This window comes from Hydrogenophaga pseudoflava, assembly GCF_031020795.1.
Lineage (GTDB): Bacteria > Pseudomonadota > Gammaproteobacteria > Burkholderiales > Burkholderiaceae_C > Hydrogenophaga > Hydrogenophaga pseudoflava_A.
This window is the reverse complement of sequence record NZ_JAVHJP010000002.1, coordinates 1-55145: the sequence shown is the minus strand read 5'-3', so window position 1 is coordinate 55145 and position 55145 is coordinate 1. Positions and strand designations below refer to the sequence as shown.

Sequence of the window (55145 nt, the reverse complement as noted above, 5' to 3'; positions counted from 1 at the left end):
GAACGAGATGGACATGGGTCAGACTTTCACAATGCAGCCGTCCACCGGGCACACGGCCTGGCACTGCGGCGAGTCGTACTGGTCGGCGCACTCGGTGCACTTCTTCGGGTCGATCACGTAGGTGCCGCCCTTTTCGCGGATCGCGACGTTGGGGCACTCGGGTTCGCAGGCCGAGCAGGCGGTGCAGGTGGAGGCGATGATCTTCAGGGCCATGGTGGTTCTCCTTCTGTGAGGAACGTCGTGGGGAAAGGTGGGGTTCAGGCGGCCGCGGCCAGACCGCCGGTGAACGCGCCCTGGCGGATCTGCGCGTCTCCGCGGTCCTGGTGGGTGATCTCGCCGGCCGCGATGCGGGCGCGGTAGCCGTTGAACCAGTCGAGCGCGGCCTTCTCGATGAACTCGCCGCTGAACTGGTCCACCGGCTCGATGCCCGCCGTGCTCAGCTCGTCGCGCGGGCAGGCACCGATCTTGGCGACCAGCACCGCGTGGCAGTCGTTGATGGCCTTGACCACGCTGGGCAGCTGCTCGTCGTCGCCGTGGCCGCCCTGGCAGTACAGGTCCACGCGGCGGTGGCCGACGAACAGCGCCTCGGCCGCACTGACTTCAAAGATCTGGAACTCGGTGACGTGGCCGAAGTGCTCGTTCACACGACCGCCGCCCTTCGTGGCCACCGCCACCAGCACCTTCATGTCCTGATCGACCTCGACGGCGGCGCTGGCGGCCAGCGCTTCCTGCTTGGCGGCGTGCTGGGCCTGGCGCTCGACCTCGACCTTCTCCTGGTAGGCGCGGCGCTTGTCGAGGTCGTAGACGACCTCCATCTCTTCGATCTTGTCGAGCGTGAACTCTTCCGAGCGGTCTTCGCCCAGCAGGCCCACCGCGTCGGCACGGCACTGGCGGCAATGACGCATCAGGTTCGCACCGCCCGCGCAGGCGTCCTGCACGGCCTTGAGCTCCTGCGCGGTCGGGCCGCGCTGGCCCGTCAGGCCGAAGTGGGTGCCGTGCTCCGCCTCGCTGATGAGCGGCATGATGTTGTGCAGGAAGGCGCCGCGCTTCTTGACCTCGCGGTTCACGGCCATCAGGTGCTCGTCGTTGATGCCGGGGATCAGCACCGAGTTGATCTTGGTGAGCACGCCCCGCGCGGTCAGCATCTCCAGGCCGAGCATCTGGCGCTCGTGCAGGATCTTGGCGGCCTCGTAGCCGGTCACGCGGCGGTGGTCCCAGAAGATCCAGGGGTAGATCTTCTCGCCCACGGCCGGGTCCACCATGTTGATGGTGATGGTCACGTGGTCCACGTTGTATTTGCAGATCTCGTCCACGTAGTCCGGCAGCGCCAGGCCGTTGGTGGAGATGCAGAGCTTGATGTCCGGCGCCTGCTCCTGCAGCAAGCGGAAGGTCTCGAACGTCTTCTTCGGGTTGGCGAGCGAATCGCCGGGGCCGGCCACGCCGAGCACCGTCATCTGCGGGATCTCGCTCGCCACCGCCACAACTTTCTTGACCGCCTGCTCGGGCGTGAGCTTCTGGCTCACCACGCCCGGGCGCGATTCATTGGAGCAGTCGTACTTGCGGTTGCAGTAGTTGCACTGGATGTTGCAGGCCGGCGCCACGGCCACGTGCATGCGGGCGTAGTGGTGGTGGGCCTCTTCCGAATAGCAGGGATGGTTCTTGACCTTCTCCCAGATCTCGGCCGGCATGTCGTCGGGCCCGCCCGACGAGCCACAACTGGCCTTGCCCTCGCCACCGGAGGTGCCGCAGCCCCCACCGGCCTCGGGCACATCGAGCCTGGCGCCCAGCGGCTTGATCGAGCCGATGGACACATACGTCTTGGCGGGCATGGAACCCGCAGCGGTGCTTGTCGACATGAAGACCCTTCCTGCAGCCGACCATGGCCGCTCGGAAGGGCTTCAGCGAAATCCGTGCCACGAAAAAAACCGTTTCAGATCAACGGTTTGTGTGGTTTGTCGATTGTTAGGTACGGTACACCCACAACGCCGAGGCCTTGCATCCACGTATGGGATATGACAAACAGGACAAGACGTCAGATGGTGCGAATCTGACCTTGAGATCTACCAAACTTGCTTGTCATGCCTGAGTACTTCTTCGCCCCCCAGTACCACCTCAGGCATCCCGTTTATCGCTGAGTTTTGAAAGACGAAATATCCGCTTGAAAAGAGGCAGAAATTCACCGCTGCCCCATTGACCTAAACACCCTCTATGATTCATTCCACCCCACCCACTCCAACCCAACACGTCAAACGCAATGACAGAGGAAAAATCACCACCTCCCGAGAAGAAGCGAAAGAGAAAAAGATACCAATCATCAACAAATATCCATGAGCTTCGTGAAACCTCTCGCCTTACAAAGACTGCAATTGAGAAAATCAGCAACGGCACACCAATAACCGAAGACGAGTTCTTCGCAATTTTCAAGTCGGATTCCATTCCCCAGCAAGAACAAGATGCACTGCTTGAAAATATCGCAAATAAAGATGATCTACAACTCAACATTCCAAAACTATTTATTGAACAACCAAAAATCGTTCATGGATATCTAGATTTTTGGGTGCCAGATCTCGAAAGCGAGATGCTGACGTATTTCAGAGATCATCCCAGCGAACTTTACTCGATGGCTCCCCGAAAGTTTGAAGAGCTTGTTGCCGCAATATTTCGAAACAACGGATTCTCCGTCCAGCTAACACCCGAGACCAGAGATGGCGGCGTTGATCTTATTGCCGTTCATCACTCAAGCCTAACTGGAGAAACGGTTAACTTAGTTGAATGCAAGCGCTATGGACCAACCCAAAAAGTCGGCATAGGAATAGTTCAGAGGCTTTTAGGCTGCGTCCACGAACATAAAGCAAGCAAGGGAATTCTTGTCACAACATCGTTCTTTACCAGAGACGCACAGCACGTCGCAATGAATAGCAGGCACAATCTTGCATTGAACGACTACAACTCCGTCACGAGTTGGCTTGCTCAACTTCCATTCACGTCAAAAAAATAGACTCCGCGAACCAACGGAGTTTGCACGCCATCTCGGGCCCTGGGAGTAGTAACCGTAGGTGTCGTGAAAGCGTGAGCCTTCGCCCAGAGCGCCTTCGATCTTCTCGGCCAGTTCGGGCGCGCGCAGGGGGTAGATGTCGGCCTTTGCCGACATGGTGAACACGTCTTCCGGGTGGGGCACCGGCCCGAGGATGGATTGGCTGCTAACGATGACGAATTCGTATTGGTCCGTCACGTCCGCGCTGGCGCGAATGATGTGTTCCAGTTCGTCGCGGGTCACGGCGCGGCCCCGTTGCTCATGTCGTCGCCCAGCACCACGCCTTTGCGCAGTTCACTCACCTGGGCCAGGATGTTCTGGCGCACCGCGTCGGGCAACACGGTGGTCAGCGGAGAGGCCTGCCGCAACTCCTGTGCGCGTCGTGTGCGACCCAGCGCTTTGCGCCATTGGCCCTGGGCCAGGATGGTTTGCCACTCTTTCCACAGGCTGCTGGAGCGCGATGGTCCGCCCTGCAGCCAGCGTTCCAGCGTCGCCTGCGCCTGCCGCAGCAGAGCGGGGTCGGCGCGCACGCGGCGCACAGCTTCTTCGTGCAGGGCAAGACTCTGCAGGTCCTGGATTTGGTGGCGCGTGTCGTCGGCCGAGACGATCAGTTGCACAGCCGGCCGGGCACGGCGCGAACGCGCGGCCGCTGTGTCGGGCGGCGGCGGTTGCAGGGTGTCGCCGGCCAACAAGGCCAATTCGCCCGCCACGCCGAGGATGGACATGACCCGCAGGTAGGTGCCGATGGAAGGGCCTGGGTCGCCGGCTTCAACGGCGCTGAGCGTGGTGCGCGAGATGCCGGCGCGCTGGGCCATGGCGACCGTGCCCAGGCCCTGCGCCTTGCGCAGACGCTTGAGGCGGTCACCCAACTGCAGGAGCAGGTGGCGCTCGAGGACGGCGGTGTGGTCGAGAGCATTCATTTGTCCGGAATTTTATTCAAAACTATATATCTTGTTCATTTTTTTGGACAAAACACCGCCACCCTTCATATCCAATCGCCGCAACGGGTGCGGCGATTGCGCGCCCTATTCGCCGCATCACCCCGAGCGCGCCAGCCCTCTGGCTACCATGCACCATCCACAACAAACCCAGCCACAGGAGGAAGCCATGTCACCCATCCACCCGACCACCCCTGCCCCCCGCTCCACCTTTGTGACCACGCTGGCCTGGCTCATGATCGTGCCGTCGGCGCTGGGTGTGCTGATGTCGACGCTCCAGAGCATTCTGGTGTTCACCATGCTCCCGATGGACCAGATGGTCCTGCCGCCAGCGGATCAGATGGCGCAGATGCCGGCGTTCGCGGTGTTCATGCTGGAACACATGCGGGCCGTGATGGTGGCGTTCTGGCTGCTGACGGTGCTGGCGCTGGCCTCGGGCATCGGTCTGCTCAAGCGCAGGGAATGGGCGCGGCTGGTGGTCATTGCGCTGCTGGCGCTGAGTATCGTGATGAACCTGGGTGGGCTGTACGTCCAGCAATCGTTCCTGTCGGCCATCCCGGCCACAGCCGACGCACCGCCGGAGTTCCGCGAGCAGTTCGAGAGCATGGCCTCGACGATGTGGACCGCTTCTCTCGCCATGGCGCTGGTCTTTTCGGGGGTGTCGGCCTGGCTGATCTGGCGGCTGGCTTCGGCGCCGGTCAAGGCGGAGTTCGCCGCGGCGGCCTGAAGTTGTAACTTGGGTTTGCGATTGCTTGCACCTGTATGGACACGTCAGCAATGAAGAGCGCTCACCATGCGGGTTCGACTCTAGAAAGGAGAACAACGATGCAACGACGATCCCTCTTCAAGGCCCTGCTCACGACCGGCGCGGGCTTTATCGCCTTGCCCGCCCTGGCCAAGAACGACAAACACGGGAAGGGAAAGCCCGGCAAGGGCCCCAAGTTCGACAAGGACCATCCGCGTTACTACAACGCCCGCGGCCACGCGTTCGGGCGGGGCAAGCGGTTGCCGGGCGAGTTCCGCGGCCCGCACTACGTGGTGACCGACTACTGGCATTACCACCTGCCGCGGCCGGCCCGCCATCAGCACTGGGTGCAGGTGGGGCCCGACTTCGTGCTGGTGGTGGCCACCACGGGCCTCATCGTCAACGTGGTGCTGGGCAACTGAGGCGGCTGCAGCCTCAGAACTTCCTCACCTCGATCCCGTGCTTCTGCAGCGCATAGCCCATCTGCCGGGGCGTGATCTTGAGCAGGCGGGCGGCCTTGGCCTGGACCCAGCCGCAGCGCTCCATCGCCCAGATCAGGCGTTCGCGCTCGCCGTCCGGTTTGTCGTCGCTGCGGGCCGCCAGCGGCGCGGGGGTTGAGGGCGCGCCGAGCGAGCTGTCTTCGCCGAGGTCGGCCGGGCGGGAATCGCCGAACCCGTGGCCGTCGGCGAACGCCGGCTGGCGCGGCGGCGGCGCGGTGGGGATTTCGGTGATGGGGATTTCCGCCAGCCGGCTGGGCCGCACGGCGTCTTCGCGCTCGATGTGGTGCAGCACCTGCGTGAGGCAGCGGTTGTCGCGGCAGGGGAAGGCCAGGTCGGTGATGACGTCGTTGGCGGCCATTGTGGCGGTGCGCTCCACGCAGTTTTCCAGCTCGCGCACGTTGCCCGGCCAGTAGCAGCTGGTGAGCACGCGCATGGCCTCGGGGCTGAACCGGGTGGCGCGTTCGTTCTCACGGTTGAAGCGTTCGAGAAAGTGCTGCGCCATGGCGGGGATGTCGGCGCGGCGCTCGCGCAGCGGCGGCAGCTGGATGCTGACGACGTTGATGCGGTAGTACAGGTCGGCGCGGAATTCGCCCGCCTGCACCATGCGCTCCAGGTTGCGGTTGGTCGCGAGGATGAGGCGCACGTCCACCTTCACCGGCGCGCCGCCGCCCACGCGCTCGAAACTGCGTTCCTGCAGCACGCGCAGCAGCTTGGCCTGGAAGGCGGCGGAGATGTCGCCGATCTCGTCGAGGAAGAGCGTGCCGCCGTGGGCCATCTCGAAGCGGCCCTTGCGCTGGCCCTGGGCGCCGGTGAAGGCGCCCTTCTCGTGGCCGAAGAGTTCGCTCTCCAGCAGGCTCTCGGTCAGCGCGGCGCAGTTGACGCCGACAAAGGGCTCCCGCGCGCGCGGTGACAGGCTGTGGATGGCGCGGGCCATGACCTCCTTGCCGGTGCCGCTCTCGCCGCGCAGCAGCACGGTGGTGCGCGAGGGCGCCACCTGGTGGATCTGCTCGAACACCTTGAGCATGGGCGGCGAGACGCCCACCACCTGCTCTATCTTGTGGCGCTGGCCGCCCAGGGCCTTGTGCATGCGGCGGGTTTCGTCCTGGATGCTCTCGGCCGCGGCGGTGACGCTGCGGTGCAGCAGCAGCGACTGGCCCATGAGCGTGGCCACCATGCGCAGCAGGCGCAGGTCGTCGGCGAACACCCTGCGCTCGTCCGGGTTCAGGCAGTCGATCACCAGCACGCCCAGCGTGCGGTGGTCGGCGCGGATCGGCGTGGCCAGCATGGCCACCGGGATGCCCGGGCTCTGGTCGGCGCCGCCGGTGCGGTTGAGGAACAGCGGCTCGGCGCGCACGTCGGGCACGCTGGCAGGCACGCCGCTGGCGAACACGCGGCCCACGATGCCCTCGCCCGATTCGAAACGCAGGCGCTGCTGTTCGGCCTGGGTGAGGCCCAGGGCGCACAGGCCGTTGAGCGTGCCTTCACCGTCGGCGACCACCACGAAGGCGCGCCGCCAGTCGAAGGCGTGGATGAGGTAGTTGAGCGCCTCGCGGAAGGTCTTGTGGACATCCAGCGAGGTGGCCAGCGTCTTGCTGACTTCGTAAACCGCGTCCAGCTCGCGCCGGACCATGACAGGTGATGTGCTCACGATGGGACTCCCATCTCCGGGCCGTTCGTGGAATGCACCAGCGCCGGGAATCCGCCGCGAGGTGACGACCTTGGGCTTGTTGCGGTGCAAAAAACGTGCCGACAAGCCCTGTCGCAGGCTTTGCAACAAACCCGACACGGCCGAGGCCGACGAACGGTGTTCACCCGGCACAAAGCCCACACAAAAGCCGCCAAACCCGCCGTTCCGGGGCCCGCTGACACATGGCACAGACGTTGCAGAAGGGCCGCCAGACCGATTGCCCAAGGAGCTCGCCATGTCGGAATCCCATGCACCAGCCCGCAGCGCCTTGCCCATCTACCTGGACTACGCGGCCACCACACCGGTGGACCGGCGCGTGGCCAGCAAGATGTGGCCCTACCTGACAGAGCAGTTCGGCAACCCCGCCAGCCGCTCGCACGCCTACGGCTGGGTGGCCGAAGAGGCGGTGGAGCTGGCGCGTGAACAGGTGTGCGCGCTGATCAACGCCGACCCGCGCGAGATCGTCTGGACCAGCGGCGCGACCGAGTCGAACAACCTCGCGATCAAGGGCGCGGCGCACTTCCACAAGGCCAGGGGCAAACACCTCGTCACCGTCGCGACCGAACACAAGGCGGTGCTGGACAGCATGCGCGAGCTGGAGCGCGAGGGCTTCGAGGTCACGGTGCTGCCGGTGCTGCCCAGCGGCCTGCTCGATCTGGACCAGTTCAAGGCCGCGCTGCGCCCCGACACGGTGCTGGCCTCGGTCATGTTCGTGAACAACGAGACCGGGGTGATCCAGGACATCGCCGCCATCGGCGCGATCTGCCGCGAGAAGGGCGTTCTGCTGCACGTGGACGCGGCGCAGGCGGCCGGCAAGGTGGTGATCGATCTGGACCGTCTGCCGGTCGATCTGCTTTCACTGTCGGCGCACAAGATCTACGGGCCCAAGGGCATCGGCGCGCTGTACGTGCGGCGCAAGCCGCGCGTGCGCATCGAGGCGCAGATGCATGGCGGCGGTCACGAGCGCGGCATGCGCTCGGGCACCCTGCCCACGCACCAGATCGTGGGCATGGGCGAGGCCTTCTGGCTGGCGCGCGAGCAGATGGCCAGCGACAACGCGCGCATCACCGCACTGCGCGAGCGGCTGTGGGCCGGCATCAGCAAGCTGGAGTGCGTGGAACTCAACGGCGACCCGGTGCACCGCGCCTGCGGTTACCTCAACGCCAGCTTCAACTACGTCGAGGGTGAGTCGCTGCTGATGGGCATCAAGGGCGTGGCGGTGTCATCGGGCTCGGCCTGCACCTCGGCCAGCCTGGAGCCGAGCTACGTGCTGCGCGCCATGGGCCGCAGCGACGAGCTGGCGCACAGCTCGGTGCGGTTTTCCATCGGCCGCTTCACCACGGCCGAAGAGATCGACTCGACCATCGCGCAGGTCACCGAGGTGGTGACAAGGCTGCGCGGCATGAGCCCGCTGTGGGACATGGTGCAGGCCGGCATCGACCTGTCGACCATTCAATGGGCAGAGCACTGATCCCCAACCACTGAATTCCTGAACGGAGAAAACCATGGCCTACAGCGACAAGGTGGTGGACCACTACGAGAACCCGCGCAACGTCGGTGCGTTCGATGCCAACGACGACAGCGTCGGCACGGGCATGGTGGGTGCGCCCGCCTGCGGCGACGTGATGAAGCTGCAGATCCGCGTGAACGCCCAGGGCGTGATCGAGGACGCGAAGTTCAAGACCTACGGCTGCGGATCCGCGATCGCGTCGAGCTCGCTGGTCACCGAATGGGTGCGCGGCCGCACGCTGGACGAAGCGCTGGCGATCAAGAACGCCGCCATTGCCGAGGAGCTGGCGCTGCCGCCCGTGAAGATCCATTGCTCCATCCTGGCCGAGGACGCCATCAAGGCGGCCGTGGCCGATTACCGCTCGCGCCACGGAGGCTCGCCTGGCGAAGGCGCGGTCGTCGAGAAGGACGCCTGCGAACCCCGCGGTCAATGAGGCCGCTCACCCCCTGAGGAGAAATGCCATGTCCGCTGTGTCCCAAGCCGTCGCCGCCGAACCGGCGGCCATTCCCGCCCTGCTCGAGTTCACGCCGCAGGCCGCCGCCAAGGTGGCGGAGCTGATCCAGGAGGAAGGCAACCCCGAACTCAAGCTGCGTCTGTACGTCACGGGCGGCGGCTGCTCGGGCTTCTCCTACGGCTTCGTGTTCGACGACCAGGTGGCCGAGGACGACACCATCGTTTCGACGGAAGGTGTCTCACTGGTGGTCGACGCGATGAGCTACCAGTACCTGGTGGGTGCGCGGGTCGACTTCGAGGACGGCCTGGAAGGCTCGCGCTTCGTCATCCACAACCCCAATGCGCAGACCACCTGCGGCTGCGGTTCGTCGTTCAGCGTCTGAAGGAGCTTGCCATGTCCGTTTCGCTCACCCCCGCCGCGGCGCGGCATGTGGAGAAGTCGCTCGCCAAACGCGGCGCGGGCCTGGGTTTGCGGCTGGCGGTCAAGACCAGCGGCTGCTCGGGTTACGCCTACGCGCTGGAATTCGTCGACGAAATGAACGCCGAGGACCAGTGCTTCGAGAACTTCGGCGTGAAGGTCATCGTCGACCCGCGCAGCCTGGCGATGCTCGACGGCACGCAGCTGGACTTCGTGCGCGAAGGCCTCAACGAAGGCTTCAAGTTCAACAACCCGAACGCGAAAAACAACTGCGGCTGCGGCGAGAGCTTCGCCGTCTGACACACCATGGCCCTGCTCCAGATTGCCGAACCCGGCCGCTCCGCCGCCCCGCACCAGCACCGGCTGGCGGCGGGCATCGATCTGGGCACGACCAACTCGCTCATCGCCACGGTGCAGAGCGCGCAGGCGCGGGCCCTGCCCGACGCGACCGGGGCGCTGCTGCTGCCGTCGGTGGTGCGGTACTTCGCCGAAGGCGAACCGGTGGTGGGCCACGCCGCGCAGGCGCAGCAGGCCGAAGACCCGCAGAACACCATCGTCTCGGTCAAGCGCTTCATGGGCCGCACGCTCGGCGACCTGCGCGAGGCGCCGGGCCTGCCCTACCGCTTTGTCGACGGCGCGGGCATGGTGGGCATTCAGACCGCGGCGGGCGAGCGCTCGCCGGTGCAGGTCTCGGCCGACATCCTCGGCACGTTGCGGCTGCGCGCCGAAGCCGCCCTGGGCGGGCCGCTGGCGGGCGTGGTGATCACGGTGCCGGCTTACTTCGACGACGCACAGCGCCAGGCCACCAAGGACGCGGCGCGCCTGGCCGGTCTGAACGTGCTGCGCCTGCTCAATGAGCCGACGGCCGCGGCCATCGCCTACGGGCTGGACAAGGCGGCCGAAGGCACCTTCGTGGTCTACGACCTGGGTGGGGGCACCTTCGACGTGTCGGTGCTGCGCCTGTCCAAGGGCGTGTTCGAGGTGCTGGCCACGGGTGGCGATTCGGCCCTGGGCGGCGACGACTTCGACCGCGTGATCGCCCAGTGGTTCTGCACGCAGCACGGCATCGCGGGTGTCGAGGCGCTGGCGCCGACGGCACAGCGCGCGCTGCTGGGCGCCGCGCGCATGGCCAAGGAAGCGCTGTCGGACCACGAGACCACGCCGCTGCGGGTGGCGCTGGCCGGCGGTGAGACGCTGCAGGCCATCCTCGGCCGCGAGCAGTTCGCGCAACTGTCCCAGGCGCTCATCGAGCAGACCCTGCGCGCCACCCGGCGGGCCTTGCGCGATGCGCGCCTGTCCACCGCCGAGATCGACGGTGTGGTGCTGGTCGGCGGCTCGACCCGCATGCCGGTGGCGCGCGACGCGGTGCGCGGCTACTTCGGCGTCGAGCCTCTGGCCGACATCGACCCGGACCAGGTGGTCGCTCTGGGCGCGGCCATGCAGGCCGACGTGCTGGCGGGCAACGCCGGCGGCGACGGCTGGCTGCTGCTGGACGTGTGCCCGCTGTCGCTGGGGCTCGAGACCATGGGCGGCCTGGTGGAGAAGATCATTCCGCGCAACTCCACGCTGCCCACCGCGCGCGCGCAGGACTTCACCACCTTCAAGGACGGCCAGACCGCCATGAGCCTGCACGTGGTGCAGGGGGAGCGCGAGTCGGTCAGCGACTGCCGCTCGCTCGCGCGCTTCGTGCTGCGCGGCATTCCGCCGGCGGTGGCGGGCGCGGCGCGCATCCGCGTGAGCTTCCAGATCGACGCCGACGGCCTGCTCTCGGTCACGGCGCGCGAACAGACCACGGGCGTGGAGGCGCACGTGGAGGTCAAGCCCACCTACGGCCTGGGCGACGAGCAGATCACCACCATGCTGCAGGACGCGATCGGATCGGGCGCGCAGGACATGCAGCTGCGCTCGCTGCGCGAGGCGCAGATCGACGCGCGACGCCTGCTGGACGCCACGGACGCCGCGCTGGCGCAGGACGGACAGTTGCTGAACGACGACGAAACGGCCGCGATCCGCGCCGTGATGTTCCAACTGGCCGAGGTGCTGGAAACCGAAGAAGACGCCCAGGCTCTGCGCATTGCGAGCGCGGAGCTGTCGTCGGCCACCGGCGAGTTCGCCGCGCGGCGCATGAACGCCTCGATCCAGCAGGCGCTGGCCGGCCGCACGGTGGAAAGCCTCTGATGCCGCTCGTGCGTGTGCTGCCCCACCCGCAGCTGTGCCCCGCGGGCACGAGCTTGGAGGTCCGGCGCGGCGCCATGCTGTGCGAAAGCCTGCTCAAGGCCGGCGTGGCCATCGAACACGCCTGCGACATGGTGGCCGCCTGCGCCACCTGCCATGTGCATGTGCGCGAAGGCGGCGCGTCGCTGACCGAGCCGGACGACGAAGAGAACGACCAGCTGGACAACGCCTGGGGTCTGGACGCGCAGTCGCGCCTGGCCTGCTGCGTGAAGATCAAGGACGCCGATCTGGTCGTCGAGCTGCCCAAGCACACGCGCAACCACGCAAGGGAAAAGTGACCTCCGCGGGTCGGGTGTCCGAAACGGCACATTCCCGACACCGCCCCCGAAGCCGGCCCACACGGTCCGCACAACCGGCTTCAAATCCCCCACAAAACCCACGCAAAACAGGTGGCACGCCTTATGCACTGAGGTCCCCAGAAAGGACGGAAGCGACATGGCACACCACCCGGTCATCAACGACACCACGCTGCGCGACGGCGAGCAGACGGCGGGCGTGGCGTTCACGGTCGACGAGAAGTGCGCCATCGCACAGGCCCTGTCCGACGCCGGTGTGCCGGAGATGGAGATCGGCATTCCCGCCATGGGCGCCGACGAGATCGCCTGCATCAACGCCATCGCCGCGATGCGCCTGCCAGCCCGCCTGATGGTGTGGGGCCGCATGACCGAGGGCGACCTGGCGGCGGCGCTGCGCTGCGACGCGCACATCCTGCACTTCTCGATCCCGGTGTCCGACATCCATCTGCGCCACAAGCTGCGCCGGTCGCGCGAGGACGTGCTGGCGCAGGTCACGCGCGTGATCACGCGGGCCGCGGCCAGCGGCCAGCAGGTGTCCTTCGGCATGGAGGACGCCTCGCGCGCCGACCCGGCCTTCATGGCGCAGATCGCGCGCCGGGCGGCCGATTGCGGCGCGACCCGCGTGCGCTATGCCGACACGCTGGGCGTGCTCGACCCGTTCTCCACCTTCGAGGCCGTCGCGCGCCTGCGCCAGGACCTGCCCGGCATGGCCATCGAGATCCACGCGCACAACGACCTGGGCCTGGCCACCGCCAACACCCTGGCCGCGCTGCGCGCCGGCGCCAGCCACGTGAACACCACCGTCAACGGCCTGGGCGAACGCGCGGGCAACGCGGCACTGGAAGAGGTCGTGATGGGCGTGCGCCACCTGCACGGCGGCGACACCGGCGTCGACACGCAGTCGCTGGTGGGCATCTCGCGCCTGGTCGAGACCGCCTCGGGCCGGCGCGTGGCCGCCAACAAGAGCATCGTCGGCGAGGCGGTGTTCACCCACGAATCGGGCATCCACGTGGACGGCCTGCTCAAGAACCCCGGCACCTACGAAAGCTTCGACCCGGCCGAACTGGGGCGCCAGCGCCGCACCGTGCTGGGCAAGCACTCGGGATCGCAGGCGGTGCGCCAGGCCTACGGCGCCATCGGCGTCGCGCTGGACGACGACGGCCTGACCGGCCGCCTGCTGGGCCGCATCCGCGCCCACGCCGAGTCGCTCAAGCGCGAACCCACGCCGCAGGACCTGCACCGCTTCCTGGCCGAAGCCGCGCCGGCGCTCGCCCTGTCATGAAATCCGACGAGCCCACCATGCTGGCTGTCACCGCCCCGCACCCCGCGCCGCAACGCCCCGGCTGGTGGGCGCTGGTGCGCGGCGACGTGGCCTGCGTGCTGGCGCGCGACCCGGCGGCGCGCAACCGGCTCGAAGTCTGGACCATCTACCCCGGCGTGCAGGCGGTGGCGCTGCACCGGCTGGCGCATGCGCTGTGGGCGCGCGGCTGGCGCTTCCTGCCGCGCTTCGTTTCCTACGCCGCGCGCTGGCTGACCAATGTGGACATCCACCCCGGCGCGCGCATCGGCGAGCGCTTCTTCATCGACCACGGCGCGGGCGTGGTGATCGGCGAAACGGCCGAGATCGGTGACGACGTGACGATGTACCACGGTGTCACGCTGGGTGGCACCAGCTGGAACCCCGGCAAGCGCCACCCCACCCTGGGCCACGGCGTGGTGGTGGGCGCGGGCGCCAAGATCCTCGGTCCCATCACCGTCGGCGACGGCGCCCGCGTGGCGGCCAATTCGGTGGTCATCGAGACCGTGCCCCAGGGCGCGACGGTGGTCGGCATCCCGGGCCGCGTGGTGGCGCCACGCCGCCGCACCACCCACGGCTTCGACCTGGACCACCACCTGATTCCCGACCCGGTCGGCAAGGCCATCGCCTGCGTGCTCGACCGGCTGGCGCAGCTCGAACGCGCCCAGGCCGCCGGCGCCGGCCTGGCCAGCGCCGACGCGGCCTGCGGCCAGTGCGAAGACCCTTGCGCCCTGCCCTCGTTCGACCTCAAGACCGGCGTTCCCGCCCACCAGGAGTGACCCATGGAAGACCTGTTGACCCGCCTCAAGGCCCTCTCCTCCGCCGAGGACTTCCTGCAGTTCTTTGGCATCCCGTTCGACCAGTCGGTGGTCAATGTGAGCCGCCTGCACATCCTCAAGCGCTTCTTCCAGTACCTGCGCCAGCAGTCGGCCGACCTGCCGCAGGACAACGAGGTGGCACTGTTCAGCGCCTACCGCCAGCTGCTCATCAAGGCCTATGGCGATTTCGTGAAGTCCACGCCCGCACAGGAAAAGGTCTTCAAGGTGTTCCAGGACGTGGGCGGCCGGCAGCACGTCTCCATCGACAACCTCAAGGCGTCCCTGCCGCAACGCGCCGTGGCCTGAAAGGAATTCACCATGCACATCGTCGTCTGCATCAAGCAGGTCCCCGACTCGGCGCAGATCCGCGTCCACCCGGTGACCAACACCATCATGCGCCAGGGCGTGCCGGCCATCGTCAACCCCTACGACCTGTTCGCGCTGGAAGAAGCCCTGCGCCTGAAGGACAAGTTCGGCGGCCGTGTGACCATGCTGTGCATGGGCCCGCCGCAGGCCGAGGACGCGCTGCGCAAGTGCATCAGCTTCGGCGCCACCGACGCCATCCTGGTGACCGACCGCGCCTTCGCCGGTGCCGACACCCTGGCCACCAGCTACGCGCTGACCTCGGCCATCCGCAAGATCCACGCGGAGCAGGCGGTGGACCTGGTCTTCACCGGCAAGCAGACCATCGACGGCGACACCGCCCAGGTCGGCCCCGGCATCGCCAAGCGCCTGGGATGGAACCTGCTGACCTACGTCAGCAAGATCAACGAGGTGGATCTGGACGGCAAGACCCTGACCGTGGAGCGCCGGGCCGAAGGCGGCGTGCAGCGCCTGCAGACCACGCTGCCCAGCCTGATCACCATGCTCGAAGGCACCAACGAGATGCGCTTCGCCACCATGGACGACATGCTGCGCGCCGGCCGCTGCCAGGTGCGCAAGTGGAGCAAGGACGACGCCGGCATCGAGGACATCACCAAGATCGGCCTCAAGGGCAGCCCCACCATCGTCAGCAAGGTGTTCGCGCCCAAGGCCCGCAGCGTGCGCGCCGAGATGCAGGAGGTCGGCGACGGCACCAACGTCAACGACGTCTGCCTGAACCTGCTGCAGAAGATTTTCACCACCCACCCGACGCTGGAGCAGGAGACGGTCGACCGTCTCAGCGCCTGAGCCCCGCACGCACCAGAAGGAGAAGACCATGGCCGAACCCGACAAGCCCCAGATGGCCGCCGCTGCCGCCGCCGGAGCCGCCAAGACCGCCGGCCGCAGTGGCCGCAGCACCGAACTGCCCGAACACCTGAAGGTCTACAAGGGCGTGTGGGTGTTCATCGAACACGACCGCGGCCAGGTGCACAGCGTGAGCTGGGAGCTGATGGGCGAGGCCCGCAAGCTGGCCGACAAGCTGGGCGTGGAGGTGTGCGGCGTGCTGCTGGGCGGCCCGTCCGACAAGCTGGAGGACTACGCCAAGGAGGCCTACGTCTATGGCGCAGACCACTGCTACCTCATGCGCGACCCGGTGCTGCAGGGCTACCGCAACGAGCCCTTCACCAAGGGCCTGACCGACCTGGTGAACAAGTACCAGCCCGAGATCCTGCTGCTGGGCGCCACCACCATGGGCCGCGACCTCGCGGGCTCGGTGGCCACCACCCTGGGCACCGGCCTGACCGCCGACTGCACCGAGCTGAACATCGACGGCCGCGCGCTGGCCGCCACCCGCCCGACCTTCGGCGGCAGCCTGCTGTGCACCATCATGACCCTGGCCTACCGGCCGCAGATGGCCACCATGCGCCCGCGGACCGCGGCCATGCCGGCGCGCGACGAAAGCCGCAGCGGCGACATCATCACGATGGAGCTGGGCATGGTGGAGACCGACATCGTCACCAAGCTGCTGGCCTTCATCCCCGACGCCACCAGCAACAACATCAACCTGGCCTACGCCGACATCATCGTCACCGCCGGCAAGGGCCTGAAGAACGCCGACAACTGCAAGCTGGTGTGGGACCTGGCCCGAGTGCTGGGCGCCGAGGTGGGCGCCACCCGCGCCGTGACGCAGGCCGGCTGGCTGGAGGCCGAGCGCCAGGTCGGCCAGACCGGCAAGACCGTGCGGCCCAAGCTCTACATCGCCGCCGGCGTGAGCGGCGCCATCCAGCACCGCGTGGGCATGGAAGCGTCGGACGTGATCGTGGCCATCAACACCGACCCCAACGCGCCCATCTTCGACTTCGCCCACCACGGCATCGTCGGCAACGCGATGCAGGTTCTGCCGGTGCTGACCGCGGCCTTCCGTTCCCACCTCGACAAGCGCGTAAGAAAAGTCGCTTGAACACCAGGAGCCGAACATGAGCAATGAAAAATTCGATGCGATCGTGGTCGGGGCGGGCCCTTCGGGCAACGCTGCGGCCTACACCATGGCCAAGGCCGGTCTGAAGGTGCTGCAGATCGAGCGCGGTGAATACCCGGGCAGCAAGAACGTGCAGGGCGCGATCCTCTACAGCAACGCGCTGGAACAGATCATCCCGGACTTCCGCGAGGACGCACCGCTGGAGCGCCACATCATCGAACAGCGCATGTGGATGATGGACGACGAGAGCTTCGTCGGCACCCACTACCGCAGCGACGACTACAACAAGCCGCCCTACAACCGCTACACCATCATCCGTGCGCAGTTCGACAAGTGGTTCAGTTCCAAGGTGCGCGAGGCCGGCGCCCTGCTGATCTGCGAGACCACCGTCGAAGAGCTGCTGCTGGACGGTGAGCAGGTCATCGGCGTGCGCTGCGACCGCCTGGGCGGTGAGGTGTACGCCGACGTGGTGGTGCTGGCCGACGGCGTCAACAGCACGCTGGCGCGCAAGGCCGGCTTCCACGGCGAGCTGGACGCGGGCAACGTGGCCCTGGCGGTCAAGGAGATCCTGTTCCTGCCCGAGGACGTGATCCAGCAGCGCTTCAACATCAAGGAAGAAGAAGGCGTGGTCATCGAGCTGATGGGCAAGGTGACCGAGGGCATGGTGGGCACCGGCTTCCTCTACACCAACAAGGAGTCGCTCACCATCGGCGTGGGCTGCATGCTCAGCGACTTCAAGGCCAACCCGCTGCGCACCAAGCCCTACGAGCTGCTGGAGAAGCTCAAGAAGCACCCCAGCATCGCGCCCATGATCGAAGGCGGCGAGATGAAGGAGTACTGCGCCCACCTGATCCCCGAAGGCGGCTTCAACGCCGTGCCCCGCATCCACGGCGCGGGCTGGCTGATCGTGGGTGACTCGGGCGGCTTCGTCAACGCGGTGCACCGCGAAGGCAGCAACCTGGCCATGACCAGCGGCCGCCTGGCCGGCGAGACGGTGATCGCGCTCAAGGAAGGCGGCAGGGAGCCCTCGGCCGCCAACCTCAAGCTCTACAGGGACAAGATGGACGACTCCTTCGTCATGAAGGACCTGAAGAAGTACCGCAAGCTGCCCGAGGTGCTGCACAGCAGCCCGCAGTTCTTCACCGCCTACCCCGAGCTGGTCAACCGCGCGGCCAAGACCTTCTTCACCGTGGACGGCGTGGACAAGCATTCCAAGGAGAAGGAAATCCTGGGCAGTTTCCGCAGCAAGCGCAGCCTGACCGGCCTGGTCGGCGACGCATTCAAGATCTGGAGGGCTTCGCGATGAGCACTGTTGTCAACGTGGAAGAGAAGCTCTTCCAGAACCGCTACAAGGTCGACCACGGCCGGCCCCACATCCAGATCAAGCAGCCCGAGATCTGCGCCAACGAATGCCAGTCGCAGGCCTGCACCTTCATCTGTCCGGCCGCCTGCTACAAGGCCGAAGGCAACCGCACGGTGACCCTGATCACCGACGGCTGCCTGGAATGCGGCAGCTGCCGCGTGATCTGCACCGAGCACACCAACGTGGCCTGGGAGTACCCGCGCGGCGGGCACGGCATCCTCTTCAAGTTCGGTTGAGGAGCTGACAAGGGTTGTCCGACCGGCGCCGGGTGGGCAGTCCCGGCGAAGGAGGCTCATCAGGGTTTTCCCTTTGGCATCAAGTCCTATAGAGGACTAGAGTTCAGTCCATGAACTCTTCCCTTCGCCTGGTCACGTCGCCCGAGCCGGGCCTCAGCCGCTACGCCTCGCTGGCGCAGGCCCTGCGGGCCCGCGTGGTGGCGGGCGAATGGTCGCCGGGCTCTGCCCTGCCCGCCGAGAGCCAGCTGGCCAGGGAACACGGCGTGGCCCTGGGCACCATGCGCCGCGCGCTGGAACTGCTGGTGGAACAGGGCTTCATCGAACGCATCCACGGCCGCGGCACCTTCGTGCGCCAGGGGCTGGCCGGCGCCTCCATGCTGCGCTTCTTCCGCTTCGACGGTGGCACCGGCGAGGTGCCGGTTTCGCGCATCCTGCAGCGCAGCCGCGTGAACGCGACGACCACCGTCTCGCGCGCGCTGGGCATCGGCGCGGGGGAGCCGGTGCTGCGCATCCACAGGCTGCGTCTCATGGGCGACCAGCCGCGCCTGTTCGAAGAGCTCTGGCTGCCGCTGGACCTGTTCGCGCCGCTGGCCGATGACGACCTCGCCACCTGGGACGACCTGCTCTACCCGATGTTCGCGCGCAAGCTGCAGGTGCACATCCACCGCGCGCTGGACGACATCGGCTTCGGCCAGCTCAGCGCCCCGCAGGCGCGCCACCTGGGCCTGCCCGCCGGCCACCCCTGTGCGCAGGTGCAGCGCTCGGCCTACGACCTCTCGGGCCGCTGCGTGGAGCTGCGCACCACACGCGGCGACGCCCACGCCTTCCACTACACCGTCCACCTCACCTGAAAGCCCGCCATGACACCCCCCACCCACATCCGCCGCGGCTGGGCACCCTCGCGCCGTCACCTCATCGCCTCGGCCGGCGCCGCTCTGGCCGCCCCCTGGATCGGCGCCCACGCGCAGGGCAAGATCGCCGGCGGCAAACCGATCACGCTGATCGTGTCCTACCCGCCGGGCGGCGGCGCCGACCTCATGGCCCGCACCATCGCGCCCAAGCTCGAAGCCGCCCTCGGCCAGACCGTGGTGGTGGAGAACAAGGCCGGTGCCAGCGGCCAGCTCGCCGCGGGCCACGTGGCCCGCGCCACGCCCGACGGCAGCACCCTGCTGCTGGACGCCTCGTCCTTCGCGGTCAATCCCTCGCTCTTCCCCAGGCTGCCCTACGACAGCGCCACCGCCTTCACGCCGCTGGCCGTGCTCGCCACCTTCCCCAACGTGCTGGTCTGCACGCCCAGCTTCGAGGCCAGGGACGTGAAGGACGTGATCCGCCTCGCCAAGGCCAAACCGCTGAACTACGCCTCGTCCGGCAACGGCTCGGCCCAGCACCTGGCCGGCGCGCTGTTCGAACAGCGTGCGGGCGTGGACCTGACCCACGTGGCCTACCGCGGCGGCGGCCCGGCCATGAACGATGTGATGGGCGGCCAGGTGCCGCTGTTCTTTGCCAACGTGGCCTCGTCGCTCGGCCACATCCGGGCCGGCAAGCTGCGCCCGCTGGCCGTGACCAGCACGTTGCGCGCCCGCTCGCTGCCCGAGGTGCCGACCATGGCCGAGGCCGGGGTCAGCGGCTACGAGGTGCTGGAGTGGAACCCCATCCTGGCGCCCGCCGGCCTGCCGGCCGATGCGAGGGCCATCCTGGTGGCGGGCATCCGCAAGGCACTGGACGACGCCGAAGTGCTCGGCCGCATCCGCCAGCTGGGCGGCGACGTGTTCGCCGACGCGAGCCAGCAGAGCGCGGGCCAATTCATCGCGGCCCAGCAGGCGCTGTGGGCCAAGGTGATCAGGGAACGCAACATCACCACCGGATGAGCGCGCCTACAGACGACATCCCCTCCGGCTGGGACTGCCATGTGCACGTGTTCGACCCCGCCCACCCGGCGCAGGCCGGGCACTACCGGCCGGTGCTGCACGATCTGCCCGAGATCGAGCAGACCGCAGCCGCATTGGGCGTGGGCCACCTCGTGCTGGTGCAGCCCAGCGTCTACGGCACCGACAACGCGCTGATCCTGCACGCCCTGGCCCGCGAGCCGGGACGGCACCGTGGTGTGGCCGTGCTGGACACTGCGGTGACCGAGGCCGGACTCGATCAGATGCACGCGCTGGGCGTGCGCGGCGTGCGCTTCAACCTCGTGTCCCCGGTCGGCAACGGCCCCGAGGCCTTTCGTGCGCTGGCGCCGCGGCTGAAGGCGCGGGGCTGGCATGTGCAGTGGTACGCGAAGGCCGACCAGCTCGCGGCGATTGCCGAGCTGCACCAGGGCAGCAGCCTGACCGCCGTGCTCGACCACCTGGCCGGCCTGCACGCGGGCGTCGGTGAAGACGACCCCGCATGGACGGCCCTGCAGCGCCTGGCCGACCAGGGCGCCTGGGTCAAGCTCTCGGGCTGGTACCGGCTGCAGGCCCACGCACCGTACCACGTGCTGCACACCCACCTCCAGCGCGTGGCGCAGACCCTGGGCGACCGCCTGGTCTGGGGCTCCGACTGGCCGCACACCGCCTTTCACCACGACGCCCTGCCGCCCTATGCCAGCGTCTGGCGGCCCGTGGAGCAGGCGCTGGGCAAAGCGCGTGCCGCCCGCGTGCGCGCGGCCGGCGCCTTGCTCTACGCCTGAGCACCGGAGAGACTCGCGCCATGCGCATCCTGCTCGCCGAAGACGAAACCGAACTGGGCACCTGGCTGGTCAAGGCCCTGGGGCAGAACGACTTCCAGGTCGACTGGGTGAACGACGGCCGCCTGGTGCGCCGCAGCCTCAAGGCCACCAAGTACGACGCGCTCATCCTCGATCTCGGCCTGCCCGGCCTGGGCGGGCACGACGTGCTGTCCGACCTGCGCGAGGCGGACGAGCGCCTGCCGGTGCTCATCCTCACCGCGCGCGACTCGCTGATGGAGCGCGTGAACTGCCTGCACGGCGGCGCCGACGACTTCCTGGCCAAACCCTTCGACGTGGCCGAACTCGAAGCGCGGCTGGTCGCGCTGATCCGCCGCTCGCGCGGACAAGAACACCCGCGCTTTGCCTGCGGGCCGCTGAGCTATGACAGCGTGGCCAGACAGTTCCGCCTGCAGCACGAGGTGCTGAGCCTCACGCCGCGTGAACACGCGGTGCTGCGCGCGCTGATCCAGCACCCGGGCGAGCCGCTGTCCAAGCGCGAGCTGCTGGAGCGCGTGTTCTCCGACGAGCAGGACGTGAACCCCGAGGCCATCGAGGTGCTGATCCACCGGCTGCGCAAGCGGCTGGAAGCTTCGCCGGTGCGCATCGCCACCCTGCGCGGGCTGGGCTACCAGCTGGAAAGCACCGCGTGACACCGCTGTCATGGTCGCGCGCGAGCATCCGCCGCTTCCTGCTGGTGCTGCTGCTGCCGGGCCTGGGCGCGGTGATCGCGGGCGAGCTCTGGCTGGGCTGGCGCACCGCCAGCGACGCGGCCGATGCGGCCTACGACCGCTCGCTGCTGGGTGCGGTGAAGTCCATCGACTCCAGCATCTCCACCGCCAGCGGCGGCATCGGCGTGGAGCTGCCCTACCGCATGCTCGAGTTCTTCGAGCTGACTGCGCAGGGCCAGGTGTTCTACCGCGTGGCCACCGAAGACGGCCTGGTCGAGATCGGCAGCGCCGGCCTGCCCGCCCCGCCCCGGCCACTGCAGACCGGCCAGCCGCAGTTCCATGAAGGCGACTACCTCGGGCAGGCGGTGCGAGTGGGCAGCTATGCGCGCGAGCTGAACCCGCCGCTGGCCGGCCACACAGGGCCGCAGCGCGTGGTGATCCAGGTGGCCGAAACCCTGGAGGCGCGCAACGACTTCCGCCGCGCGCTGGTGCTGCAATCCCTGGCGCGCGACATCCTGCTGATGCTGGCCGCCACCGGCCTGCTGGCACTGGCCATTGCCTGGGCCATGCGCCCGCTGGACCGCTTGCGGCAGGAGGTGGACGCGCGCGACCCGCAGGACCTGACCCCCGTGGACGACACCGGCGCGCCGGCCGAGGTGCGGCCGCTGGTGCAGGCCATCAACCACCACATCGACCGCCACCGCGAACAGACCGAGGCGCGCCGCCGCTTCATCGACGACGCCTCGCACCAGTTGCGCACGCCGTTGACCACGCTGGCGACGCAGGTGGCCTACGCGCAGCGCGAAGCCGATCCGGCCGCACAGCGCCAGGTGCTGGAGACCATCCGCGAGCAGCTGGACGAAACCATCCGCCAGACCAACCAGATGCTCTCGCTGGCCCGCGCCGACAGCGCGCCCCCGCAGCGCCAGTCCTTCGACGCCGTGGCCCTGGCCGAGGCCCTGGTGCGCCAGTGGTGGGGCCCGGCGCGTGAGCAAGGGGTGGACCTCGGCCTGGACGCGCCCGAGCACCCGCTGCCTTTGCTGGGCGAACCCGACCTGCTGCGCGAGGCCCTGGCCAACCTGCTGCACAACGCCATCCGCCACGGTGGCGCGGGCTGTCACGTCACGCTGATGGTGCGGGCCGAAGCGGACGGCGCGGTGCAACTGGCCGTGGTGGACGACGGCCCGGGCCTGCCCCTCGATGAACTGGCGCGCGCCGGAGAGCGCTTTTTCCGCGGCCGTGGCGGCGCCCTGCCCGGCTCCGGCCTGGGTCTGGCCATCGTGCGCACCGTGGCGCAGCGGCACGGCGGGCAGATGCACGTGAGCACCGGACCGGACGGTCGCGGGCTGGCCGTCACGATCACGCTGCCCGCCGCGCGGGCGTCCGAACCCACCCCGGGTTAACCCGGGGTTTTGAGCCGGTTTTCTGAAAGCGCGTTGAAAGTGCCCGGTTTCTACAGTGCCCTCATCGCAGTGCCTGTGCTGCGAGGCTTCCACCCCACCCGAGGAGACACCTTCATGAACTTCGCCTTCAAGCTCGCCGCCGCCGCCGTCGCGGCCTCCGCCCTGACCGCCTTCGCCAGCCCGCTCGACAAGACCGAGTGCATCGCCCCGGCCAAGCCCGGCGGCGGCTTCGACCTGACCTGCAAACTCGTGCAGAGCGCGCTGCAGGAAGGCAAGTTCATCGCCGACCCGATGCGCGTGACCTACATGCCCGGCGGCATCGGCGCCGTGGCCTACAACACCGTCATCGCGCAGAAGCCCGACGCGGCCAACGCCATCGTCGCGTTCTCGGGCGGCTCCCTGCTGAACCTGGCCCAGGGCAAGTTCGGCCGCTACACCGAGAACGACGTGCGCTGGCTCGCCGCCATCGGCACCGACTACGGCGCGGTGGTGGTGGCCGAGAACTCGCCCTACAAGACCCTCAAGGACGTGATGGCGGCCATGAAGGCCGACCCGACCAAGGTGGTGCTGGGCGCCGGCGGCACCGTGGGCAGCCAGGACTGGATGAAGGCCGCGCTGACCGCGCGCGCCGGCGGCGTGAACCCCAAGACCATGCGCTACGTGGCCTTTGAAGGCGGCGGCGAAGCGCTGACCGCGCTGCAGGGCGGCCACATCCATGTGTTCACCGGCGACGCGGCCGAGGCCCAGCAGCAGATCAAGGCCGGTGCCAAGGTGCGCATCCTGGCGGTGATGAACGACAAGCGCCTGCCCGGCGACATGGCGAACATCCCGACCGCCACCGAACAGGGCTTTGATGTGGACTGGCCCATCGTGCGCGGCTTCTACGTCGGCCCCAAAGTCAGTGACGCCGACTACAAGGTCTGGGTCGACACCTTCAACAAGCTGCTGGCCACCCCCGCCTACGACAAGCTGCGCAACGAGCGTGGACTCTTCCCCATGGCCCTGACCGGCGCGCCGCTGGACGCCTACGTCAAGAAGCAGGTGGCCGGCTACCGCACGCTGGCCGAGGAGTTCGGCCTGAACGTGGTCCCGGCCAAATAATCCCGGAGCCCCCCATGAGTGACCGCGTCCTCGGCGCGGTGTGTGTTGTCGCGTCCGCCGCCATGGCCTGGGCCGCGCAAGACTACGCCGCCGCCATCTCCTACGAACCCGTCGGCCCGCGCGCGTTTCCGCTGCTGCTGGCCTGCGGGCTGGGCCTGTCGGGCCTGTGGCTGGTGCTCAAGCCCACAGCCGGCGCCGAGGCCTTCCGCGGCGTGCCCTGGAAGCCCACCGCCCTGTGCGCAGCGGCGGTGCTGGTGTACGCCCTGCTGTTCCAGTGGCTGGGTTTCCCGCTCGCCACCACGCTGATGGCCCTGCCCGTGGGCATGGCCTTCGGCGGCAGCTGGAAGCAGGCCCTGGCCGGTGGCGCCGCGCTGGGCGGGGTGCTCTACCTGCTGTTCGACAAGCTGCTGGACGTGGTGCTGCCCGCCGGCCCGCTGGCCTCGCTGCTCGGAGGGAGCTGACATGGACATCCTGCAACACCTGGTGGCGGGCTTCGGCGTCGCGCTCAGCCCCACCAACCTGCTGATCGCCGCGGTCGGCTGCTTCATCGGCACCATCGTCGGCCTGCTGCCCGGCCTGGGCCCCATCAACGGCGTGGCCATCCTGATGCCGCTGGCCTTTGCCATGAAGCTGCCGGCCGAGACCTCGCTGATCCTGCTGGCGGCCGTGTATATCGGCTGCGAGTACGGCGGCCGCATCTCGTCCATCCTGCTCAACGTGCCGGGCGACGCGGGCGCCATCATGACCGCGCTCGACGGCTACCCCATGGCGCGCCAGGGTCTGGGCGGCGTGGCGCTGTCCATCTCGGCCTGGAGCTCGTTCGTGGGTTCGTTCATCGCCACCCTGGGCATCGTGATGTTCGCGCCGCTGCTGGCCAGCTGGGCGCTGTCCTTCGGGCCGGCCGAGTACTTCGCGCTCATGTGCTTCGCGTTTGCCTGCATCGCGGGCCTGATGGGCGACGCACCGGTCAAGGCCGGGCTGGCGGCCCTCATCGGCCTGTCCATGTCCTGTGTCGGCCTCGATTCGAACTCCGGTGTCTACCGCTTCACCGGCGGCGACATCCACCTCTCCGACGGCATCCAGTTCGTGGTGGTGGTCATCGGTGTGTTTTCCATCAGCGAGCTGCTGCTGATGCTGCAGGAGCACCACAGCAGCACCGGCCTGGTGACGCAGACCGGCCGCATGCTGTTCAACCTCAAGGAGCTGGCCCACACCTGGTGGGGCACCGTGCGGTCCAGCGTGGTGGGCTTTGTGGTCGGCGTGTTGCCGGGGGCCGGCGCCACCATTGCGAGTGCCATGACCTATTCGATGGAAAAGCGCCTGACCGACAAGGACGGTACGTTCGGCAAGGGCGACATCCGCGGCGTGGCAGCGCCCGAGGCGGCCAACAACTCGGCCGCCACCGGCTCCTTCGTGCCCATGCTCACGCTGGGCGTGCCCGGCTCGGGCACCACGGCGGTGATGGTGGGTGCGCTCTCGCTCTACAACATCACGCCCGGCCCAGCGCTGTTCACCCAGCAGCCCGACCTGGTCTGGGGCCTGATCGCCTCGCTCTTCCTGGCCAACGTCATCCTGCTGGTGCTCAACATCCCGCTGGTGGGCGTGTTCACCAAGGTGCTCAGCGTGCCCAACTGGCTGCTGGTGCCCGGCATCGTGGCGGTCAGCAGCGTGGGCGTGTACGCGGTGCACGCCACCACCTTCGACCTGGTGCTGATGACCGTGCTGGGCTTTGCCGCCTACGGGCTGCGCAAGCAGGGCGTGCCCATGGCGCCGCTGATCCTGGGCTTCGTGCTGGGCGACATGATGGAACAGAACCTGCGCCGCGCCCTGTCCATCAGCAACGGCGACGCGGGCATCCTGGTAGGTAGCCCGATCACCGTGGGCCTGTGGACCGCGGCCGCGCTGATGCTGGTGGTGCCGGTGGGGATGCGGATGCTGTCCAGACGCCGCCAAGCGGAAGCTGCCGCAGCCTGAGCCGCAAGCGGTGGGCAGGCCTCATGCCCCAGTCAGGCCCCGCGTCGCATCAGCTGGGCGGTGGCGGCGGGACGTTCGTGCATGAGCCAGTGCCCCGCGCCATCCACCACCACCGTCCTGCGCGGCGCGCCCTGCGGTGCCACACCATCGGCCAGTTCGCGAGGCACAGCGGTGACATCGTGCTCGCCCCAGATGGTCAGGACCTCCCCGGGGTAGCGGCCCAGCGCCGGCGCGAGCGCGTCCGAGCGGGAAAACGGTTTGCTGCGAAACCGGGTGTTCAGACAGCCGCGCCACTGGATCTCCAACGCCAGCGCATCCACCGCGGCCTCGCTGTGCAGCATCTGCGCGAGCAGGTTGTGGCGCATGCGATCTGCCCATTCGGCCGGATCCTGCTCAGGGTCCAGATGCCGCCAGGGCAAGGGCGTGATGGTCTGCCGGCGGGGGCCGCCATGTCCCGCTGGACCGATCAGCACCAGGCGCTGCACATGCCCGCGCTGTGCGGCCAGCTGGGCACTGACCAGGCCGCCGAAGGAAAAACCCGCCAGAAGGATGGGCGTGTGGGCCCCCAGCAGCGCATCCAGGCCCTGCCGCAACTGGGTGACAAGCTCGGCGAGCCCCCCGGTGGGCGTGAGCGTGGTGTCACCGTAGCCGGGCATGTCGGGCATCCACAGGCTGAAGCCGGGCGAAAGCGCGGGGACCACGCGGGCCCAATGGAGCCAGCTGCCGTGGCCGCCGTGCAGCAGCACCAGAGGCGGCCCACTGCCCACCCTGCGCCAGACCAGCTGCTGCCCGAGCACCGGCTGCACGATGCGCTCGCAGGCCGACGCCAGCGCCGCGATCCGCGCGCAGGCGGCGGCCCGGCCCGGCCCACACCCCGCCATGCTCAGTCCGCCTTGATGGACTGGACCTGGATCACCTTCTTCCACTTGGCGATGTCGGCGCGGTAGAGCGCGTCGGCCGCGGCCGACGGGTCCAGGGTCAGCGTCAGCCCTTCGGCCCGGATGCGCTTGCGGAACTCTTCGCTGTCGGCGGCCCGCTGGATCGACTGGTAGAGCTGCTGCACCAGCGGCGCCGGTGTGCCACCGGCCACGAAGATGCCGTACCAGACCGGCGCGGCGTACCCGGCGAGCCCCGATTCGGCGAAGGTGGGCACATCGGGCAGCAGGGCCGTGCGCGTGGCGCTGGTGACGGCGAGCGCACGCAGCTTGCCGTTGGCCAGGTAGGGCGCGACGCTGGGCAGGGTGCCGAAGGCCAGGTCGATCTGCCCGCCCATGAGGTCGGTCATGGCCGGGGTGGCGCCGCGGTAGGGCACATGGACCATGAACACCTTGGCCGTGGTCTTGAGCAGCTCGGCCGCCAGGTGGGTGGAGGTGCCGTTGCCAGCCGAACCGTAGGTGAAGCGCCCGGGCTGGGCCCGCACCTGCGCCAGAAAGTCGGAGGCCGAGCGGATCGGGCTGTCGGGCCGCACCACCGCCACATTGGGCGCATGACCGAGCGTGGTCACCGCGCTCAGCCCGGTTTCGGCGGGGTACGGCAGCCTGGGGTTCAGACCGGGCACGATGGCCACGGCGCTGGTGTTGAGCAGCAGCGTGAGCCCGTCGGGCGCGCTCTTGGACACGAAGTCGTTGCCCACCACGGTGCCGGCACCGGCCTTGTTGTCCACGACGACCGTCTGGCCCCACATCTTCGACAGGCTGTCGGCCAGGGCCCGGGCCATGTTGTCGGTGCCGCCGCCAGCGGGAAACGGCACCACCAGGCGCACCGGTTTGGCGGGGAAACTGGAGGTGGTTTGTGCCAGCGCGGGCAGGGATGCGCAGGCCAGGGCTGCGGCCAGGATCAGGTGTCGGCGCGGCAGAGGGGTGGATCGGCTGGACGGTTTCATGGGGGTCTGTGAATTCAAGGTGTTGGGAGATGCCGGTTCAGGCGATCACGCCCTGGGCGCGCAGGGCGTCGATGTCGGCGGGCGAATAGCCCAGGGCCGTGAGCAGCTCCTGGTTCTGCGCGCCCACGGCTTGTGGCGGTGAGGTGACCTGCACCGGGCAACGCGAGAGCTGAAAGCCGGACACCGGAACGGTCAGCCCCGCCAGCGCACCGGCCTCGTCGGCGAACCGGTACAGCACCTGGCGGCTCCGCACATGCTCGTCCGCCAGCATGGCCTCCATGCGCTGCACCCGGGACACCGGCACGCGGTGTTCACGCAGCAGGTGCTCCCAGTGGCTCACGGTTCCGGTGGCGATGATCCGGGTCAGTGCCTCGGCCTCTTCGGCATGGGCCTTGATCCGGTCCCGGTTGTTGTGCTTGACCAGATCGGGGCGCCCCAGCGCTTCCCACAGCCGCCGCTGCTGCCGCAGGTTGGAGGCCGAGACCATCAGCGGCGCGTCGCTGGCCTGGTAGCAGCCGATGGTGGCAAACGGGTAGCGGTTGCCCTTCTGCTCCGGGTGTGCGCCGTTCCAGAGGTAGCCGGTCAGGTGCGAGCTGGCGAGGATCATCGCCACGTCCGACATCGCCACCTCGACGAACTGACCCAGGCCGTCGTCCTGGCCGCGCTGCAGCAGCGCCGCGAGGATGGCCATGGCGGCGGTGGTGCCGGTGGCGTAGTCCACCACGGGTGCGCCGCATTTCACGGGCGCCGTGCCCGGCTCGCCGGTCATGGCCATCATCCCGGCGTAGGCCTGCACCACGCCGTCGTAGGCGGTCAGCTCGCGTTTTGGGCCGGTGCTGCCGAAGGCCGAGATGGAGCAGTAGACCAGCCGCGGGTTGAGGGCCGACAGGTCCGCATAACCCAGGCCCAGCGCGTCGAACGCTCCGGGGCGGCAGTTCTCGATCAGCACATCGGCGGTCAGCACCAGCTGCCGCAGCACCTGTCGCCCCGCCTCGGTCTTGAGGTTGAGCGTCAGGGACTTCTTGTTCGACGCCTGCGACAGATAGGCCGTGCCCATGCCGGCGTCGTTGAGCGCGACGTCCGAGCCCTGGTATCGGGCCTGGTCGGGCTCCTCGGGTGATTCGATCTTGATGACCTCCGCGCCCATGACCGCGAGCTGGTAGCCTGCGAACGGACCGGCCAGCACATGGGTCAGGTCCAGCACCCGGACTCCTTGGAGAACAGGCTTCATAGCCGACGCCTCACTTGGCGAGCACATCGGCCTTGACGATCTTGGACCAACGCAGGATTTCGGCGCGCACGAAGGCGTCGAACTCGGCCGGCGTGCCGGTCTGCACGACCATGCCCTCGCTCACCACCTTGGACTTGAAGATCTCGCTGCTGGCGGCCTTGCGCGTGGCCGCGTTCAGTTTGTCGATCACGGCCGCGGGCGTGCCGGCCGGCGCGTAGAAGCCGTACCAGCCTTCGGTGGCGTAGCCGGGCACACCGGATTCGGCCACGGTCGGCACACCGGGATAGGCTGTGGAGCGCGCGGCCGAGGTGATGGCCAGTGCCCGCAGCTTGCCGCTGTCGATGAAGCCACCCACCGAGCCAGAGGTGGCAAAGATCATTTCGGTCTGACCGCCCAGCAGATCGGTGAGCGCGGGGCCCGAACCCTTGTAGGCCACGTGCTTGATCTGGACCTTGGCCATGTCGGCGAACAGCGCTCCGGCCAGGTGGGACGAGGTGCCGTTGCCGGGCGATGCGTAGGTGAGCTTGTCCGGATCGGCTTTCGCGGCGGCAATGATGTCCTTGAGCGACTTGAACGGGCTGTCGGCGCGCACCACCAGCACGTTGGGCGAACGCACGATCATGGACACGGGCGCAAAGTCCTTCTCGGTCGAGTAGGGCATCTTCGCCATCAGGCTGGGGTTGACTGCGTGGGCGATCGACGAGACCACCAACGTGTAGCCATCGGGTGCGCTCTTGGCCACCAGATCCGTGCCGATGAGGGTGCTGGCGCCCGGCTTGTTGTCCACCACCACCGGCTGCCCCAGCTCCCTGGCCAACTCCACCGCCAGCGTGCGGGCGATCAGGTCCGTGCCACCGGCGGGGGCGAACGGCACCACCAGCTTGATGGGTTTGTCGGGGAAGGCGTGGGCACTGGACAGGCCCACGACCAGGGCGGTGGTGAAGGCCGCCGCGGCCTTGGAAAAGGCTTTGAGGCTGAAGTGGCAAGAGGGGTTCATGCATGTCTCCGGTGTTGATTGAAAGAGCGGTGGTCACTCTAGAGGTCGGGCCCGATCGGCACACCCCATCACTTCCACAGAATGGAAATAACGAAGTCCCTCACACCCGCTCCAGCACCACCGCAATGCCCTGCCCAACCCCGATGCACATGGTGCACAGCGCGTAGCGGCCGCCGCTGCGGTGCAGCTGGTTGACGGCGGTGGTGGCCAGGCGGGCCCCGCTCGCGCCCAGGGGGTGGCCCAGGGCGATGGCGCCGCCGTTGGGGTTCACACGCGCGTCGTCGTCGGCCAGGCCCAGGTCGCGCAGCACGGCCAGACCCTGCGCGGCAAAGGCTTCGTTGAGTTCGATCACGTCCATCTGCGCCAGCGACAGGCCGGTCAGCGCCAGCACCTTGCGCGTGGCGGGTGCCGGGCCCATGCCCATGATGCGCGGCGGCACGCCGGCGGTGGCCATGCCGACCACACGGGCGCGCGGCGTGAGGCCGTGGCGGGCGGCGGCGGCTTCGCTGGCCAGCAGCAGCGCGCCAGCGCCGTCGTTCACGCCCGAGGCGTTGCCGGCGGTCACGCTTCCATCGGGGCGCACGACGCCTTTGAGCTTGGCCAGCGCCTCCAGCGTGGTGGCGCGCGGGTGTTCGTCGCGGTTCACCACCAGGGCCTCGCCCTTCTTCTGCGGCACCTGCACCGGCACGATCTCGGCGTCGAACACACCGGCCTGTTGCGCCGCCAGCGCCTTGGTCTGCGAGGCCAGGGCCATGCGGTCCTGGTCGGCGCGGGAGATGTTGAACTCGGTCGCCACGTTCTCGGCCGTCTCGGGCATGCTGTCCACGCCGTACTGCGCCTTCATCAGCGGGTTCACGAAACGCCAGCCGATGGTGGTGTCCTCAATGCTGTTGGCGCGCGAGAACGCGCTCGTGGCTTTGGGCATCACGAAAGGTGCGCGGCTCATGCTCTCCACGCCACCGGCGATCATCAGCCCGGCCTCGCCGCTCTTGATGGCGCGCGCCGCCGTGCCCAGCGCGTCCAGGCCCGAGCCGCAGAGGCGGTTCACGGTGGCGCCGGGCAGCGACACGGGCAAGCCGGCGAGCAGCGCGCTCATGCGCGCCACGTTGCGGTTGTCCTCGCCGGCCTGGTTGGCGCAGCCGTAGACCACGTCGGCCACGGCTTCCCAGTCCAGTTGCGCATGGCGCTCCATGAGCACCCGCAGTGGGACCGCGCCCAGGTCGTCGGCGCGCACGCCGGAGAGGGCACCGCCGTAGCGGCCGAAGGGGGTGCGCACGGCGTCGCAGATGAAGGCGTGGTTCATGAGGTCTCTCTTCAGGGAAGGTTCGTGCTCTGGTGCAGTTGCCAGATGCGGCCCAGCAGCGCGCGGGCCTGGGCCTCGCCGATCACCGGTGTGGCCAGCTCCATCAGCTTGCCTTCGAGGTCGGCGTCGGACAGCGGCAGTTCCGGGTCGCCCTTGCGGTCGGGCTGCAACCGCGTGAGCTGGCGGCCGTCGCGCAGGGTGATGGTCACGCGCGCACCGCGCCGGCCCGGGAAGGCGGCGTCCACGGCCGGGTCCAGCGCCTTGTGGATGCGCTGCATCAGCGCCCGTGTGGCCGGGTCGTTCAGCCGGTCCGGCTCGAAGGCCGAGAGGCGCACGCTGCCGTGCACCAGCGCGCTGGCCACCATGTAGTGCAGGCTGAAGCGCGCCTGGTCGGCGTTCTGCGGGTCCACGTGCGGCGCGATGTCCAGCGTGGGCTGGTAGACCCCGAGCGACACGGTTTCGATGTCGGCGTGGGTGAAGCCGTGTTGCTGCTGCAAGGCCAGGGCGCCGTCGATGGCGGCGAAGGTGTGGCCGCAACCGATGTGGTTCTTGAAGGTCAGGCGGGTGATGTGGAAGTCGGTGCCCAGCGTGGCGCCCACGGCGGACCAGTCGGGGCCTTCGCTCATGGCCTGGCCCAGCCCGGATTCGCCTTCCAGGACATCGAGCGAGCTGCGCAGGCCGCCCGCGGCCAGTTGTGCGGCCAGCACGCCGGCCTCGGCTGCACGCCCCGCGTGCAGCGGTTTGGCCATGGCTTCCAGGCGGAAGGCCTGCTGCAGACCTGCGGTCATGGTGGCGGCGATGGCCAGGGCGTGGGCGAAGGCCGCCTCGTCCAGCTGCAGCAGACTCGCCGCGGCGGCGGCGGCGCCAAAGCTGCCTATGGTGCCGGTGTTGTGCCAGTACCGGTAGTGCGGGCGCCCCATCACCACGCCGATGCGGGTGGAGATTTCGTAGCCCAGCACCACGGCGCGCAGGAACGCGGGACCGCCCGCCGCTGTGGGTTGCGCCACGGCCAGCGCGGCGGCGATGGTGGCCGCGCCGGGGTGGTACATGGCGTCGCGGAAGCTGTCGTCCACCTCGGCGGCGTGGGCGGCCGTGCCCTGGATCAGGGCGGCGGCGCGCGGGGTGGCGTTTCGGCCCTGCACCAGCCGGGCAGCGCCCCGGTCCAGGTCGTCGGCCAGGATCTGCATCAGCACCTGCACCGCAGGGGTGTCCAGGCCAGGGTAGATCGAGGCGTACCAGTCGATCACGGCGCGCTGGGCGTGGTGCGCCACCTCGGACGGCAAGGGCGTCCGGGCAAAGCCTGCGGCAAAGCGCGCGAATGTTTCAACGGCGTGCATGGTCAGTTCTCCGGTGTGAGCAGGTGGCGCAGGTCGCCGGCCACAAAGCCCGGCCCGCTGAGTTCGGCCAGCCAACGCATGTCGTCCTGCAGCGCTTCGGCACCGCGCTCGCGTGCCCAGAACACGGCGCCGCCCTCCCAGCGCGGGAAACCATAGCCGTTGACCAGCACCACGTCCACGTCGGTGGCGCGCTCGGCCACGCCTTCGGCCAGCAGCAGCGCAGCCTCGTTGACGATGGCCAGCAGCGCGCGGCGCACGATCTCGTCGTCGCCGAGCTCGCGAGGCTGCAGGCCCTTGTCCGCACGGGCCTGCGCGATGAGGGTGTGCACCGCCTCGTCCACCTGCGGGCCGTGGCCGCCTTCGGGGTAGCGGTAGTAGCCCGCACCGGTCTTGCGGCCCAGCCGACCGGCCTCGCACAGTCGGTCGGGAATGTGCACATAGCGGGCCTGCGGGTCGCGCTTGGCGGCCAGGGCCTGGCGCATGCGCCAGGCGATGTCCAGCCCCGACAGGTCGGCCACCGCGAACGGTCCCATGGCAAAGCCGAAGCCCTGCAGCGCGGCGTCCACCTGCTCGGGCCAGGCGCCCTCTTCCACCATGAATTCGCACTGGCGCCGGTAGGCCGCGTACAGCCGGTTGCCGATGAAACCGAATGCGTTGCCGGTCAGCACCGGCAGCTTCTTCAGGCGCTTGCCCACCGCCAGCCCCGTGGCCAGCGCGTCGGGCGCAGACGCCTGGCCGCGCACCACTTCCATCAGCTTCATGACGTGGGCCGGGCTGAAGAAGTGCAGGCCGATCACGTCGTGTGGCCGTGAGGTGGCCGCCGCGATGGCATCGAGGTCCAGGTACGAGGTGTTGGAGGCCAGCACCGCACCAGAGCGTGCCACGGCGTCGATGCGCCGGAACACCTGCTGCTTCACGCCCAGTTCTTCGAACACCGCCTCGATGACCAGATCGGCACTGGCCAGCTCGGCCCAGTCCAGGCTGGTCTGCAGGCGGGCTTCGCAGGCCGCGGCGGCACTGGCGCTGAGCTTGCCACCCTGCACCCGCGAGGCATAGTGCGCGTGGATGCGTCCGGTGCCGCGCTCCAGCGCGGCGGCGTCCTGCTCCAGCAGCAGCACGCGGTAGCCGGCGTCGAGCGCGGCAATGGCAATGCCCGAGCCCATGGTGCCGGCGCCGATCACCGCCACGCGCTCCACCGTGCGCGGCGTGGCCTCGCCCAGCGACGGGTGTTTGGCGCTGTCGCGCTCGGCAAAGAACTGGTGGCGCAGCGCGAAGGCCTCGCGCGAGACACGCAGCCGCTGGAACACCGCGCGCTCGTCGGCCAGACCGTCGTCGAAGCCGACCTGGGCGGTCGCCGTGATGGCGTCGATGGCCGCCTGCACCGCAGGCCGGCGCTTGCCGGCCTCGAGCGCTGCGGTCGTTGCCGCTGCCACGTCCGCGCTCACGGCTGGCGGCACCTCCCGGTCACGCACCAGCCGCTTCTGTCCCTTGAGCTGCCGGGCGTGGGCCACCGCTGTGGCGCGCAAGCCCTCAGTGGCTATCACATCCACCAGCCCGGCGTCGAGCGCCGCCGTGGCGGGCAGCCGTTCGCCCGAGCAGATCATCCGGATCGCGCGGGGAATGCCCACGATGCGCGGCAGGCGCTGCGTGCCGCCCGCGCCGGGGATGATGCCCAGCGTCACCTCGGGCAGACCGACCACTGTGCCCGGTGCGGCAACGCGGGCGTCGCAGCCGAGTGCGAGTTCAAAGCCGCCACCCAGCGCTGCGCCGTGCAGCGCGGCCACCACAGGTTTGCCGCAGGCTTCGATGGCGGCGATCACGGCAGGCAGTTGCGGCTCGGTCAGCGGCTGGCCGAACTCGCGCAGGTCGGAGCCGGCGATGAAGGTGTTGCCGGCGCCGATGAGCACCGCGCCCTCCAGCGTGTCGTCGCTGCGCAGGGCCTCGATGGCGCCCATCAGCCCCTGCCGCACAGCGGCCGAGCCGGCGTTGATGGGCGGGTTGTCGATCACGATGACGGCGATCCCGCCATCCTGCTCCAGATGCACACGTGGCGTCATGCGCGTTCCTCAGGCCAGCACGACGACGCCGTCGGCGGCGCTCACGCCCTGGCCTTGCGCGCGCACGAACACCGGGTTGATCTCGGCTTCCACCAGGCGGTCGCCCAGTTGGGCCGCCATGCGGGAGAAGGCCACGATGGCGTCCACCAGCGCCTCCACGTCGGCCTTGGGCCGGCCCCGGAAGCCGTCGAGCAGCGGCCAAGTCTTGAGTTCTTTCGCCATCGAGAGCGCGTCGGCGCGGCTCAGCGCGTGCAGGCCCTGCGCGTCCTGCGTCAGCAGGCGCATGGTGGTGTCCTTGAACAGCTCGGCCGTCACGCCGCCCATGCCCAGCAGCACAGCCGTACCCAGCGCATCGCGGTGCATGCCCAGGATCAGCTCGGTGCCGCCGCCCACCATCTCCTGCACCAGGAAGCGGTCGGGGCGCACACAGGCCTTGGCCTGCACATCGCTGGCCATGGTGACCAGGCGCTCGCCCACGGTCTCGGGCGTGAGGCCAATGGCCACACCACCCACATCGCTCTTGTGCGTGATCTGCGACGAGAGGATCTTGAGCACCACACGGCCGCCCAGCTCGCGCGCCGCGGCTTCGGCCTCGGCCGGGTTGGTGACGATGCGTTCGGCCGCACAGGGCACGTTGAAGCGTGCGAACAGCTGCTTGGCCTGCGCCTCGTCCAGCGAACCCGAGGGCAGCTCACCCACGACAACGGCGCTGCCCACCTCCTTCTCTTCGACCGGCGCGACAAAGCCGCCGACCTTGAACATGGCGGCCAGCGCCGCGGTGCAGCTTTCGGCCGCGGAAAAGGCGGGCACGCCGTGGCGCGTGAGCAGCGCGCCGACTTCGGGCGCGTGCGGGCTCACGTAGGCCATCACCGGCTTGTCCGAATCGGGCAGGCAGTCGCGGATGGCGTTGGCCATCAGCTCGGGCATGGCCAGGCTGGACGAGCCGACGATGATCACCAGCGCGTCGTAGCTCGGGCTGGCCAGCAGGGCACGGATCGCGCCGCGCAGCAGGTCGGGTCGCAGGCCGGCCAGGGTCACGTCGATCGGGTTGCGGTCCAGCACGGCTTCGCTGCCCGTCTGCAAGGCGCGCAGCGCCTCGGCCGTGGCCGCGTCGGGCGCCGGCGTCTCGAAGCCGGCCACGCCCAGGTCGTCGGACACCAGCGTGCCGGCGCCGCCGGTGCTGGTGAGGATGGCCACGCGCTGTCCGCGCATGTGGCGGCCGGTGGCCAGGGCCACGGGGATGTCCAGCAGGTCGTTGAAGGTCTGCGCGCGGATCACGCCCACCTGCTTGAACAGCGCGTCGTACATGCGGTCGGCACCGGCCATGGCCCCGGTGTGCGAGACGGCGGCCTGGGCGCCCGCTTCCGAGCGGCCGATCTTGAAGGCCACCACCGGCTTGCCCTTGCTCGCCGCCTTGAGACAGGCGGCCCGGAACTTGGCGGGGTCGCGCACGGTCTCGACGTACAGCGCGATCACCTGCGTGGCCGGATCATCGGCCAGGTGGTCGATGAAGTCGGCCAGCTCCAGGTCCACCTCGTTGCTGGTGGAGATCAGCTTGGACAAACCGATGCCGCGCGCCGCGGCCCGCGACAGCAGTGAGCCCAGGATGCCGCCGCTTTGCGACACCACACCGATGCCGCCCACAGGGAACTCGTCCATCTCCAGCGCACCGGTGGCCGAGAGCACGATGTTGTCCGTCAGGTTCACCAGGCCGATGGTGTTGGGGCCCAGGATGCGCATGGACCCGGCCGCCTCCACCAGCTGCTTCTGGCGGCGCGCGCCGTCTGCGCCGGTCTCGGTGTAGCCGCTGGCCAGCACGATGGCGGCCGCGCAGCCACGCGCCGAGAGCTCCTTCACCGCGAGGTGGGCACGCTCGGCGCCCAGCAGCACGATGGCGACATCGGGCGTCTCGGGCAAGGACGCGATGTCGGCAAAACACGGCAGGTCGCCGATGCGGTCGGCCTTGGGGTTCACCGGCAGGATGCGGCCGGCAAAACCGTGCTTCTGCAGATAGGCCACCGGGCGGCCGGCGGTTTTGGTCGGATCGGCGGAGGCGCCGATGATGGCGACGCTGCGCGGCTGCAGCAGACGGGAAATCGCGTCCATGTTTTTCACTCCTTGCCGGCGGCCTTGGCCAGAAACGCTTCCACCGAGGCGCGGTGCTCGCTGCTGGTGTAGCAGATGCCCTGCGCCTGGCTGCCCTGCGCGAACACGTCGTGCGAGCTCAGCTCGAAGCTCTGGTTGAGGATGGTCTTGGTCAGCGCGATGGCCGTGCTGGAGGCCTGGCTCAGCTCGGCGGCCCAGGCCTGCGCGTCGGCCAGCAGCGTGTCGGCGCTGGTCTTGCGGTCCACGATGCCCAGCGCCAGCGCTTCGTCCACCTTCACCTGTCGGCCGGTGAAGATCAGTTCCTTGGCCTTGGCCAGGCCCACGCGGCGCGGCAGGAAGTACATGCCGCCGCCGTCCGGGATGATGCCGCGCAGCACATACGACCAGGCAAAGCTCGCCCACTCGCTGGCGATGATGAAGTCGCAGGCCAGCGCGGTGTCGGCCCCCAGGCCGGAGGCCGCGCCGTTCACCGCGGCGATCACCGGCTTGGGGCAGGTGTGCAGCAGGGCCTGCGTGTGGTGCACACGCTGCTGGCGGTGCCAGCCGTTGAAGCCCACCTCGCCGGCCGGGGCGTTCATGCGCTTTTGCATGCCCGCAATGTCGCCCCCGGCACAGAAGCCCTTGCCGGCGCCGGTGAGCACCAGGGCGCGGATCGCCTTGTCGGCGGTCACCGACTCCAGCGCGTGGATGAATTCCGACCGCATGCCGTCGCTCATGGCGTTGCGCTTGTCGGGGCGGTTGAGGGTGAGTGTGGCAATGCCTTCGCTCACGTTCAGTTCAATCAGTGTGTAGTCCATGTCGGGCACCCGCGGCTCAGTCGGCCTTGATGTTGTTTTCCTTGACGATCTTTCTCCAGCGCGCCTCTTCAGCCTTCACATAGCGGTCGAACTCGGCGGGGTCGGACGCGTTGACCACCAGGCCTTCGTGCTCCACCTTCTTGACGAACTCGGGGCTTTGCGCGGCCTTCTTGATGGCGGCGTTGAGCTTGGCGATCACGGGAGCGGGCGTGCCGGCGGGTACGAAGAAGCCGTACCAGCTTTCGACCGAGTAGCCCGGCACCGTGGCCGCCACCGTGGGCACCCCCTTGAAGGCGGGCGACGGCTCGGGCGTGGTCACCGCCAGGGCGCGCAGCTTGCCCTGTTCCACCATGCTGGACACGGCGGCGGCGGTGCCGAAGAACAGGTCCACCTGGCCTCCGAGCAGGTCGTTCATGGCCGGGCCCGCGCCGCGGTAGGGGATGTGCAGCAGGTCGGCCTTGGTGAGGTTGACGAACATTTCGCCGGCCAGGTGGGCCGAGGTGCCGTTGCCCTGGGACGCATAGGTCAGCTTCTTGCCCGACTTCACGGCGTCCAGCACGTCCTTCACGGACTTGTACGGACTTTCGGTGCGCACCACCAGCACGTTCGGCCCCCGGCCGACCAGGCTCACCGGCGCGAACGCGGTGTCGTTGTTGTAGGGCAGCTTGGAGAGCAGGCTGGGGTTCACCGCGTGCGCCATGGTGGCGATCACCAGGGTGTAGCCGTCCGGCGCGCTCTTGGCGACCAGATCGGTGCCGATCACCGTGCCGGCACCGGGCTTGTTTTCGACGATCACCGTCTGGCCCAGCGCCTGCGACATGCCCAGGCCCAGGGTGCGGGCGATCAGGTCGGTGCCACCGCCAGGGGCGAACGGCACGACGATGCGCACCGGCTTGTCCGCCGGGTACTCGGCATGGGCCGCACCGGCGAAGGCCGCCAGACTCAGGCACAGGCCACTGGCCAGGCTGCGCAGGGAAATGGAAAAGAGTTTCATGGGTGTCTCCTGGGTGGAAGGGGTCGGGAGCCGCCTCTGGTTCGGCGCTGCTTCGACCGGTTGGGCGAGTCCTGAGCTTAGGACCACGCGTCCGCTTTGGAACCCTCTCAATTCCACTGAGTGGAAATTAGAATGACCCCTGCCCCCATGGAAACAGCCCCCGGAACCGGGTGCACACCTGCGAAGGAACCGCCATGAACCCGCTCGAAGAACACCCCGGCCGATCGGCCGCGAACCGCTCCCTGCTGCGCGGCGCCGACATCCTGCGCGCCTTCCGGCCCGGGTCGGACCTGCTGGGCAACGGAGAGATCGCCGAGCGGACCGGTCTGTCCAACTCCACGGTGAGCCGCCTGACCCAGACCCTGGTCGCGGCCGGACTGCTGCAGCAGGACCGCGCCCGCCGCGCCTACCGGCTCGCGCCGCTGGTGCTCAGCCTGGGGCATGCGATGCGCTCGGGCTCGCAGGTGCTGGCCATTGCTGCGCCGCGCATGCGCGCCCTGGCCGAACGCGAACGCATCAACGTCGGCCTGGCCTACCCCGACCGGGACGAGATGGTCTACCTGGAGTCGATCCGCTACAACCGTCGCGTGGCTTTGCGCAACGTCGTGTCCGGCCAGCGCGTGCCCATGGAACTCACCTCACTGGGCCGGGCGTACCTGGCGGCGGCGCCCACGGGCCGCTACCGGCTGCTGGAGCCCATCTTCAAGAAACGCAATGGCCGGCACTGGCCGGAGGTCAAAAAGGCCATCGAGGCGTCGATGGAGAGCATGAAGTCCAAGGGCTATTGCTGGGCCAGCTGGCAGCCCGAGGTTCTGGCGCTGGCCACCGCGTTCCCGTCCTCGGAAGGTCTCTGCGTCATCAACGTCAGCATGTCCACGCAGGAACCGCCCGAACGCTGGATCAAGACCCTCGCCCCCCACCTGCTGCGCCTGAAAGAGGAGATCTGCCTGGAACTGTCGAAGCTGCCCGAACCTTAAGGGTCTTCGGCGCGGCCTCCCGTCCATCAGACTGCCCGCAGTCGACCCCTGTCCCGTTCGGCAGGGCCCCGTGCGCCGCCGCGCGGCGCCTCGCTCGCTGGACCGGTGCACCGGGGCGCCCTGCGCCGCTCATGTCCCCCGACGGCCTGCGGCCGTCTCCTCCTTTACTTCGCTCTGCCTAGCACCCCGGTGCGCCGGTCCGGGGGTTGGCGCGCGTGGCGGCGGTCATTCACTTTTCAGATTGACCTGTTTCGGCCAGGAGCAGACCCTCAATGTTCGAGGTATTGCGGAGCCAGCAGCTGGCCGCGAAGCCTCGTTCCTACCAAAGGGCTATGTTGCATCTTCGTCGAAGTAATCTGAGTCGACCTTTGGAATTCGGATTGTTCTGGAACTAATGCCGACCTCGTATTCGATCATCAGATTTGTCAAGCGAGCACCATCAATAAGGACGATTCCTTCGACAGACTTTGCGAATTCACAAGCCTGCGGTGTGAACGTGGATGTAGTGATGAAGATGCCCTTCTTTGCCTTTTGTCCAGCGAGCGCTCCATAGAACGCCTGAATGTCGGGGCGTCCGATTGATTGCTGCCAGCGCTTGGCTTGGACGTATACTTTTTCCAGTCCTAGTCGGTCTAGGTTGATGACTCCATCAACGCCGCCATCTCCCGGACCTCCAGTTTGGACCAAGTCGTCTCTCGACGCGCCGTAGCCCATTCGATGAAGCACGTCGAGCACGAGGTTCTCAAAGAAGCTCGGGGAGACGCTGGCGAGTCGCTCCAGTAAATCATCGCTTGCGGACTGCCGAAGTGCAGCCATTGCCCAATCAAGTTGATCATCAGGAGTCGCTGCAGTGGGCGTCTTGTGATCAATGGCAACAAGTGCCGGTTTCGCCGGCGGTAGCCCACTCGCGCCAGATGGCTTGAGAGTGACCCCAAGGTATTCGCTGGCTAGCTTCTGAACAGCGACGTCGGACAGTGGAGCCGGATTCGATTTCGCAAATTCGATGCCTGCAGCTGTGAGTTTCCAGAAACCGTGTTTGGGTGAGCTTGAAAGACCAGCACGCTTCAGACGGTCGTGTGCCCAACCGGCCCTGTTCTTGTAGACACGCTGAACACCACTGGGAAGGATAAGCGCCTTCTCTTCGTCGGTGAGACCTAGTTGCTTTGCTGCAGCCTCGTGAGCCGCTGGAGCGGTCGATCCTTGGGGATGCAGCGCGAGGTAGCGCAGGATTGGCTCAATGAATTGGTCGTAGGTTGGGACTGGCATGACCTATAGCGGGTTGGGGTGCGCGTTTGTGCCGAAGGGTTAAATGTATCCCGCAGCACTCGGCCACCTCGTTCATTGGAAGACCATGGCGCTTTCAGTGGTCCGAACGGCAGTTCTCGGTCGAAACGAGACCCTGACTCTGCCGTACCGAGAAGGCTCGTTAAACATGCCATCCCCGTTGGGCGCACCAACGCGAATCAAGGTCTGAGCTGGGATGGAGGGGGAAGCGAAGTAAAGGAGGAGACGGCCGCAGGCCGTCGGGGGACATGAGCGCAGTCCTCCGCCCCAGCTCAGACCCGCCACAGAAGCAGCCAAAAAAAAAGCCTCGCCACGCCAAAGCGCAACGAGGCCATTCAGACAGTCGAAAAAGATTACTTGGCCGTCGGCATCACGAACTCGGCGCCCTTGCCAATCGACTCCGGCCAGCGCTGCATGATCGACTTCTGCTTGGTGTAGAAGCGCACGCCCTCTTCGCCATACGCGTGCATGTCGCCGAACAGGCTCTTCTTCCAGCCACCAAAGCCCTGCCAGGCCATGGGCACCGGGATTGGCACGTTGATGCCCACCATGCCCACCTGGATGCGGCGGGCGAATTCGCGGGCCACGTTGCCGTCGCGGGTGAAGCAGCTGGTGCCGTTGCCGAACTCGTGGTCGTTGATCAGCTGCACGGCTTCTCCGAAATCGGCCACGCGCACGCAGGACAGCACCGGGCCGAAGATCTCTTCCTTGTAGATCTTCATGTCGGTCGTCACGTGGTCGAACAGCGTGCCGCCCATCCAGAAACCACTCTCACAACCTTCGCCGGCCTGCTTGCCGTCGAAGCCGCGGCCGTCCACCAGCAGCTGCGCACCTTCGGCCGCACCGGCGTCGATGTAGCCGCTGATGCGGGCGTGCGCGGCGGCGGTGACGATGGGGCCCATCTCGGCGGCCAGGTTGGTGCCGTTGAGCACCTTCAGTGTCTTCGTGCGCTCGATCAGCTTGGGCATGATCTTCTCGGCCACGTCGCCGACCAGCACCGCCACCGAGATCGCCATGCAGCGCTCGCCGGCCGAGCCGTAGGCCGCGCCGATCAGGGCGTCCACCGCCTGGTCGAGGTCGGCGTCGGGCATCACCACCATGTGGTTCTTGGCGCCGCCCAGGGCCTGCACGCGCTTGCCGTGGTGGGCGCCGGTTTCGTAGATGTAGTTGGCGATGGGTGTGGAGCCGACGAAGCTGATGGCCTTGACGTCGGGGTGCACCAGCAGCGCATCCACAGCTTCCTTGTCACCCTGCACGACGTTGAACACGCCGTCGGGCAAGCCGGCCTGCTGGAGCAGGTCGGCGATCAGCAGCGAAGGCGTCGGGTCGGTGGGGCTGGGCTTGAGCACGAAGGTGTTGCCGGCGGCGATGGCGACCGGGAACATCCACATGGGCACCATGACCGGGAAGTTGAACGGCGTGATGCCGGCCACCACGCCCAGCGGCTGGCGGATGGTCCAGTTGTCCATGCCGGTGGAGACCTGGTCGGTGAAGTCGCCCTTCAGGAGCTGGGGGATGCCGCAGGCGAATTCGATGATGTCGATGCCGCGGGCCACTTCGCCCTGCGCGTCGGTGAAGACCTTGCCGTGTTCGGCCGTGATGGCGTGGGCCAGCTCGTCCTTGTGCTGGTTGACCAGTTCGAGGAACTTGAACATCACGCGGGCACGGCGGATCGGCGGCGTGTCGGACCACTTGGGAAACGCGGCCTGGGCGGCGGCCACGGCGGCGTCCACGTCCGCGGCATTGGCCAGCGGCACCTGGCCGGTGACGGCACCGGTGGCCGGGTTGGTCACGGTCTGGCTGCGCGTGGCGCTGCCGGCGAAGCGGGCGCCCGCGACGAAGTGGGGAATGTCGGTGACAGCGGGGTGGCGTGCGTTCATGGAAGGGGTCTCCGTTGGATGAATGCCCGCAGTCTAGGAACCGGCCCCGGTCGATACAAGACCAAAAACTTGAATTGATTGTTCACATTGATGAACAATCGGACCATGAACGAACAGAAAATCCACGAACTCTGGAGCCATGTGCACTGGCTCACCGTGCTCGACCAGCAGGGCAGCTACACCGCCGCCGCGGCGAGGCTGGGCGTGAGCAAAGCCGCCATGAGCCAGCGCATCGCCGAGCTGGAGCGGCTGGCCGGCGTGGCCCTGGTGCAGCGCACGACGCGCAGCGTGCGGCTCACCGAAGCCGGTCAGCGGCTGGCCGACCAGGCGCGCCCGGCGTTCGACCAGATCGCCCAGAGCGTGGCCCAGGTGCGCGACCTGGCCGGCGCGCCGCGCGGCCTGGTGCGGCTGACCGCGCCAGTGGCGCTGGCGCGCCAGCAGCTGGTGCCGTTGCTGGCCGAGTTCCTGCGCCAGCACCCGGAGGTGCGGGTCGAGCTGAACATGGCCGATCGGCTCTCGTCGCTGGCCACCGAAGGCTTCGACCTCGCGATCCGCCACACCGCCCACCCGCCGGACACCCATGTGGCCTGGACGTTGTGCGCCACGCGCTCGGTGCTGGTGGCCAGTCGCGCCTACCTGCGCCGCCACGGCACGCCCAGGCACCCGGCCGACCTGGTGGACCACAACTGCCTGCACTACCCACGCTCGCAGGACAACCCGGCCTGGACGCTGGAGCCGCGCGAGGCAAGCCTCGGCGAACGGGTGACGGTGCAGGTGCGCGGCTCGCTGGCCGCCAACAACAGCGAGGCGCTGCGCGACGCGGCCCTGGATGGCCTGGGCATCGCCCTGCTGCCGGACTTCAGCGCGCAAGCGGCCCTGAAGGCCGGCAAGCTGGTGGAGGTGCTGCCGGGCTGGACCCCGGTGGGTTCGTTCGCCGACCGGCTCTACGCCATCCGCCCGTATTCGGCCCATGTGCCTTTGGCGGTGTCGGCCCTGGTGAACTTCTTGCGCGAGGCGATGGCGGACGGATTCGGTGATCTGGAGAGCTCTCCCCAAAACACCGGACCTACATCACGACACAAAACCTAGGGTTTACCCTATACTGCAGTGCAGCAAATCCGCTGTTGTCCTCTGAGGAGCGTGTCATGAGCACTGCAACCTTTTCCCATTCCGCCCACTTTCTGAGCACCGTCCGCGAGATCTTCGCCAGCTGGTTCGACTCCCGCGCCACCCCGGCCCGCCCGCTGACCCGCTTCGAAGAAGCCGAGCAGCTGCGCGCCATGGCCGACGACGTGGCCCAGAGCGATCCGGCGTTCGCCCAGGATCTGTACGCCGCCGCCGACCGCCACGAACTTGCGTAACTCCCCCTGCGCCGCTGACGCGGCTTCCCCCCTCTCTGGCGCGCCTGCGGCGCTTGGAGGGGGGACGGCATCTGGGCCCGGCGGAGCCGGTTCCGCGATCCCCCTGGCGTGCAGACACGCACGCCGGAGAGAGGGGCAGTCCTTCCAGCACACGCCGCGGAACCGGCTTTGCCGGGCCACTGGCGTGGTCCCCCCTCCAAGCGCCGCAAGGCGCGCCAGAGAGGGGGGAAGCCTCGTCAGCGGCGCAGGGGGGTGATCCCTATTCCAACATCCATTCGTGTTGGGGGTCGTTCTTGAACACCCAGAAGCGGTTCGGACCGGCCATCACGTTGAGGTAGTACAGGTCGTAGCCGTGGGGCGCCACCACCGGGTGGTAACCACGCGGCACCATCACCACGTCGTGGTCCTCCACGGCGCAGGCCTCGTCCAGGCTGCGGTCGTCGGTGTAGACGCGCTGGAAGGCAAAGCCCTGCGGCGGGTTGAGGCGGTGGTAGTAGGTCTCTTCCAGCAGGGTCTCGGTGGGCGGTGTTTCCTGGTCGTGCTTGTGCGGCGGGTAGCTGCTCGAATGGCTGGCCGGTGTCATCACCTCCACCACCAGCAGGTGCGCCGCGGTCGGGTCGTCGTGCGGCAGGATGTCGCAGACATAGCGCGTGTTCGTGCCCTTGCCGCGCACGCTGCGCTTCATCTTCGTAGGGTCGATGACCTGCACCTTGCGGTTGCGCGCATCGGCCGGCGCCGTGCACAGCGCCACCTCGGCCGCCCGCACGGCGCGGATGTGCACCCCCCTGCCGGGCGGTACATAGACCGCCGCCGGCGACACCTCTTCGAACACGCTGTTGCGCATGCCCAGGTTGGCGTGGGTGTCGCCGTCGATGGAGACGTCCACCGTGCCGGTGAGCACCACCAGGCACAGCTCGCGCTCCCCGGTTTCCACGGCTTCGGCTTCACCCGCCATCAGTCGCACGGCCCGGAACCCGACATGGGTCCAGCCGGCGCGCTCGGGCGTGACATTGACGATCTCGCGCCCACTGGGCGCGGCCTTGGCAAGCAAGGGGCTGACCATGGTGTGTCTCCTGTCGATCAGTTCAGGCTGTCCACCAGCGAGCGCAGGGTCTCGTAACCCTTCTTGGCGTACTGGTAGCTCGGCGCCACCGCCGGGTCCTGCTCGGCCTCGACCACCAGCCAGCCTTCGTAACCGTTGTCCTTCAGGGTCTTGAGCACCGTGGCGTAGTCGATGCTGCCGTCGCCCGGCACGGTGAAGGTGCCGTTGATGACGCCGTGCAGGAAGCTCCAGCCGTCGTTGCGGGCCTGGGCGATCACCGGGGTGCGCACGTCCTTGCAGTGCACGTGCACCACGCGCTTGACGTGTTTCTTGAGCAGGTCCACCGGCGTGGCGGCACCGCCGAAATAGGCGTGGCCGGTGTCGAACAGCAGGAAGACCTTGGCCGGGTCGGTCAGCGCCATCAGCTTGTCCACATCGGCGGGCGACTCGACGTAGGCACCCATGTGGTGGTGGTAGGCCAGTTGGATGCCATACGCCTTGAGCAGGTGCTCGCCGAAGGCGTTCAGGCGCTCGGCGTAGGCGTGCCACAGGGCTTCGTTGGCGAACTGCGGGCGCTTGGACACGGGCGTGTCCATCTGGCCCTGCACGGTGCCGGCGCATTCGCCGTAGACCACCACCTTCACGCCGTTGTATTGCAGCTTGCTCATGTGCGCCTTGCAGCGCTCGATTTCGGCGGCCACGGCGGTGGCGTTGGTCTGGCCCGGCTCCAGCTCGGCCAGGAAACCCGAGTACCAGCCCGACACGCAGGCCAGGCCGAACTCGTCCAGCTTGGCCTTGAGGCCCGGGCCGTCCTTCGGAAATTTGTTGCCCAGCTCGAAGCCTTCGTAGCCGATCTCCCGGCCTTCCTTCAGCGCGGTTTCCAGCGGGGTTTCGCCGCCCAGGGACGGCAGGTCGTCGTTCATCCACGACAGGGGGTTGATGCCAATGCGGACGTTCCAGCTCATGGGGTGTCTCTCGGAGAAAGGATGTTGTGATGGGGAAAGCAGACCGGATCAGAGGCGTTGCGCCGACTGCGCCTGGACGTAGTTCGCGTGGGCCTCGTTGACCTCGCGGCGGCCCGACACCTCGGGCACCGCGACTTCCCACCAGCAGCCGCCGTCGGTGGTGCGGTGGTGGGTGGTGTCGATGACGATGACCTGGGTGCGCTTCGCCTGCCGGGCCTGGACCATGGCTGCCTTGAGTTCGGCGATGTCTTTCACATGCACCGCGTCGGCGCCCATGGCGCGCGCGTGCATGGCGAAGTCGATGGTGCTGCGCTCGCCGCCTTCGGGCACGCAGTCGTCGAGCATGTTGTTGAAGCCCGGGCTGCCGGTCTTGATCTGCAGGCGCTCGATGCAACCGTAACCCCGGTTGTCCAGGATCACGACGATGATCTTCTGTCCCAGCATGACCGAGGTCGCCAGCTCGGAGTTGGCCATCATGTAGGAGCCGTCGCCCACCAGCACGATGGACTCCTGCTCGGGCCGGGCCATCTTCACGCCCAGGCCGCCGGCCACTTCGTAGCCCATGCACGAATAGCCGTATTCCATGTGGTAGTTGCCGGGCAGGCTGGCGCGCCAGAGCTTGTGCAGCTCGGCCGGCAGCGTGCCGGCGGCGCACAGCGCCACGTCTTTCGTGCCGCTGTCCAGGCCCAGCTCCAGCGCCGAATCGCGCACCGCGCCGATGACCTCGGCGTCGTAGGGCAGCATGTCCTTGGGCACATTCGTGGTCAGCTCGGTGATGCGGGCGTTGGCGGCGGCGGCCTGCTGTTTGGCGCGCGCGGTCCAGGCGGCGTCGGCGGCCCAGCCGGCCAGACCGGTTCCGAGCTGCTGCAGCCCCACCCTCGCGTCGGCCACCAGGGCCTGGCCGCTCCACTTGCCGGCGTCGTAGGGCTGCACGTTCAGGCTCAGCAGCCTGGCCTGCGGGAACAGGGCGTGGGAGCCGGTGGTGAAGTCCTGCAGCCGGGTGCCGACGGCGAACACCACGTCGGCCTCGCGCGCCATGTCGTTGGCCCAGGACACGCCGTCCACGCCGATGGCGCCGAGGTTGAGCGGGTGGTCCCAGGGCAGGCTGCTCTTGCCGCCGTGCGACTCGACCACGGGCACGCCGTGCGCTTCCACAAAGGCGCACAGCGCGGCCCAGGCCTGGCTGTAGAGCACGCCGCCGCCGGCCACGATGAGCGGGCGTTTGGCGCTGCGCAGCAGGGCAACGGCGTCGGCCAGTTCGCGCTCGTCCGCGGGCGGGCGGCGGAAACGCAGCACGCCGGGGTGGAGGAAGTCCTCGGGGCAGTCGAAGGCCATGGCCTGCACGTCCTGCGGCAGCGAGAGGCAGGCCGGGCCGCAGTGGGCCGGGTCCGTCATCGTCTGGATCGCGCGCGGCAGCGCGGTCAGGATGTGCTCGGGGCGGGTGAGGCGGTCGAAGTAGCGGGTGACCGGGCGGAAGCAGTCGCTGGCGCTGACGTCGCCCTGGCCGAAGCTCTCGATCTGCTGCAGCACCGGGTCGGGGCGGCGGGTGGCGAACACGTCGCCCGGCAGCAGCAGCACCGGCAGGCGGTTCACGTGCGCCACCGCGGCGGCCGTGACCATGTTGGTCGCCCCCGGGCCGATGCTGGTGGACACGGCCATGATGCGCTGGCGGAACTGGGCCTTGGAGAACGCGATGGCCGCGTGCGCCATGGTCTGTTCGTTGTGGGCGCGGTAGGTGGTCAGGCGCTCGCGCTCGGCCACCAGGGCCTCGCCCATGCCGGCCACGTTGCCGTGGCCGAAGATGGTGAACACGCCGCCGCAATAGGGTTCGATGGAGATGCGGCCGTCGAGGTGCTCCACCTCCATCCGCAGGGCGGCCAGGTGTTTCACCAGCGCCTGCGCCATCGTGAGTCGTTGGGTTTTCATGTCTTGAGCGGGTGTGTTCAGGCGGCGGCGCGTTGTGCGGTGTGGCGGTTTCTCCAGGCGTCCACCAGCACCGCGAAGTTGCGGGCGACTTCGTCCACAAAGGCAGCGTCGTCCATCTCGCCCTTGAACCATTTCAGGGACGCGTCGACCCAGAGGGTACGCCCGACCATGAAGCCCTTGACGATCGGGTTGGTGGCGTTGGCGAAGCTGCTCGCGAGGAAGTCCAGCGGCTGGTTCAGGCCCAGGATCACGGCGCCGCGGCAGTGGCGGTCGCGCTCGGCGATCAGCGCCTCCAGATCGCGCCAGCCCTGCTCCTGCATGGGCGCCAGCTTCCACCACTCGGGCTTGACGCCCAGGTTGTAGAAGCGCTTGACCGCGCGCAGCACGGCGGCATCCGCCGTGCCTTCGGGCGTCAGGGCCTTCGGGGGAATGATCTCCAGCAGCAGCTCATTGCCCGACTCGCGCGTGGCTTCCCACAGCTCCAGCACGGTCTGCTCCTGCTGCAGGCGCAGCTCGTAGGCGTCGTCCGGGTGGTAGTGCACCAGGCACTTGACGACTTGCTCGGTCGGCCAGTGGATGAGTGCGCTGCCGATGGAGCGCGTGCCATCGAAGCGCAGCGGACGAGAGCCCGGCAGCTCGACCGGGCGGCCGACCCACCAGCCGCGGCCGGTGGCGCTGGCCAGGGCGTCGCGGCCGTAGTCGCCACCGTCGATCAGCACGCCGGTGTGGCCCTGCAGCTGGCGGCTGCGCTCGACCTGCTCGGCCGCCTGCACCAGCAGATTCTTCAAGGCCGGTATGCGCGACTCGGCGGCGCCGGCTGCGCGGGCGATGTCGTAGAACTGGCTGCGATGATCGAACGCCATCACGCACAGGTCTTCCCAGCTCGGGCGCGCGGCGGTGACGCGGTGCAGGTGGGCCAGCTGTTCGTCGGCGTCGACCTTCGGATTGCGGCTGCCGCCGAACCAGTGGGCCAGCTCGGCCGGCGTGGGCATGGCGGCAGAGCAGGCGTGGCGCGAGACCACGATGGCGCCGCAGGCGTTGGCGACCTTGGTCGACTCCGCCCAGTCCTTGCCTTGCAGCAGGCTGGCCATGAGGCCGGAGAGGAAGGCATCGCCCGCGCCCAGCACGTTGAGCACCTCCACGCGCTCGCCGCGGTAGGTGGGTGCGGCGTCGATGTCGCCCGGCACCTCGCCCTCGATCACGCAGCAACCCAAAGCGCCGCGCTTGACCACCAGCGTGGCCGTGGGGCACAAGGCGCGCACCGCGCGCAGGCTGGCGATGATGTCGTCGGCCACGCCACCGGCGATGAAGAACTCTTCTTCGGTGCCGACCAGCAGGTCGAACAGCGGCAGGCTCTGCTGCAACTGGCGCGTGACGCCCGCGTCGTCCACGAAGCGGTTTTCACCGGCGCCGCGGCCGGTCAGGCCCCAGAGCACCGGGCGGTAGTCGATGTCGAGCACGGTCACGGTGCCGTGGCGGCGCGCGGCTTCGAGCGCCTTGTGGGCCGCAGCGCGGGTGCCGTCGGTCGAGAGGTGGGTGCCGGTGATGGCCAGCGCTCGGCACTGGCCGATGAAGTCTTCGCTGATGGCGGCCGCGTCCAGCGCCATGTCGGCGCAGTTCTCGCGCATGAACAGCAGCGGGAAGGTGTCGCGGTCCTTCAGGCCCAGCAGCACCTGGCCGGTGAGGCGGTCCCTGTCGATCTGCACCTGGCTGGTGTCGCAGCCTTCGGCCTGCAGGCGCTCCAGCAGGAAGCGGCCCATCTGCTCGTCGCCGACGCGCGAGATCATGGCGCTCCTGCAGCCCAGCCGGGCCACGCCGAACGCCAGGTTGGCCGAGCTGCCACCCAGGTACATGGAGAAGCTGCGGGCGTCTTCGAGGCGGCTGCCGAACTGCTGGGCGTAGAGGTCGACGGCCAGCCGGCCCAGGCAGGCCAGGTCGTGGCGGCGACCGGAAGGAAATGTGAGTGTGGGCATCGGGTGTAGGGCTCGGTCAGAGGACAAACAGGGCGGGCGGTTGCCGCAGGGGTGCGCCGAAAAGCGCTTGTGCGGCAGGTTTTGACGAAGTCTAGCGTTGACAGAAATTATTTTCGCTTGGTGTAAACACTTAGAAAATAATTTTCCAAAACGCCTACAGTTCGTCCTGCCAACCGTCGAACCGCCCCGATGCCGCCGTGCAGAGGCCCGGAGCGGTTCTGGCAAACACCCTCAACCCATCGGAGACATACATGAAGAAGCTTCTCGTTGCAGCCGCCATTTCCACCACCCTGCTGTCGCCGTTCGCGGCCCACGCCCAGAAGATCGGTGTGTCGATGGCCCTGTTCGACGACACGTTCCTGACCATCCTGCGCAACGGCATCTCGGACGCCGGCAAAAAGGCGGGCGCCAACGTGCAGATCGAGGACGCCACCAACGATGTGGGCAAGCAACTGAGCCAGGTGCAGAACATGATCGCCCAGAAGGTGGACGCCATCATCGTCAACCCGGTCGACACCGACGCCACGCCCAAGATCACCAAGATGGTGACCGACGCCAAGATCCCCCTGATCTACGTGAACCGCAAGCCGGTGGACTTCGCCAAGCTGCCCGCGGGCGTGGCCTTCGTGGCGTCCGACGAGAAGGTGTCGGGCACGCTGCAGACGCAACATGTGTGCAAGCTGCTCAAGGGCAAGGGCGACGTCCTGGTGCTGATGGGCGAACTCTCCAACGAAGCCGCCCGCACGCGCACCCAGGACATCGAAGACGTGGTCAAGACCAAGGAGTGCTCGGGCCTGAAGATCGTCGACAAGCGCGAAGGCAAGTGGAGCCGCACCAACGCGCAGGACATCACGACCAACTGGCTGTCCTCGGGCGTGAAGTTCGACGCCATCATCGCCAACAACGACGAAATGGCCATCGGTGCGATCAACGCGCTGAAGGCCGCCAAGAAGTGGACCCCCGCTTCCATCGTCGCCGGCATCGACGCCACGCCCGACGCCCTGGCCTCGATGAAGGCCGGCGACCTGAAGGTCACCGTGTTCCAGAACGCCGCCGGCCAGGGTTCGGGTTCGGTGGACGCCGCGCTGAAGATGATCAAGAAGCAGCCGGTGGACCGTTTCGTGAATGTGCCCTTCGAGCTGGTCACGCCCGAGAACCTGACCAAGTACAGCGGCAAGAACTGATCGCCGCTCGCCGCAGGGCGGCCCTCGGGTCGCCCTGCTTTTCCCTTTCAGAGTCCGGAGACCGCCCATGACCGACACCGCCACCCTGGAGCGCCCCGCAGCGGCCGGCCAGGCCGCCCACGCCACGCCGCTGCTCGAAATCCGGGGCATCCGCAAGGGGTTTCCCGGCGTGCTCGCCCTCGACAACGTGGGTTTCACACTCAAGGCCGGCACAGTGCACGCCCTGATGGGCGAGAACGGCGCGGGCAAGTCCACGCTGATGAAGATCATTGCCGGCGTCTACACGCCAGACAAGGGCGAGATCCGCCTCAAGGGCCAGCCCGTCACGCTCAAGTCGCCCATCGACGCGCTGAGCCAGGGCATCGCCATGATCCACCAGGAACTGAACCTGATGCCGCACATGACAGTGGCGGAAAACGTCTGGATCACGCGCGAACCCAAGAACCGTCTCGGCTTCGTCGACCACGCCGAACTCAAACGCCGCACCGAAGACCTGTTCGCGCGCCTGAACATCCGCATCGACCCGCTGGCCGAGATCCAGACCCTGTCGGTCGCCAGCCGCCAGATGGTGGAGATTGCCAAGGCCGTGTCCTGGAACTCGGACGTGCTGATCATGGACGAGCCCACCTCGGCGCTGACGGAGAAGGAGGTGGAGCACCTCTTCACCATCATCCGCACCCTGCGCGAACAGGGCAAGGGCATCATCTACATCACCCACAAGATGAACGAGCTGTTCGAGATCGCCGACGAGTTCTCGGTGTTCCGCGACGGCCAGTACATCGCCACCTGCGCCTCCAGCGAGGTCACGCGCGACGACATCATCCGGATGATGGTGGGCCGCGAGATCACCCAGATGTTCCCCAAGGAGACCGTGCCCATCGGCGACGTGGTGCTGTCGGTCAAGAACCTGTCGCTGGACGGCGTCTTCCAGGACGTGTCCTTCGACATCCGCGCCGGCGAGATCCTCGGGCTGGCCGGTCTGGTCGGCTCGGGCCGCTCCAACGTGGCCGAGACGCTGTTCGGCGTCACGCCGGCCACCAGTGGCAGCATCACCATCAAGGGCGAGCAGGTCCGCATCGACAACCCGGCCCAGGCCATGCGCCACGGCATGGCCTTCCTCACCGAAGACCGCAAGGACACCGGCTGCTTCCTCTGCCTGGACATCCAGACCAACGCCGAGATGGCGGTGCTCAACCAGCGCTATGTGAACAAGCTGGGCTTCGTGGAAAGCGCACAGCTGACGCGGGACGCGATCACGATGGCCAAGCGCCTGCGCGTGAAAACGCCGGACATGCAAGAGATCATCCAGAACCTCTCTGGGGGCAACCAGCAGAAGGTGCTGGTGGCGCGCTGGCTGCTGACCAACCCGAAGATCCTGATCCTGGACGAGCCCACGCGCGGCATCGATGTCGGCGCCAAGGCCGAGATCCACCGCCTGGTGTCGGAGCTGGCCGGCCAGGGCGTGGCCATCCTGATGATTTCCTCCGAGATGCCCGAGGTGCTGGGCATGAGCGACCGCATCGCGGTCATGCACCAGGGCCGCATCACCGGCATTCTTGACCGTTCCGAAGCCACCCAGGTCAGTGTGATGGACCTGGCCGCCAAGTGATCCCCGGAGTCCCCATGAACACCACCACCGCGAAGACCACCATGTCCTCCCTCTCCGCCCCCTCCAAGTTCAAGCTCCCCCAGGAAGCGAGCATCTTCCTCGTGCTGGCCGGCATCTGTCTGCTGTTCGAGCTGCTCGGCTGGGTCGTCAACGACCAGAGCTTCCTCTTCAACCTCGACCGTCTGCAGATCATCATCCTGCAGATGTCGGTGGTGGGCATCATCGCCATCGGCGTCAACCTGGTCATCATCACCAGCGGCATCGACCTCTCGTCCGGCTCGGTGGTGGCCGCCGCTGCGGTGGTGTCGGCCAGCCTCGCTCAGGTGAGCGACTTTCCGCGCGCGGTGTTCCCGGCCCTGACCGACCTGCCCGTGTTCTGGCCCATCCTGGCCGGAGCCTTCACCGGCCTGGTGATCGGGTTGATCAACGGCTCGCTGATCGCCTACACCATGATCCCGCCCTTCATCGCCACGCTGGGCACCATGGTGGCCGCGCGCGGTTTTGCCAAGTGGTTCACCGGCGGCATGCCCGTGTCCATGCTGACCGACGACTTCGCCTGGCTCGGCTCCGGCGCCAACCCGGTGATCATCTTCCTGGTGATCGCGGCCATCTTCCATGTCGTGCTGCGCCACACGCGCTTCGGCAAGTTCACCTACGCCATCGGCGCCAACCGCCAGGCCGCCATCGTCTCGGGCATCAACGTCAACCGCCACCTGATCTGGGTCTACACCATCGCCGGACTGCTGGCGGGCATTGCCGGCACCGTGACCGCCGCGCGCGCCATCTCCGGCCAGTCGGGCATGGGCGTGATGTACGAGCTGGACGCGATTGCCGCGGTGGTGATCGGTGGCACCTCGCTGGTGGGCGGCAAGGGCCGCATCACCGGCACCGTGATCGGCGTGCTGATCCTGGGTGTGATGACCTCGGGCTTCACCTTCATCCGCATCGACGCCTACTACCAGGAGATGGTCAAGGGCGCGATCATCGTGGCCGCAGTGGTCGCCGACCAGTACCGCAACCGCAAGCGCCGCGCCTGAGTTTCATCAAGGCCCTGCCCTGCGTCTTCGGAACCCGGTGGCTGCTGGCGCTCACGGACGGCATCCAGCAGGCATCGGTCTGAATCACACGTTGGCCGGCGTGCAGACCACAAAGGGCAGCACCATCTGCAGCTTGCTGCCGCTCGGGCCGGGTCGGGGTGGCGCCGCCATCGCCTCGCACAGCCGTTGTGCCATCCACTCGAGGGGATGCGACAGCAACAGCGTGACGCAGCCATCGAGCACAGCCTGGCGCGTCACGTCGGTCAGGTCGTGGCAGACCACGATCAGTTCGGGCCGCGCCGCTTCACGCAGCGCCTCGATGACCCCCTCCACGCCGCCACCCGCGACATAGACGCCCACCAGGTCCGGATGCAGGTGCAGCAGCTCCTGCGTGGTCGCGCGCGCCAGGCCTACGTCCTCGAGGCTGACCAGAGACTCCAGCACGGTGAAGCCCGGGGCGCTCTCGCGCAGCCAGGAGCGGAAACTCACCTCGCATTGCTCCTGGCAGAGATAGCGATGGCTGCCCAGAATCAGGCCGAGCTTGCCCGGGCGGCACAGGCGCGCCATGGCCCAGGCCGCCGTGTGTCCCACCTTGCGGTTGTCCACGCCCACATAACCGGCCAGCGAAGGCGCGGTCAGGTCCGACACCAGCGCGAACACCGGCACGCCCTCGGCGTTCACGGCCTCCACCGCCTGGGTGATCAGCGGGTGATCGGCGGCAACCACCGCCACGGCGTCGCACGACTGGCCCAGCTCGGTGATGCGCTGCGCCACCCGGCGGGGTGTGAGGTCGTCGAGGTGGCTCACCACCACCCGCGCACCCGGTGGCGGCAGCGCCGCCGCCGCCTGCTGCAGCGCCTCGGCCAACAAACGGTAGAAGGGCGACTGTGCGCTCTGCAGCACGAAACCCAGGGTGGCCGCGCGCGCCTGCTCGCCCGCGCGGCGGCGAATCAGGCCAGCGCGCCGGAAGCCCACAGCCTCGGCCGCGGCCAGCACACGCTGCACCGTGACCTCGCGCACAGGCGCACGGCGGTTGATGACGCGGTCGACGGTGGCCACGCCCACGCCAGCGGCGCGCGCCACATCGGTCATGGTCGGTTCGGGGCTTCTGCGCTTGCTCATGATAGATCTATCAGATTTCGGTCAATGGCATGAGAGGCATGAGAGGGGATGACCGTCCGGCATTGTCACTGCCCATTTGAAAGCCAACAATCCAGCCCTGATTTTGCGGTGTCTCCGGTCACGCAGACCTCGCAAAAAACTATCAGGCCAATGATAAATCCCATCCACAGGAGACAAGCCCATGAAGATCGCGCTCGACCCGTACATGATCCGGCACTTGCCGTTGACTGAGCTGCCCGCGGCCGTCGCGTCGCTGGGCTACGACCAGATCGAACTCTCACCCCGCTCGGACTTTCTGGACTGGTGGGTGATGCCGCGCGCCACCAAAGAGCGCATGGCCGGCTTCAAGGCCGCGAT

53 protein-coding genes and 1 pseudogene (1 of these 54 running past the window's edge) are annotated in these 55145 nt (G+C 68.1%); 31 read left to right on the top strand and 23 right to left on the bottom strand.

What is annotated here, in order from left to right:
• The 3 genes in view from RCO38_RS05935 to nifB are tightly spaced (at most 44 nt apart) and all read right to left on the bottom strand, a layout consistent with a single transcriptional unit that may run on beyond the window.
• Positions 1-15 carry the start of a HesB/IscA family protein gene (locus tag RCO38_RS05935; RefSeq protein ID WP_308327393.1) on the bottom strand. It extends 384 nt beyond the left edge of the window, so 15 of the gene's 399 nt are visible here — the first part of the coding sequence; the start codon lies at positions 13-15; its stop codon lies beyond the left edge, outside the window.
• A gap of 3 nt (positions 16-18) precedes the next feature.
• On the bottom strand, positions 19-213 hold the full coding sequence (locus RCO38_RS05930) for a 4Fe-4S binding protein (RefSeq protein WP_308327392.1): 195 nt from the start codon (positions 211-213) through the stop codon (positions 19-21).
• 44 nt (positions 214-257) lie between these two features.
• The gene (gene nifB / locus RCO38_RS05925) at positions 258-1856 is read right to left on the bottom strand and encodes a nitrogenase cofactor biosynthesis protein NifB (RefSeq protein ID WP_308327391.1); all 1599 of its coding nucleotides are present in this window, start codon (positions 1854-1856) and stop codon (positions 258-260) included.
• Positions 1857-2254: 398 nt separating this feature from the next.
• Between nifB and RCO38_RS05920 the strand changes: the two genes are divergently transcribed.
• Positions 2255-2998 carry a restriction endonuclease gene (locus RCO38_RS05920; protein WP_308327390.1) on the top strand — a complete coding sequence of 248 codons (744 nt, stop codon included), beginning with the start codon at positions 2255-2257 and terminating at the stop codon, positions 2996-2998.
• Here RCO38_RS05920 and RCO38_RS05915 read toward each other — a convergent pair.
• On the bottom strand, positions 2987-3277 hold the full coding sequence (locus RCO38_RS05915) for a hypothetical protein (protein ID WP_308327389.1): 291 nt from the start codon (positions 3275-3277) through the stop codon (positions 2987-2989). The two genes, RCO38_RS05920 and RCO38_RS05915, sit on opposite strands and share 12 nt — an antisense overlap.
• The gene (locus RCO38_RS05910) at positions 3274-3954 is read right to left on the bottom strand and encodes a helix-turn-helix transcriptional regulator (protein ID WP_308327388.1); all 681 of its coding nucleotides are present in this window, start codon (positions 3952-3954) and stop codon (positions 3274-3276) included. Before RCO38_RS05910 ends, RCO38_RS05915 begins: the two co-directional genes overlap by 4 nt.
• A gap of 187 nt (positions 3955-4141) precedes the next feature.
• Between RCO38_RS05910 and RCO38_RS05905 the strand changes: the two genes are divergently transcribed.
• A complete protein-coding gene (locus RCO38_RS05905) occupies positions 4142-4699 on the top strand; it encodes a hypothetical protein (protein ID WP_308327387.1) in 558 nt (185 codons plus the stop codon).
• A gap of 98 nt (positions 4700-4797) precedes the next feature.
• Positions 4798-5139, top strand: a complete 342-nt coding sequence (locus RCO38_RS05900) for an RcnB family protein (protein WP_308327386.1) — start codon at positions 4798-4800, stop codon at positions 5137-5139.
• A gap of 13 nt (positions 5140-5152) precedes the next feature.
• Here RCO38_RS05900 and nifA read toward each other — a convergent pair whose 3' ends face one another.
• Positions 5153-6847, bottom strand: a complete 1695-nt coding sequence (nifA, locus tag RCO38_RS05895; protein ID WP_308328058.1) for a nif-specific transcriptional activator NifA — start codon at positions 6845-6847, stop codon at positions 5153-5155.
• A 292-nt stretch (positions 6848-7139) separates the two neighbouring features.
• Here nifA and RCO38_RS05890 point away from each other — a divergent pair, with 292 nt between their 5' ends.
• From RCO38_RS05890 to RCO38_RS05790, 21 genes are all read left to right on the top strand, one after another.
• Positions 7140-8375: an IscS subfamily cysteine desulfurase gene (locus tag RCO38_RS05890; RefSeq protein WP_308327385.1), complete on the top strand. Its 1236-nt coding sequence runs from the start codon at positions 7140-7142 to the stop codon at positions 8373-8375.
• Between the two features lie 34 nt (positions 8376-8409).
• Positions 8410-8847, top strand: a complete 438-nt coding sequence (gene iscU, locus RCO38_RS05885) for a Fe-S cluster assembly scaffold IscU (RefSeq protein ID WP_308327384.1) — start codon at positions 8410-8412, stop codon at positions 8845-8847.
• Positions 8848-8875: 28 nt separating this feature from the next.
• Positions 8876-9250 (top strand): iron-sulfur cluster insertion protein ErpA, encoded by a 375-nt coding sequence (erpA, locus tag RCO38_RS05880; protein ID WP_308327383.1) that lies wholly within the window; start codon positions 8876-8878, stop codon positions 9248-9250.
• Positions 9251-9261: 11 nt separating this feature from the next.
• A complete protein-coding gene (gene iscA / locus RCO38_RS05875; RefSeq protein WP_308327382.1) occupies positions 9262-9585 on the top strand; it encodes an iron-sulfur cluster assembly protein IscA in 324 nt (107 codons plus the stop codon).
• 6 nt (positions 9586-9591) lie between these two features.
• Positions 9592-11463 carry a Fe-S protein assembly chaperone HscA gene (gene hscA, locus RCO38_RS05870; protein WP_308327381.1) on the top strand — a complete coding sequence of 624 codons (1872 nt, stop codon included), beginning with the start codon at positions 9592-9594 and terminating at the stop codon, positions 11461-11463.
• Complete coding sequence (gene fdx, locus RCO38_RS05865) at positions 11463-11798, top strand: ISC system 2Fe-2S type ferredoxin (protein ID WP_308327380.1); 336 nt, start codon at positions 11463-11465, stop codon at positions 11796-11798. The genes hscA and fdx overlap by 1 nt, the downstream gene beginning before the upstream one ends.
• 157 nt (positions 11799-11955) lie before the next feature.
• Positions 11956-13098: a homocitrate synthase gene (gene nifV, locus RCO38_RS05860; protein WP_308327379.1), complete on the top strand. Its 1143-nt coding sequence runs from the start codon at positions 11956-11958 to the stop codon at positions 13096-13098.
• A gap of 17 nt (positions 13099-13115) precedes the next feature.
• Complete coding sequence (gene cysE / locus RCO38_RS05855; RefSeq protein WP_308327378.1) at positions 13116-13892, top strand: serine O-acetyltransferase; 777 nt, start codon at positions 13116-13118, stop codon at positions 13890-13892.
• 3 nt (positions 13893-13895) lie between these two features.
• Positions 13896-14237, top strand: coding sequence for a nitrogenase stabilizing/protective protein NifW (gene nifW, locus RCO38_RS05850; RefSeq protein WP_308327377.1), 342 nt, complete (start codon positions 13896-13898; stop codon positions 14235-14237).
• A gap of 12 nt (positions 14238-14249) precedes the next feature.
• Positions 14250-15101: an electron transfer flavoprotein subunit beta/FixA family protein gene (locus RCO38_RS05845; protein WP_308327376.1), complete on the top strand. Its 852-nt coding sequence runs from the start codon at positions 14250-14252 to the stop codon at positions 15099-15101.
• A gap of 28 nt (positions 15102-15129) precedes the next feature.
• Positions 15130-16254, top strand: coding sequence for an electron transfer flavoprotein subunit alpha/FixB family protein (locus tag RCO38_RS05840; protein ID WP_308327375.1), 1125 nt, complete (start codon positions 15130-15132; stop codon positions 16252-16254).
• Positions 16255-16270: 16 nt separating this feature from the next.
• Positions 16271-17578 carry an FAD-dependent monooxygenase gene (locus RCO38_RS05835; protein ID WP_308327374.1) on the top strand — a complete coding sequence of 436 codons (1308 nt, stop codon included), beginning with the start codon at positions 16271-16273 and terminating at the stop codon, positions 17576-17578.
• Entirely contained in the window at positions 17575-17871 is a 297-nt protein-coding gene (locus RCO38_RS05830; protein ID WP_308327373.1) for a ferredoxin family protein, read from the top strand. Before RCO38_RS05835 ends, RCO38_RS05830 begins: the two co-directional genes overlap by 4 nt.
• Positions 17872-17981: 110 nt before the next feature.
• Positions 17982-18722, top strand: a complete 741-nt coding sequence (locus tag RCO38_RS05825) for a GntR family transcriptional regulator (protein WP_308327372.1) — start codon at positions 17982-17984, stop codon at positions 18720-18722.
• Positions 18723-18731: 9 nt separating this feature from the next.
• Positions 18732-19739, top strand: a complete 1008-nt coding sequence (locus RCO38_RS05820; RefSeq protein WP_308327371.1) for a tripartite tricarboxylate transporter substrate binding protein — start codon at positions 18732-18734, stop codon at positions 19737-19739.
• The gene (locus RCO38_RS05815; protein ID WP_308327370.1) at positions 19736-20539 is read left to right on the top strand and encodes an amidohydrolase family protein; all 804 of its coding nucleotides are present in this window, start codon (positions 19736-19738) and stop codon (positions 20537-20539) included. The genes RCO38_RS05820 and RCO38_RS05815 overlap by 4 nt, the downstream gene beginning before the upstream one ends.
• A gap of 20 nt (positions 20540-20559) precedes the next feature.
• Positions 20560-21228: a response regulator gene (locus RCO38_RS05810; RefSeq protein WP_308327369.1), complete on the top strand. Its 669-nt coding sequence runs from the start codon at positions 20560-20562 to the stop codon at positions 21226-21228.
• Complete coding sequence (locus tag RCO38_RS05805; protein WP_308327368.1) at positions 21225-22649, top strand: sensor histidine kinase N-terminal domain-containing protein; 1425 nt, start codon at positions 21225-21227, stop codon at positions 22647-22649. The genes RCO38_RS05810 and RCO38_RS05805 overlap by 4 nt, the downstream gene beginning before the upstream one ends.
• A 114-nt stretch (positions 22650-22763) precedes the next feature.
• Positions 22764-23750 (top strand): Bug family tripartite tricarboxylate transporter substrate binding protein, encoded by a 987-nt coding sequence (locus tag RCO38_RS05800; RefSeq protein WP_308327367.1) that lies wholly within the window; start codon positions 22764-22766, stop codon positions 23748-23750.
• Between the two features lie 14 nt (positions 23751-23764).
• Positions 23765-24211 (top strand): tripartite tricarboxylate transporter TctB family protein, encoded by a 447-nt coding sequence (locus RCO38_RS05795; RefSeq protein ID WP_308327366.1) that lies wholly within the window; start codon positions 23765-23767, stop codon positions 24209-24211.
• A gap of 1 nt (position 24212) precedes the next feature.
• A complete protein-coding gene (locus RCO38_RS05790) occupies positions 24213-25724 on the top strand; it encodes a tripartite tricarboxylate transporter permease (RefSeq protein WP_308327365.1) in 1512 nt (503 codons plus the stop codon).
• Between the two features lie 32 nt (positions 25725-25756).
• Here RCO38_RS05790 and RCO38_RS05785 read toward each other — a convergent pair whose 3' ends face one another.
• From RCO38_RS05785 to RCO38_RS05740, 10 genes are all read right to left on the bottom strand, one after another.
• Complete coding sequence (locus RCO38_RS05785) at positions 25757-26605, bottom strand: alpha/beta fold hydrolase (protein ID WP_308327364.1); 849 nt, start codon at positions 26603-26605, stop codon at positions 25757-25759.
• Between the two features lie 2 nt (positions 26606-26607).
• Entirely contained in the window at positions 26608-27606 is a 999-nt protein-coding gene (locus RCO38_RS05780) for a tripartite tricarboxylate transporter substrate binding protein (protein ID WP_308327363.1), read from the bottom strand.
• 37 nt (positions 27607-27643) lie between these two features.
• Entirely contained in the window at positions 27644-28837 is a 1194-nt protein-coding gene (locus RCO38_RS05775) for a CaiB/BaiF CoA transferase family protein (protein ID WP_308327362.1), read from the bottom strand.
• A 10-nt stretch (positions 28838-28847) separates the two neighbouring features.
• On the bottom strand, positions 28848-29834 hold the full coding sequence (locus RCO38_RS05770; RefSeq protein ID WP_308327361.1) for a tripartite tricarboxylate transporter substrate binding protein: 987 nt from the start codon (positions 29832-29834) through the stop codon (positions 28848-28850).
• A gap of 100 nt (positions 29835-29934) precedes the next feature.
• Complete coding sequence (pcaF, locus tag RCO38_RS05765; protein WP_308327360.1) at positions 29935-31137, bottom strand: 3-oxoadipyl-CoA thiolase; 1203 nt, start codon at positions 31135-31137, stop codon at positions 29935-29937.
• Positions 31138-31148: 11 nt separating this feature from the next.
• Positions 31149-32474, bottom strand: a complete 1326-nt coding sequence (locus RCO38_RS05760; protein WP_308327359.1) for an MmgE/PrpD family protein — start codon at positions 32472-32474, stop codon at positions 31149-31151.
• A gap of 2 nt (positions 32475-32476) precedes the next feature.
• On the bottom strand, positions 32477-34531 hold the full coding sequence (locus RCO38_RS05755) for an FAD-dependent oxidoreductase (RefSeq protein ID WP_308327358.1): 2055 nt from the start codon (positions 34529-34531) through the stop codon (positions 32477-32479).
• A gap of 9 nt (positions 34532-34540) precedes the next feature.
• Entirely contained in the window at positions 34541-36637 is a 2097-nt protein-coding gene (locus tag RCO38_RS05750) for an acetate--CoA ligase family protein (protein ID WP_308327357.1), read from the bottom strand.
• A gap of 5 nt (positions 36638-36642) precedes the next feature.
• The gene (locus tag RCO38_RS05745) at positions 36643-37434 is read right to left on the bottom strand and encodes an enoyl-CoA hydratase/isomerase family protein (protein ID WP_308327356.1); all 792 of its coding nucleotides are present in this window, start codon (positions 37432-37434) and stop codon (positions 36643-36645) included.
• 16 nt (positions 37435-37450) lie between these two features.
• Positions 37451-38428 carry a tripartite tricarboxylate transporter substrate binding protein gene (locus tag RCO38_RS05740; protein ID WP_308327355.1) on the bottom strand — a complete coding sequence of 326 codons (978 nt, stop codon included), beginning with the start codon at positions 38426-38428 and terminating at the stop codon, positions 37451-37453.
• A 194-nt stretch (positions 38429-38622) separates the two neighbouring features.
• Here RCO38_RS05740 and RCO38_RS05735 point away from each other — a divergent pair, with 194 nt between their 5' ends.
• The gene (locus RCO38_RS05735) at positions 38623-39405 is read left to right on the top strand and encodes an IclR family transcriptional regulator (RefSeq protein WP_308327354.1); all 783 of its coding nucleotides are present in this window, start codon (positions 38623-38625) and stop codon (positions 39403-39405) included.
• 330 nt (positions 39406-39735) lie between these two features.
• Here RCO38_RS05735 and RCO38_RS05730 read toward each other — a convergent pair whose 3' ends face one another.
• Together RCO38_RS05730 and RCO38_RS05725 are read right to left on the bottom strand one after the other, a co-directional pair.
• Positions 39736-40671 carry a restriction endonuclease gene (locus RCO38_RS05730; protein ID WP_308327353.1) on the bottom strand — a complete coding sequence of 312 codons (936 nt, stop codon included), beginning with the start codon at positions 40669-40671 and terminating at the stop codon, positions 39736-39738.
• Positions 40672-41042: 371 nt separating this feature from the next.
• Entirely contained in the window at positions 41043-42569 is a 1527-nt protein-coding gene (locus tag RCO38_RS05725) for a CoA-acylating methylmalonate-semialdehyde dehydrogenase (protein WP_308327352.1), read from the bottom strand.
• Between the two features lie 105 nt (positions 42570-42674).
• Between RCO38_RS05725 and RCO38_RS05720 the strand changes: the two genes are divergently transcribed.
• Entirely contained in the window at positions 42675-43658 is a 984-nt protein-coding gene (locus tag RCO38_RS05720; RefSeq protein ID WP_308327351.1) for a LysR family transcriptional regulator, read from the top strand.
• Positions 43659-43714: 56 nt separating this feature from the next.
• Positions 43715-43930: a hypothetical protein gene (locus RCO38_RS05715; protein WP_308327350.1), complete on the top strand. Its 216-nt coding sequence runs from the start codon at positions 43715-43717 to the stop codon at positions 43928-43930.
• A 259-nt stretch (positions 43931-44189) separates the two neighbouring features.
• Here RCO38_RS05715 and iolB read toward each other — a convergent pair whose 3' ends face one another.
• Genes iolB through RCO38_RS05695 form a run of 4 tightly spaced genes read right to left on the bottom strand, consistent with a single transcriptional unit; the run spans position 44190 to position 49836 of the window.
• Positions 44190-44993: a 5-deoxy-glucuronate isomerase gene (gene iolB, locus RCO38_RS05710; RefSeq protein ID WP_308327349.1), complete on the bottom strand. Its 804-nt coding sequence runs from the start codon at positions 44991-44993 to the stop codon at positions 44190-44192.
• A gap of 17 nt (positions 44994-45010) precedes the next feature.
• Positions 45011-45937 carry a myo-inosose-2 dehydratase gene (gene iolE / locus RCO38_RS05705; protein ID WP_308327348.1) on the bottom strand — a complete coding sequence of 309 codons (927 nt, stop codon included), beginning with the start codon at positions 45935-45937 and terminating at the stop codon, positions 45011-45013.
• A gap of 48 nt (positions 45938-45985) precedes the next feature.
• A complete protein-coding gene (iolD, locus tag RCO38_RS05700) occupies positions 45986-47863 on the bottom strand; it encodes a 3D-(3,5/4)-trihydroxycyclohexane-1,2-dione acylhydrolase (decyclizing) (protein WP_308327347.1) in 1878 nt (625 codons plus the stop codon).
• 17 nt (positions 47864-47880) lie between these two features.
• Positions 47881-49836, bottom strand: coding sequence for a bifunctional 5-dehydro-2-deoxygluconokinase/5-dehydro-2-deoxyphosphogluconate aldolase (locus tag RCO38_RS05695; protein WP_308327346.1), 1956 nt, complete (start codon positions 49834-49836; stop codon positions 47881-47883).
• A gap of 251 nt (positions 49837-50087) precedes the next feature.
• Here RCO38_RS05695 and RCO38_RS05690 point away from each other — a divergent pair, with 251 nt between their 5' ends.
• The 3 genes from RCO38_RS05690 to RCO38_RS05680 all read left to right on the top strand — a co-directional run bounded on the left by RCO38_RS05690 (position 50088) and on the right by RCO38_RS05680 (position 53666).
• Positions 50088-51020 (top strand): sugar ABC transporter substrate-binding protein, encoded by a 933-nt coding sequence (locus tag RCO38_RS05690; protein ID WP_308327345.1) that lies wholly within the window; start codon positions 50088-50090, stop codon positions 51018-51020.
• Positions 51021-51087: 67 nt separating this feature from the next.
• On the top strand, positions 51088-52629 hold the full coding sequence (locus RCO38_RS05685) for a sugar ABC transporter ATP-binding protein (RefSeq protein WP_308327344.1): 1542 nt from the start codon (positions 51088-51090) through the stop codon (positions 52627-52629).
• A gap of 41 nt (positions 52630-52670) precedes the next feature.
• Entirely contained in the window at positions 52671-53666 is a 996-nt protein-coding gene (locus RCO38_RS05680; RefSeq protein ID WP_374694529.1) for an ABC transporter permease, read from the top strand.
• Positions 53667-53750: 84 nt separating this feature from the next.
• On the opposite strand, the gene RCO38_RS05675 is transcribed toward RCO38_RS05680, so the two are convergent.
• Complete coding sequence (locus RCO38_RS05675) at positions 53751-54788, bottom strand: LacI family DNA-binding transcriptional regulator (protein ID WP_308327342.1); 1038 nt, start codon at positions 54786-54788, stop codon at positions 53751-53753.
• 181 nt (positions 54789-54969) lie between these two features.
• Here RCO38_RS05675 and RCO38_RS05670 point away from each other — a divergent pair.
• A pseudogene (locus RCO38_RS05670) lies at positions 54970-55145 on the top strand (sugar phosphate isomerase/epimerase); the annotation flags it as partial.

Excerpts from the sequence above, each read along its gene's own strand:
- RCO38_RS05930 (WP_308327392.1), bottom strand. The coding sequence starts at position 213 with ATGGCCCTGAAGATCATCGCCTCCACCTGCACCGCCTGCTCGGCCTGC.
- nifB (WP_308327391.1), bottom strand. The coding sequence starts at position 1,856 with ATGTCGACAAGCACCGCTGCGGGTTCCATGCCCGCCAAGACGTATGTG.
- RCO38_RS05920 (WP_308327390.1), top strand. The coding sequence starts at position 2,255 with ATGACAGAGGAAAAATCACCACCTCCCGAGAAGAAGCGAAAGAGAAAA.
- RCO38_RS05910 (WP_308327388.1), bottom strand. The coding sequence starts at position 3,954 with ATGAATGCTCTCGACCACACCGCCGTCCTCGAGCGCCACCTGCTCCTG.
- RCO38_RS05905 (WP_308327387.1), top strand. The coding sequence starts at position 4,142 with ATGTCACCCATCCACCCGACCACCCCTGCCCCCCGCTCCACCTTTGTG.
- RCO38_RS05900 (WP_308327386.1), top strand. The coding sequence starts at position 4,798 with ATGCAACGACGATCCCTCTTCAAGGCCCTGCTCACGACCGGCGCGGGC.
- nifA (WP_308328058.1), bottom strand. The coding sequence starts at position 6,847 with ATGGTCCGGCGCGAGCTGGACGCGGTTTACGAAGTCAGCAAGACGCTG.
- RCO38_RS05890 (WP_308327385.1), top strand. The coding sequence starts at position 7,140 with ATGTCGGAATCCCATGCACCAGCCCGCAGCGCCTTGCCCATCTACCTG.
- iscU (WP_308327384.1), top strand. The coding sequence starts at position 8,410 with ATGGCCTACAGCGACAAGGTGGTGGACCACTACGAGAACCCGCGCAAC.
- erpA (WP_308327383.1), top strand. The coding sequence starts at position 8,876 with ATGTCCGCTGTGTCCCAAGCCGTCGCCGCCGAACCGGCGGCCATTCCC.
- iscA (WP_308327382.1), top strand. The coding sequence starts at position 9,262 with ATGTCCGTTTCGCTCACCCCCGCCGCGGCGCGGCATGTGGAGAAGTCG.
- hscA (WP_308327381.1), top strand. The coding sequence starts at position 9,592 with ATGGCCCTGCTCCAGATTGCCGAACCCGGCCGCTCCGCCGCCCCGCAC.
- fdx (WP_308327380.1), top strand. The coding sequence starts at position 11,463 with ATGCCGCTCGTGCGTGTGCTGCCCCACCCGCAGCTGTGCCCCGCGGGC.
- nifV (WP_308327379.1), top strand. The coding sequence starts at position 11,956 with ATGGCACACCACCCGGTCATCAACGACACCACGCTGCGCGACGGCGAG.
- cysE (WP_308327378.1), top strand. The coding sequence starts at position 13,116 with ATGCTGGCTGTCACCGCCCCGCACCCCGCGCCGCAACGCCCCGGCTGG.
- nifW (WP_308327377.1), top strand. The coding sequence starts at position 13,896 with ATGGAAGACCTGTTGACCCGCCTCAAGGCCCTCTCCTCCGCCGAGGAC.
- RCO38_RS05845 (WP_308327376.1), top strand. The coding sequence starts at position 14,250 with ATGCACATCGTCGTCTGCATCAAGCAGGTCCCCGACTCGGCGCAGATC.
- RCO38_RS05840 (WP_308327375.1), top strand. The coding sequence starts at position 15,130 with ATGGCCGAACCCGACAAGCCCCAGATGGCCGCCGCTGCCGCCGCCGGA.
- RCO38_RS05835 (WP_308327374.1), top strand. The coding sequence starts at position 16,271 with ATGAGCAATGAAAAATTCGATGCGATCGTGGTCGGGGCGGGCCCTTCG.
- RCO38_RS05830 (WP_308327373.1), top strand. The coding sequence starts at position 17,575 with ATGAGCACTGTTGTCAACGTGGAAGAGAAGCTCTTCCAGAACCGCTAC.
- RCO38_RS05825 (WP_308327372.1), top strand. The coding sequence starts at position 17,982 with ATGAACTCTTCCCTTCGCCTGGTCACGTCGCCCGAGCCGGGCCTCAGC.
- RCO38_RS05820 (WP_308327371.1), top strand. The coding sequence starts at position 18,732 with ATGACACCCCCCACCCACATCCGCCGCGGCTGGGCACCCTCGCGCCGT.
- RCO38_RS05815 (WP_308327370.1), top strand. The coding sequence starts at position 19,736 with ATGAGCGCGCCTACAGACGACATCCCCTCCGGCTGGGACTGCCATGTG.
- RCO38_RS05810 (WP_308327369.1), top strand. The coding sequence starts at position 20,560 with ATGCGCATCCTGCTCGCCGAAGACGAAACCGAACTGGGCACCTGGCTG.
- RCO38_RS05800 (WP_308327367.1), top strand. The coding sequence starts at position 22,764 with ATGAACTTCGCCTTCAAGCTCGCCGCCGCCGCCGTCGCGGCCTCCGCC.
- RCO38_RS05795 (WP_308327366.1), top strand. The coding sequence starts at position 23,765 with ATGAGTGACCGCGTCCTCGGCGCGGTGTGTGTTGTCGCGTCCGCCGCC.
- RCO38_RS05790 (WP_308327365.1), top strand. The coding sequence starts at position 24,213 with ATGGACATCCTGCAACACCTGGTGGCGGGCTTCGGCGTCGCGCTCAGC.
- RCO38_RS05785 (WP_308327364.1), bottom strand. The coding sequence starts at position 26,605 with ATGGCGGGGTGTGGGCCGGGCCGGGCCGCCGCCTGCGCGCGGATCGCG.
- RCO38_RS05780 (WP_308327363.1), bottom strand. The coding sequence starts at position 27,606 with ATGAAACCGTCCAGCCGATCCACCCCTCTGCCGCGCCGACACCTGATC.
- RCO38_RS05775 (WP_308327362.1), bottom strand. The coding sequence starts at position 28,837 with ATGAAGCCTGTTCTCCAAGGAGTCCGGGTGCTGGACCTGACCCATGTG.
- RCO38_RS05770 (WP_308327361.1), bottom strand. The coding sequence starts at position 29,834 with ATGAACCCCTCTTGCCACTTCAGCCTCAAAGCCTTTTCCAAGGCCGCG.
- pcaF (WP_308327360.1), bottom strand. The coding sequence starts at position 31,137 with ATGAACCACGCCTTCATCTGCGACGCCGTGCGCACCCCCTTCGGCCGC.
- RCO38_RS05760 (WP_308327359.1), bottom strand. The coding sequence starts at position 32,474 with ATGCACGCCGTTGAAACATTCGCGCGCTTTGCCGCAGGCTTTGCCCGG.
- RCO38_RS05755 (WP_308327358.1), bottom strand. The coding sequence starts at position 34,531 with ATGACGCCACGTGTGCATCTGGAGCAGGATGGCGGGATCGCCGTCATC.
- RCO38_RS05750 (WP_308327357.1), bottom strand. The coding sequence starts at position 36,637 with ATGGACGCGATTTCCCGTCTGCTGCAGCCGCGCAGCGTCGCCATCATC.
- RCO38_RS05745 (WP_308327356.1), bottom strand. The coding sequence starts at position 37,434 with ATGGACTACACACTGATTGAACTGAACGTGAGCGAAGGCATTGCCACA.
- RCO38_RS05740 (WP_308327355.1), bottom strand. The coding sequence starts at position 38,428 with ATGAAACTCTTTTCCATTTCCCTGCGCAGCCTGGCCAGTGGCCTGTGC.
- RCO38_RS05735 (WP_308327354.1), top strand. The coding sequence starts at position 38,623 with ATGAACCCGCTCGAAGAACACCCCGGCCGATCGGCCGCGAACCGCTCC.
- RCO38_RS05730 (WP_308327353.1), bottom strand. The coding sequence starts at position 40,671 with ATGCCAGTCCCAACCTACGACCAATTCATTGAGCCAATCCTGCGCTAC.
- RCO38_RS05725 (WP_308327352.1), bottom strand. The coding sequence starts at position 42,569 with ATGAACGCACGCCACCCCGCTGTCACCGACATTCCCCACTTCGTCGCG.
- RCO38_RS05720 (WP_308327351.1), top strand. The coding sequence starts at position 42,675 with ATGAACGAACAGAAAATCCACGAACTCTGGAGCCATGTGCACTGGCTC.
- RCO38_RS05715 (WP_308327350.1), top strand. The coding sequence starts at position 43,715 with ATGAGCACTGCAACCTTTTCCCATTCCGCCCACTTTCTGAGCACCGTC.
- iolB (WP_308327349.1), bottom strand. The coding sequence starts at position 44,993 with ATGGTCAGCCCCTTGCTTGCCAAGGCCGCGCCCAGTGGGCGCGAGATC.
- iolE (WP_308327348.1), bottom strand. The coding sequence starts at position 45,937 with ATGAGCTGGAACGTCCGCATTGGCATCAACCCCCTGTCGTGGATGAAC.
- iolD (WP_308327347.1), bottom strand. The coding sequence starts at position 47,863 with ATGAAAACCCAACGACTCACGATGGCGCAGGCGCTGGTGAAACACCTG.
- RCO38_RS05695 (WP_308327346.1), bottom strand. The coding sequence starts at position 49,836 with ATGCCCACACTCACATTTCCTTCCGGTCGCCGCCACGACCTGGCCTGC.
- RCO38_RS05690 (WP_308327345.1), top strand. The coding sequence starts at position 50,088 with ATGAAGAAGCTTCTCGTTGCAGCCGCCATTTCCACCACCCTGCTGTCG.
- RCO38_RS05685 (WP_308327344.1), top strand. The coding sequence starts at position 51,088 with ATGACCGACACCGCCACCCTGGAGCGCCCCGCAGCGGCCGGCCAGGCC.
- RCO38_RS05680 (WP_374694529.1), top strand. The coding sequence starts at position 52,671 with ATGTCCTCCCTCTCCGCCCCCTCCAAGTTCAAGCTCCCCCAGGAAGCG.
- RCO38_RS05675 (WP_308327342.1), bottom strand. The coding sequence starts at position 54,788 with ATGAGCAAGCGCAGAAGCCCCGAACCGACCATGACCGATGTGGCGCGC.